Source organism: Cytobacillus oceanisediminis, from assembly GCF_004366035.1.
In the GTDB taxonomy this organism is placed as follows: Bacteria; Bacillota; Bacilli; order Bacillales; family Cytobacillaceae; genus Cytobacillus; species Cytobacillus oceanisediminis_C.
Map to the genome: position 1 here is coordinate 124839 of NZ_SOEE01000004.1, position 57671 is coordinate 182509.

At 40.2% G+C, this 57671-nt stretch carries 62 protein-coding genes (2 of these 62 cut by a window edge); 52 read left to right on the plus strand and 10 right to left on the minus strand.

Annotated features, from left to right (window positions below):
- From ctaD to DFO72_RS29930, 7 genes are all read left to right on the plus strand, one after another.
- Positions 1 to 1403: the 3' portion of a cytochrome c oxidase subunit I gene (gene ctaD, locus DFO72_RS11430; protein ID WP_113881818.1), read on the plus strand. 466 nt of this gene lie to the left of the window's left edge; the window shows 1403 of its 1869 coding nt (coding positions 467–1869); its start codon lies beyond the left edge, outside the window; the stop codon is at positions 1401 to 1403.
- Positions 1403 to 2032, plus strand: coding sequence for a cytochrome (ubi)quinol oxidase subunit III (locus tag DFO72_RS11435; protein ID WP_113881819.1), 630 nt, complete (start codon positions 1403 to 1405; stop codon positions 2030 to 2032). The genes ctaD and DFO72_RS11435 overlap by 1 nt, the downstream gene beginning before the upstream one ends.
- Before the next feature lie 4 nt (positions 2033 to 2036).
- A complete protein-coding gene (gene ctaF, locus DFO72_RS11440; RefSeq protein ID WP_009330942.1) occupies positions 2037 to 2372 on the plus strand; it encodes a cytochrome c oxidase subunit IVB in 336 nt (111 codons plus the stop codon).
- A gap of 191 nt (positions 2373 to 2563) precedes the next feature.
- Positions 2564 to 3466 carry a cytochrome c oxidase assembly factor CtaG gene (gene ctaG / locus DFO72_RS11445; RefSeq protein WP_113881820.1) on the plus strand — a complete coding sequence of 301 codons (903 nt, stop codon included), beginning with the start codon at positions 2564 to 2566 and terminating at the stop codon, positions 3464 to 3466.
- 231 nt (positions 3467 to 3697) lie between these two features.
- A complete protein-coding gene (locus tag DFO72_RS11450; RefSeq protein WP_113881821.1) occupies positions 3698 to 4165 on the plus strand; it encodes a DUF420 domain-containing protein in 468 nt (155 codons plus the stop codon).
- Between the two features lie 133 nt (positions 4166 to 4298).
- Positions 4299 to 5471 carry a GNAT family N-acetyltransferase gene (locus DFO72_RS11455; protein WP_113881822.1) on the plus strand — a complete coding sequence of 391 codons (1173 nt, stop codon included), beginning with the start codon at positions 4299 to 4301 and terminating at the stop codon, positions 5469 to 5471.
- Positions 5472 to 6327: 856 nt separating this feature from the next.
- Positions 6328 to 6636, plus strand: a complete 309-nt coding sequence (locus tag DFO72_RS29930; RefSeq protein ID WP_258549810.1) for a group II intron maturase-specific domain-containing protein — start codon at positions 6328 to 6330, stop codon at positions 6634 to 6636.
- Positions 6637 to 6909: 273 nt separating this feature from the next.
- Here the strand turns inward: DFO72_RS29930 and ytvI are convergent, their stop codons facing one another.
- Complete coding sequence (gene ytvI, locus DFO72_RS11465) at positions 6910 to 7968, minus strand: sporulation integral membrane protein YtvI (RefSeq protein ID WP_113881823.1); 1059 nt, start codon at positions 7966 to 7968, stop codon at positions 6910 to 6912.
- A 157-nt stretch (positions 7969 to 8125) separates the two neighbouring features.
- On the opposite strand from ytvI, the gene DFO72_RS11470 reads away from it, so the two are divergent.
- Positions 8126 to 8476, plus strand: coding sequence for an Asp23/Gls24 family envelope stress response protein (locus DFO72_RS11470; RefSeq protein ID WP_113881824.1), 351 nt, complete (start codon positions 8126 to 8128; stop codon positions 8474 to 8476).
- Positions 8477 to 8575: 99 nt separating this feature from the next.
- Here DFO72_RS11470 and DFO72_RS11475 read toward each other — a convergent pair whose 3' ends face one another.
- Positions 8576 to 8935 (minus strand): YugN family protein, encoded by a 360-nt coding sequence (locus DFO72_RS11475; protein ID WP_113881825.1) that lies wholly within the window; start codon positions 8933 to 8935, stop codon positions 8576 to 8578.
- Between the two features lie 234 nt (positions 8936 to 9169).
- On the opposite strand from DFO72_RS11475, the gene DFO72_RS11480 reads away from it, so the two are divergent.
- The 3 genes from DFO72_RS11480 to DFO72_RS11490 all read left to right on the plus strand — a co-directional run bounded on the left by DFO72_RS11480 (position 9170) and on the right by DFO72_RS11490 (position 11595).
- Positions 9170 to 9811 (plus strand): CAP domain-containing protein, encoded by a 642-nt coding sequence (locus DFO72_RS11480; protein ID WP_113881826.1) that lies wholly within the window; start codon positions 9170 to 9172, stop codon positions 9809 to 9811.
- Positions 9812 to 9814: 3 nt separating this feature from the next.
- Positions 9815 to 10246: a CBS domain-containing protein gene (locus DFO72_RS11485; protein ID WP_113881827.1), complete on the plus strand. Its 432-nt coding sequence runs from the start codon at positions 9815 to 9817 to the stop codon at positions 10244 to 10246.
- Between the two features lie 251 nt (positions 10247 to 10497).
- The gene (locus DFO72_RS11490) at positions 10498 to 11595 is read left to right on the plus strand and encodes a CAP domain-containing protein (protein WP_113881828.1); all 1098 of its coding nucleotides are present in this window, start codon (positions 10498 to 10500) and stop codon (positions 11593 to 11595) included.
- A 59-nt stretch (positions 11596 to 11654) separates the two neighbouring features.
- On the opposite strand, the gene DFO72_RS30680 is transcribed toward DFO72_RS11490, so the two are convergent.
- From DFO72_RS30680 to DFO72_RS11505, 3 genes are all read right to left on the minus strand, one after another.
- On the minus strand, positions 11655 to 11951 hold the full coding sequence (locus tag DFO72_RS30680) for an IS3 family transposase (protein ID WP_113881829.1): 297 nt from the start codon (positions 11949 to 11951) through the stop codon (positions 11655 to 11657).
- Between the two features lie 619 nt (positions 11952 to 12570).
- Positions 12571 to 12969 (minus strand): hypothetical protein, encoded by a 399-nt coding sequence (locus tag DFO72_RS11500; RefSeq protein ID WP_113881830.1) that lies wholly within the window; start codon positions 12967 to 12969, stop codon positions 12571 to 12573.
- 14 nt (positions 12970 to 12983) lie between these two features.
- Entirely contained in the window at positions 12984 to 13481 is a 498-nt protein-coding gene (locus tag DFO72_RS11505; RefSeq protein WP_113881831.1) for a PaaI family thioesterase, read from the minus strand.
- 162 nt (positions 13482 to 13643) lie between these two features.
- Here DFO72_RS11505 and DFO72_RS11510 point away from each other — a divergent pair, with 162 nt between their 5' ends.
- From DFO72_RS11510 to DFO72_RS11530, 5 genes are all read left to right on the plus strand, one after another.
- Positions 13644 to 14051, plus strand: a complete 408-nt coding sequence (locus tag DFO72_RS11510) for a YlbD family protein (protein WP_113881832.1) — start codon at positions 13644 to 13646, stop codon at positions 14049 to 14051.
- Between the two features lie 12 nt (positions 14052 to 14063).
- Entirely contained in the window at positions 14064 to 14306 is a 243-nt protein-coding gene (locus tag DFO72_RS11515; RefSeq protein WP_009330929.1) for a YlbE-like family protein, read from the plus strand.
- A 180-nt stretch (positions 14307 to 14486) separates the two neighbouring features.
- Entirely contained in the window at positions 14487 to 14915 is a 429-nt protein-coding gene (locus DFO72_RS11520; protein WP_113881833.1) for a hypothetical protein, read from the plus strand.
- A gap of 59 nt (positions 14916 to 14974) precedes the next feature.
- Complete coding sequence (locus tag DFO72_RS11525; RefSeq protein ID WP_113881834.1) at positions 14975 to 15415, plus strand: YlbF family regulator; 441 nt, start codon at positions 14975 to 14977, stop codon at positions 15413 to 15415.
- 123 nt (positions 15416 to 15538) lie between these two features.
- Positions 15539 to 15814 (plus strand): YlbG family protein, encoded by a 276-nt coding sequence (locus DFO72_RS11530; protein WP_113881835.1) that lies wholly within the window; start codon positions 15539 to 15541, stop codon positions 15812 to 15814.
- A 40-nt stretch (positions 15815 to 15854) separates the two neighbouring features.
- Here DFO72_RS11530 and DFO72_RS11535 read toward each other — a convergent pair whose 3' ends face one another.
- Positions 15855 to 16244: a DUF7147 family protein gene (locus DFO72_RS11535; protein ID WP_113881836.1), complete on the minus strand. Its 390-nt coding sequence runs from the start codon at positions 16242 to 16244 to the stop codon at positions 15855 to 15857.
- Positions 16245 to 16374: 130 nt separating this feature from the next.
- On the opposite strand from DFO72_RS11535, the gene DFO72_RS11540 reads away from it, so the two are divergent.
- From DFO72_RS11540 to coaD, 4 genes are all read left to right on the plus strand, one after another.
- Entirely contained in the window at positions 16375 to 16689 is a 315-nt protein-coding gene (locus DFO72_RS11540) for a hypothetical protein (protein ID WP_243856135.1), read from the plus strand.
- Between the two features lie 178 nt (positions 16690 to 16867).
- Positions 16868 to 18280: a stalk domain-containing protein gene (locus tag DFO72_RS11545; protein WP_113881837.1), complete on the plus strand. Its 1413-nt coding sequence runs from the start codon at positions 16868 to 16870 to the stop codon at positions 18278 to 18280.
- A 340-nt stretch (positions 18281 to 18620) separates the two neighbouring features.
- On the plus strand, positions 18621 to 19175 hold the full coding sequence (rsmD, locus tag DFO72_RS11550; RefSeq protein WP_113881838.1) for a 16S rRNA (guanine(966)-N(2))-methyltransferase RsmD: 555 nt from the start codon (positions 18621 to 18623) through the stop codon (positions 19173 to 19175).
- A 60-nt stretch (positions 19176 to 19235) separates the two neighbouring features.
- Positions 19236 to 19715 (plus strand): pantetheine-phosphate adenylyltransferase, encoded by a 480-nt coding sequence (gene coaD, locus DFO72_RS11555; RefSeq protein WP_113881839.1) that lies wholly within the window; start codon positions 19236 to 19238, stop codon positions 19713 to 19715.
- Positions 19716 to 19798: 83 nt separating this feature from the next.
- Here coaD and ylbJ read toward each other — a convergent pair whose 3' ends face one another.
- Entirely contained in the window at positions 19799 to 21016 is a 1218-nt protein-coding gene (gene ylbJ, locus DFO72_RS11560) for a sporulation integral membrane protein YlbJ (protein WP_113881840.1), read from the minus strand.
- A 336-nt stretch (positions 21017 to 21352) separates the two neighbouring features.
- Here ylbJ and DFO72_RS11565 point away from each other — a divergent pair, with 336 nt between their 5' ends.
- Together DFO72_RS11565 and DFO72_RS11570 are read left to right on the plus strand one after the other, a co-directional pair.
- Entirely contained in the window at positions 21353 to 22144 is a 792-nt protein-coding gene (locus tag DFO72_RS11565) for a patatin-like phospholipase family protein (RefSeq protein ID WP_113881841.1), read from the plus strand.
- Positions 22141 to 23151, plus strand: coding sequence for a SepM family pheromone-processing serine protease (locus tag DFO72_RS11570; RefSeq protein ID WP_113881842.1), 1011 nt, complete (start codon positions 22141 to 22143; stop codon positions 23149 to 23151). Before DFO72_RS11565 ends, DFO72_RS11570 begins: the two co-directional genes overlap by 4 nt.
- A gap of 123 nt (positions 23152 to 23274) precedes the next feature.
- Here DFO72_RS11570 and DFO72_RS11575 read toward each other — a convergent pair whose 3' ends face one another.
- A complete protein-coding gene (locus DFO72_RS11575) occupies positions 23275 to 24489 on the minus strand; it encodes a nucleotidyltransferase (protein WP_113881843.1) in 1215 nt (404 codons plus the stop codon).
- 202 nt (positions 24490 to 24691) lie between these two features.
- On the opposite strand from DFO72_RS11575, the gene DFO72_RS11580 reads away from it, so the two are divergent.
- From DFO72_RS11580 to DFO72_RS11595, 4 genes are all read left to right on the plus strand, one after another.
- Entirely contained in the window at positions 24692 to 25216 is a 525-nt protein-coding gene (locus DFO72_RS11580) for a YceD family protein (protein WP_113881844.1), read from the plus strand.
- 118 nt (positions 25217 to 25334) lie between these two features.
- Complete coding sequence (gene rpmF, locus DFO72_RS11585) at positions 25335 to 25508, plus strand: 50S ribosomal protein L32 (protein ID WP_009791160.1); 174 nt, start codon at positions 25335 to 25337, stop codon at positions 25506 to 25508.
- 140 nt (positions 25509 to 25648) lie between these two features.
- The gene (locus tag DFO72_RS11590; RefSeq protein WP_113881845.1) at positions 25649 to 26407 is read left to right on the plus strand and encodes an enoyl-CoA hydratase/isomerase family protein; all 759 of its coding nucleotides are present in this window, start codon (positions 25649 to 25651) and stop codon (positions 26405 to 26407) included.
- A 135-nt stretch (positions 26408 to 26542) separates the two neighbouring features.
- Positions 26543 to 27172 (plus strand): RsfA family transcriptional regulator, encoded by a 630-nt coding sequence (locus tag DFO72_RS11595; RefSeq protein ID WP_113881846.1) that lies wholly within the window; start codon positions 26543 to 26545, stop codon positions 27170 to 27172.
- A gap of 83 nt (positions 27173 to 27255) precedes the next feature.
- On the opposite strand, the gene DFO72_RS11600 is transcribed toward DFO72_RS11595, so the two are convergent.
- Positions 27256 to 27729 carry an N-acetyltransferase gene (locus DFO72_RS11600; protein ID WP_113881847.1) on the minus strand — a complete coding sequence of 158 codons (474 nt, stop codon included), beginning with the start codon at positions 27727 to 27729 and terminating at the stop codon, positions 27256 to 27258.
- Between the two features lie 263 nt (positions 27730 to 27992).
- Between DFO72_RS11600 and DFO72_RS11605 the strand changes: the two genes are divergently transcribed.
- The 24 genes from DFO72_RS11605 (at position 27993) to ftsZ (ending at position 54665) form a co-directional block, all read left to right on the plus strand.
- Positions 27993 to 29336 (plus strand): acetyl-CoA carboxylase biotin carboxylase subunit, encoded by a 1344-nt coding sequence (locus tag DFO72_RS11605; RefSeq protein WP_113881848.1) that lies wholly within the window; start codon positions 27993 to 27995, stop codon positions 29334 to 29336.
- A gap of 15 nt (positions 29337 to 29351) precedes the next feature.
- Positions 29352 to 29564 carry a biotin/lipoyl-binding carrier protein gene (locus DFO72_RS11610; RefSeq protein ID WP_113881849.1) on the plus strand — a complete coding sequence of 71 codons (213 nt, stop codon included), beginning with the start codon at positions 29352 to 29354 and terminating at the stop codon, positions 29562 to 29564.
- A gap of 113 nt (positions 29565 to 29677) precedes the next feature.
- Positions 29678 to 31219 (plus strand): acyl-CoA carboxylase subunit beta, encoded by a 1542-nt coding sequence (locus DFO72_RS11615; protein ID WP_113881850.1) that lies wholly within the window; start codon positions 29678 to 29680, stop codon positions 31217 to 31219.
- A gap of 187 nt (positions 31220 to 31406) precedes the next feature.
- On the plus strand, positions 31407 to 32294 hold the full coding sequence (locus DFO72_RS11620; protein WP_243856136.1) for a 2-dehydropantoate 2-reductase: 888 nt from the start codon (positions 31407 to 31409) through the stop codon (positions 32292 to 32294).
- Positions 32295 to 32318: 24 nt separating this feature from the next.
- Positions 32319 to 32705, plus strand: coding sequence for a DUF3397 domain-containing protein (locus DFO72_RS11625; RefSeq protein ID WP_309472961.1), 387 nt, complete (start codon positions 32319 to 32321; stop codon positions 32703 to 32705).
- A gap of 144 nt (positions 32706 to 32849) precedes the next feature.
- Positions 32850 to 34484, plus strand: coding sequence for a bacillithiol biosynthesis cysteine-adding enzyme BshC (gene bshC, locus DFO72_RS11630; RefSeq protein ID WP_113881852.1), 1635 nt, complete (start codon positions 32850 to 32852; stop codon positions 34482 to 34484).
- A gap of 277 nt (positions 34485 to 34761) precedes the next feature.
- Positions 34762 to 35193, plus strand: coding sequence for a division/cell wall cluster transcriptional repressor MraZ (mraZ, locus tag DFO72_RS11635; RefSeq protein WP_113882143.1), 432 nt, complete (start codon positions 34762 to 34764; stop codon positions 35191 to 35193).
- 111 nt (positions 35194 to 35304) lie between these two features.
- The gene (gene rsmH, locus DFO72_RS11640; RefSeq protein WP_113881853.1) at positions 35305 to 36237 is read left to right on the plus strand and encodes a 16S rRNA (cytosine(1402)-N(4))-methyltransferase RsmH; all 933 of its coding nucleotides are present in this window, start codon (positions 35305 to 35307) and stop codon (positions 36235 to 36237) included.
- A gap of 54 nt (positions 36238 to 36291) precedes the next feature.
- The gene (gene ftsL / locus DFO72_RS11645; RefSeq protein ID WP_113881854.1) at positions 36292 to 36654 is read left to right on the plus strand and encodes a cell division protein FtsL; all 363 of its coding nucleotides are present in this window, start codon (positions 36292 to 36294) and stop codon (positions 36652 to 36654) included.
- Positions 36654 to 38885 (plus strand): penicillin-binding protein, encoded by a 2232-nt coding sequence (locus DFO72_RS11650; protein WP_113881855.1) that lies wholly within the window; start codon positions 36654 to 36656, stop codon positions 38883 to 38885. Before ftsL ends, DFO72_RS11650 begins: the two co-directional genes overlap by 1 nt.
- 97 nt (positions 38886 to 38982) lie before the next feature.
- Positions 38983 to 40899 (plus strand): stage V sporulation protein D, encoded by a 1917-nt coding sequence (locus tag DFO72_RS11655; protein WP_113881856.1) that lies wholly within the window; start codon positions 38983 to 38985, stop codon positions 40897 to 40899.
- A 235-nt stretch (positions 40900 to 41134) separates the two neighbouring features.
- The gene (locus tag DFO72_RS11660; RefSeq protein WP_113881857.1) at positions 41135 to 42595 is read left to right on the plus strand and encodes a UDP-N-acetylmuramoyl-L-alanyl-D-glutamate--2,6-diaminopimelate ligase; all 1461 of its coding nucleotides are present in this window, start codon (positions 41135 to 41137) and stop codon (positions 42593 to 42595) included.
- Position 42596: 1 nt separating this feature from the next.
- Positions 42597 to 43046, plus strand: coding sequence for a hypothetical protein (locus tag DFO72_RS11665; protein ID WP_113881858.1), 450 nt, complete (start codon positions 42597 to 42599; stop codon positions 43044 to 43046).
- Positions 43047 to 43048: 2 nt separating this feature from the next.
- On the plus strand, positions 43049 to 44023 hold the full coding sequence (gene mraY, locus DFO72_RS11670; RefSeq protein ID WP_113881859.1) for a phospho-N-acetylmuramoyl-pentapeptide-transferase: 975 nt from the start codon (positions 43049 to 43051) through the stop codon (positions 44021 to 44023).
- Entirely contained in the window at positions 44024 to 45376 is a 1353-nt protein-coding gene (gene murD, locus DFO72_RS11675; protein ID WP_113881860.1) for a UDP-N-acetylmuramoyl-L-alanine--D-glutamate ligase, read from the plus strand.
- 169 nt (positions 45377 to 45545) lie between these two features.
- The gene (gene spoVE, locus DFO72_RS11680; protein WP_113881861.1) at positions 45546 to 46646 is read left to right on the plus strand and encodes a stage V sporulation protein E; all 1101 of its coding nucleotides are present in this window, start codon (positions 45546 to 45548) and stop codon (positions 46644 to 46646) included.
- A 301-nt stretch (positions 46647 to 46947) separates the two neighbouring features.
- On the plus strand, positions 46948 to 48051 hold the full coding sequence (murG, locus tag DFO72_RS11685; RefSeq protein ID WP_113881862.1) for an undecaprenyldiphospho-muramoylpentapeptide beta-N-acetylglucosaminyltransferase: 1104 nt from the start codon (positions 46948 to 46950) through the stop codon (positions 48049 to 48051).
- Between the two features lie 64 nt (positions 48052 to 48115).
- Entirely contained in the window at positions 48116 to 49024 is a 909-nt protein-coding gene (murB, locus tag DFO72_RS11690) for a UDP-N-acetylmuramate dehydrogenase (protein ID WP_113881863.1), read from the plus strand.
- Positions 49025 to 49314: 290 nt separating this feature from the next.
- On the plus strand, positions 49315 to 50106 hold the full coding sequence (locus DFO72_RS11695) for a cell division protein FtsQ/DivIB (RefSeq protein ID WP_113881864.1): 792 nt from the start codon (positions 49315 to 49317) through the stop codon (positions 50104 to 50106).
- Entirely contained in the window at positions 50054 to 50785 is a 732-nt protein-coding gene (locus DFO72_RS11700) for a DUF881 domain-containing protein (protein WP_113881865.1), read from the plus strand. Before DFO72_RS11695 ends, DFO72_RS11700 begins: the two co-directional genes overlap by 53 nt.
- A 75-nt stretch (positions 50786 to 50860) precedes the next feature.
- Positions 50861 to 51592, plus strand: a complete 732-nt coding sequence (locus DFO72_RS11705; protein WP_113881866.1) for a DUF881 domain-containing protein — start codon at positions 50861 to 50863, stop codon at positions 51590 to 51592.
- Positions 51592 to 51960: a small basic family protein gene (locus DFO72_RS11710; protein WP_113881867.1), complete on the plus strand. Its 369-nt coding sequence runs from the start codon at positions 51592 to 51594 to the stop codon at positions 51958 to 51960. The genes DFO72_RS11705 and DFO72_RS11710 overlap by 1 nt, the downstream gene beginning before the upstream one ends.
- A gap of 123 nt (positions 51961 to 52083) precedes the next feature.
- Positions 52084 to 53370, plus strand: coding sequence for a cell division protein FtsA (gene ftsA / locus DFO72_RS11715; protein ID WP_113881868.1), 1287 nt, complete (start codon positions 52084 to 52086; stop codon positions 53368 to 53370).
- A gap of 149 nt (positions 53371 to 53519) precedes the next feature.
- A complete protein-coding gene (ftsZ, locus tag DFO72_RS11720) occupies positions 53520 to 54665 on the plus strand; it encodes a cell division protein FtsZ (RefSeq protein WP_113881869.1) in 1146 nt (381 codons plus the stop codon).
- A 114-nt stretch (positions 54666 to 54779) separates the two neighbouring features.
- Here the strand turns inward: ftsZ and hmpA are convergent, their stop codons facing one another.
- Positions 54780 to 56009 carry an NO-inducible flavohemoprotein gene (gene hmpA / locus DFO72_RS11725; protein WP_113881870.1) on the minus strand — a complete coding sequence of 410 codons (1230 nt, stop codon included), beginning with the start codon at positions 56007 to 56009 and terminating at the stop codon, positions 54780 to 54782.
- Between the two features lie 516 nt (positions 56010 to 56525).
- On the opposite strand from hmpA, the gene spoIIGA reads away from it, so the two are divergent.
- Together spoIIGA and sigE are read left to right on the plus strand one after the other, a co-directional pair.
- Complete coding sequence (spoIIGA, locus tag DFO72_RS11730; protein ID WP_113881871.1) at positions 56526 to 57464, plus strand: sigma-E processing peptidase SpoIIGA; 939 nt, start codon at positions 56526 to 56528, stop codon at positions 57462 to 57464.
- A gap of 44 nt (positions 57465 to 57508) precedes the next feature.
- Positions 57509 to 57671, plus strand: the 5' end (the start) of a protein-coding gene (gene sigE / locus DFO72_RS11735; RefSeq protein WP_009330857.1) for an RNA polymerase sporulation sigma factor SigE. 557 nt of this gene lie beyond the right edge of the window; only the first 163 of its 720 coding nucleotides appear in the window; it begins with the start codon at positions 57509 to 57511; its stop codon lies beyond the right edge, outside the window.

Here is a 57671-nt window from a genome sequence, read left to right on the forward strand (position 1 = left end):
TTGGGCTGCAAATATCAGGTGCTGGAACGTTAATCGGGGGTATTAACTTCCTTGTTACCATCATTAACATGCGTGCTCCTGGTATGACATACATGCGTATGCCAATGTTCACTTGGGCTACTTTTGTTACATCTGCATTGATTTTGTTTGCATTCCCTGCTTTAACAGTAGGATTATTCCTGTTAATTTTCGACCGTATGTTTGGATCTAACTTCTTTGATCCGGCAATGGGCGGTAATACAATTATCTGGGAGCACTTCTTCTGGATTTTTGGTCACCCTGAAGTTTATATCCTGGTATTGCCGGCTTTCGGTATTTTCTCAGAGATATTTGCGATTTTCTCAAGAAAGCGTCTTTTCGGATACTCTTCCATGGTATTCGCAACGGTCCTTATTGGATTCTTAGGATTCATGGTATGGGCTCACCATATGTTTACAACTGGTATGGGGCCGATCGCTAACGCAATTTTCGCTGTTGCCACTATGGCGATTGCAGTACCGACTGGTATTAAGATCTTTAACTGGCTATTTACAATGTGGGGCGGAAGCATAACGTTCACAACTCCGATGCTTTGGGCTGTTGCCTTTATTCCTTCATTCGTAGCCGGCGGTGTAACTGGTGTAATGCTTGCATCTGCTGCACAGGATTATCAGTACCATGACAGCTACTTTGTAGTTGCTCACTTCCATTATGTTATTGTCGGCGGTGTTGTGTTTGCATTATTTGCTGGCGCACATCTATACTGGCCAAAGATGTTCGGAACAATGCTAAACGAGTTCCTTGGAAAAATTACTTTCGTATTATTCTTTATTGGATTCCACTTAACATTCTTTATCCAGCATTTCCTCGGCCTTTGGGGAATGCCTCGCCGTATCTTCACTTTCCTTCCTGGACAGGGACTTGAAACGGCAAATATGGTTAGTACTGTCGGTGCCTTCTTCATGGCAGCTGCAGTAATCATTATGTTAATTAATATTGTTATAACAAGTGTTAAAAATGAAAAAGTTGGCAATGACCCTTGGGGAGATGGCCGTACTTTAGAATGGGCCATTCCATCACCACCTCCATTTTACAATTTCAAGCAGCTTCCGCTTGTTCGCGGTCTTGATGCATACTGGCTTGAAAAAATGGAAGGAAAAAAAGGCATGTCACCTGCTGAGCCGCTTGGTGATATCCATATGCCAAACAACTCTTTCATTCCATTTGTAATTTCTTTAGGTCTATTTGTTGCTGCATTTGGTGCAATGTACCGAGCGGAGCATAGCTGGGGTATTCCAGTACTAATCTTTGGTATGCTTATTACTTTAGGTTCAATGTTTGTTCGCTCTGTTAAGGATGACCACGGATACCACATTCATAAAGAAGATTTGGAAGATAATAATGATAAGGGGGTTAAGGCATAATGGCTGCTGAACAAAAAATGACTTACGAAACATGGCCGGCGTCGCCTGAAAAACAAACCCTCGAAGCCAAGAACAAGTTCTTAGGTTTCTGGTTTTTCCTTGGGGGAGAGACGGTTCTATTCGCATCCCTCTTCGCAACATATCTTGCTTTAAAAGATAAAGTACCTAGCAGTGATATGGCTTTAGCAAAGGACTTGTTTGAAATTCCATTGGCATTTATTATGACGATGCTATTATTAACAAGTTCTTTAACAAGCGTGTACGCTATGTACCACATGAAAAACTTTAACTTTAAAAAGATGCAGCTATGGCTTGGAATTACTGTTTTGCTTGGGCTTGGATTCCTAGGTTTGGAAATTTACGAGTTCAATCACTATGTGCATGAATTCCATCATAGCTTCACAAGCAGCGCCTTTGGTTCAGCTTTCTATACATTAGTCGGCTTCCATGGAGGGCACGTTGCATTTGGTTTATTGTGGATCACTACTTTAATGATCCGAAACAGCAAAAGAGGATTGAACCTTTACAATGCTCCTAAGTTCTATGTTGCCAGCCTGTACTGGCACTTCATCGACGTTGTTTGGGTATTCATCTTCACTGTAGTATATTTAATGGGAATGGTGGGATAAACTGATGGCCAATCAACAACCAAACTCAGGTAACCCAAGAGTAGACATTGAATATAGACGCAAAAAAAGTGCAGAAGAGATGAAACATCAAGTTATCACGTTTGCACTTATGATCTTCCTGACAATTGTTGCGTTCGTTGCAGCAGGTTATGAAGGTTTCTCTGGATGGTTTATTGTTCCATTCATCCTGATTCTTGCTATCGTGCAAGTAATCTTTCAATTATATTATTTCATGCATATGAGTCACAAAGGTCATGAAGCACCTGCATTGTTCTTATATTCCGGAGCGTTAGTCGGATTTATAACAATCATTGCTTTCTTGACTGTTATTTGGTGGTAAGTATAAGAGAAAATCGGCTGATGGCCGATTTTCTTTTTATGTAACGCAGCTTTAGCAAATTAATAAGCATTTACTGATTTATTGAGATTGCAGGATGAAAAGAGTATAATGATACTTGTCAATATGGAAAGCAGAATATTCATGGCAGGATGCGTTTATGGCAGTTGAGCAATATTGAATGAGGTGAAAGCATGTCTTTAGAAATATTCGGTTTTCGTGCACTTTGGAGTCCGTATTTCTTTTTATTTGTACTATTGATTCTTGCAGGCTACTATATGATTACAATAAAGTACCGCGGAAAGTTCAAAAATAGCGAGCCTTTAACTAGAAGGCAGGGTGTATATTTTACTGTCGCGATGATCGTGTTATATGTAATTAAGGGCTCCCCTGTGGATTTGATGGGCCATTTAATGTTCTATGCCCATATGATTCAGATGGCTATCCTGTATTTAGTTGTTCCTCCTCTTGTAGTCATGGGGGTCCCTCAATGGTTATGGAGAGCAGTGATTAATCACAAAACTGTTAAACCGGTATTCCGTCTTTTTACAAAGCCATTAATAGCAATAATCCTGTTTAATGGAGTATTTTCCATTTATCACATTCCGGATGTTTTTGATGTAGTCAAAACGGATATGATGCTCCATACTGTGTATACATCTGCTTTGTTCCTGCTTGCAATCTTTATGTGGTGGCCGACGATTAATGAGCTCCCTGAAATGGAGTCACTTGACGGTCTGAAAAAGGTAGGATATGTTTTTGCCAATGGTGTTTTATTGACACCTGCGTGTGCATTGATTATATTTGCAGATACTCCAATGTACAACACATATTCTGATCCGAATGCCTGGGCGCAGGCCCTTCAGTTATGTGTCCCTTCTTCAACACTGGCAAGCCTGAACCTCAGCGGACCCGAAATGTTTAATTCAATGTCACTTATACACGACCAGCAGCTTGGCGGGGTAATTATGAAGATTATCCAGGAAATTGTCTATGGCATCATCCTCGCGCAAATTTTCTATGCATGGTACAAAAAAGAACAGGAAATTACGCCTTCAGAGGAAGAAACAATGCTAAATCCGCATTTAGTAAAATAAAAGGAAACTCCAGTCAGCGGCTGGAGTTTTTTTAAAACTAATTTTGCCTTTTTCTCAACTTAGCAATGAAATCTATCACTTTCTAATTGCTAAATATTGAACATTTAAGGAACTTTTATTAAAAGCCCTTACAGTTTGTTGAAAAAAACAGTGCACTCTACTAAAATTAACTTTGTAATAAAAATAACATACTGCTGAATTTCAAACCGATATTGGAGAGAGGAAGAATTTATGGAATACTCATTACCTATACTGCCTACCATCAGCACTACCTTTATTGTACTCAGTGCATTAACGGTTGCGATTGGGTGGGTCCAAATTAGCCAAAAGAAGCTTGAAGCTCATAAAAAAACAATGACCTTGGCTGCTGTGTTTGCTGTTATTTTCTTTATCATATATGCCAGCAGAACAGTATTTATAGGAAATACTGCTTTTGGGGGACCTGATGATATAAAAATTTATTATACAATTTTCTTAATTTTCCATATTACGCTTGCAACTGTAGGAGCAGTATTAGGAATTATCTCATTATATACAGGCTATAAAAATAAATTAGCATCACATAGAAAATTAGGCCCGGTTACTAGTGTGGTCTGGTTCTTTACTGGCATAACAGGTGTTGCAGTCTATTTGCTGCTGTATGTTTTCTATCACGGCGGAGAAACAACCTCTGTCATTAAGGCGATTTTGGGTACGTAACAGGTTAAAAATGCCGCTATCTTTTTTAGCGGTATTTTTTTTATGCTTAAAATTATATCCACTTCCTGTTTTAAAAGGACTTAATAAGTTTATGGCGAATATTTATAAGGATATTTAATTGGGAGTGAATTTTGTGTCTGTAAGGAAATTATCAGAGAATGAATATATAGAGGCCATGAAGCTTTCCATGTATGCTTTTCAGTACAATGTGCCTGAAGCTGACATTCCAGCCAGGAAGGACCGATTAAAAAAACATTCCATTTTTGGTATCTGGGAAGAGGAAAGCCTGGCTGCGAAGCTCCACATCATCCCCCTTAAAGTTCATATTAATGGACTTGAATGGAACATGGGAGGTGTTGCAGGTGTGGCAACATATCCTGAATTCAGGAGAAAAGGGTATGTAAGCAGCCTGATAAAGCACGCTTTAACCGAGATGGACAAAAAGGATCAGCTATTTTCATTTTTGCATCCTTTTAATATTTCTTTCTATCGGAAATACGGATGGGAAATATTCACCGAATATAAGAAAACACTTATTAACAAAATAGATTTACAAATGGCCGGAAAATCTTCAGGGACTATTAAACGATATACTAAGAATCAGCACACAAAAACCATAGAAAAGATTTATAAAAAATATATGCTGAGGTATTCAGGCGGGCTTGTCAGAGACGCATATTGGTGGGAGAACTTTGTTTATTCTGACAGCCAGATTGCGGTGTACTTTGACGAAGCAGGTGAAGGACAGGGCTATATTTTATTCAAAGTAAAAGACAATAAAATGGATATCGAAGAATTTGCGGCTTTAAATCAGGAAGCCAGAGTGAATTTATGGAATTTTATCTGTCAGCATGATTCGATGGTTGAGGAAGTAAAGATCATTACTTCAGTACACGATCCATTTCCTTATTACCTGAATCAGCCAAATTTAAAAATGGAGGTTTTCCCTTACTTTATGGGGAGAATCGTCAATGCTGATAAGTGTCTCAGCCAATATTCATTCAATGAAAATAGTGAAAATGTCTTTTTGCATATTGAGGATCACCATGCACCATGGAATAATGGAAGCTACTTGATTAAAGACGATGGTGTCAGGGTGTTTAAAGAGAAAGAAGGAAGCCAATGCATAAACCCTCCAGCACGAGGATTGCATATGTCTATCAATGCCCTTTCAGCGATTATAATTGGCTATAAGAGGCCAATGGAGCTATATGAATTAGGCGAAATTAAAGGACCAAGGAATGATGCTGAGATACTAGAAAGAAAAATTCCTGTTCAACAATCCTTTTTCTATGATTTTTTTTAAGAAAACACAGTTGAGATGTATGTAGGAAAGAAGAAGCGTCCTGGCGGACGCTTTTTTACTTGTATGCCAGGCATGGCAACTATCTAGGTGGTGAAAGTCCACTGTGGGGGTACGCATCAGCCAACCACTAAGGAAGCGCAAGGTACTTATCGTGAGATAAGGGCTGGAGGAAGCGCGGAATGAAACCTTGGCTCGACGTACAGAAATCTGATACTAAAGCTTTTTAAAGGGATAAGGCTCCAAGACAAGTCAAAGTCCAAAAGATGTGCGTAACTTTATAGAGTAAATCAGGAAAGATAGATGTCTTACCCTGGGAGGTCTTCCGGATTTACGCAAGTACAGTCGAAAAAAGTTAGTCGCAAGAAGTCAGCAGATGCCATAGTAGTGAAATTAATTCATGGAGGGCTGAACAAATTATAGTGTTTCAACATCACGATATGAAGAGACTCCCGTAGGGACTCCGCAAGGGGGAAACCTCAGTCCACTACTGAGCAATATTATGTTGAATGAACTAGATAAGGAACTAGAAAGAAAAGTGCTGCGATTCGTGAGATAAGCTGATGACGGTCTCATCTTTGTGAAGAGCGAGAAAGCAGCGACAGAGTGATGAAGACAATCGTGAGATTTATAGAAGGAAAATTAGGGTTGGTAATCAATGCAGAAAAGAGTAAAGTCTCTTGTCCAAAAGAGTTAAAATTTTTAGGATTTGGATACTACTATGATTTCAAAACTGAGAGATACCAAGTGAAACCTCACAAAAAATCAGTACAGAAATTTCAAAGAAAGCTACGACAACTTACAAAACGAAATGGAATCGTCTCTTTAGATTTCAGAATTCTTAAGCTTAAAACAAGTCATTTTCGGTTGGGTAAATTCATTTAGAATCGCAAACATGAGAAAAGTAATGGCCAAGATAGATGGGATGTTGCGTTCAAGAATAAGAGTAATCATCTGGAAGCAATGGAAGGTTCCAAGAAAACAAATCAAATCGTTAATTCAACTAGGGATATCCGAAGAAGAAGCGAAAGGATTAGCCTTCTGTCGAAAGGGTTGCCGGTACATTGGACTATCGAAAGTTGTCCAAAGAGCCATCTCAAACAACAGACTAAAGCAGAGGGTACTCCCCTCTGCTTTAGAACACTATCTAAAAGTACACACACTGTAATGTAAATTGAAGTGCCCTATACCGTGAACCGTACGTACGGTGTTGTGAGAGGGGCAAAAAAAATTTAATTTATTTTTCCTCTACTCGATTGGGTTGTTTTCGCAATTAACATAGTTTATTTTGCTGAGTTGATTGGAGAGGGAGACCCCGCAGACGAGCCGAGGAGCTCTGTTCCTCCCCGCGGAAAGCAAGTGCCTGCAGCGGAAATCAACGGACTAAATGCATAGCGCAAATAACAATCTAAGAGAATAGAGAGCTACTTTTTAACACAGTTTATATTTTGAATTTCATCTTAATAAGCCCTGCTTCTTTTGCAGAATTAAAGGCAATGACCAGTAATGGACCAATAATGAAGCCCAGTATTCCAATGAGTTTCAGGCCTAGATACATGGCTATTAGCGTAGCAAGCGGGGATAGCCCTATATGGGTGCCCATTACCTTTGGCTCTACTGTCCTGCGGATAATTAACAGGACGGCTGCAAGAATCGCCAATTGCGTTCCCATAGCTAAATCTCCTGTCAGCAGGTGGAACAATGCCCATGGGCCAAGAATGACAATCGAGCCAATAATAGGGATAAAATCAATAATCCAAATGATTATAGACATGATCAATGCCATTTCTGGATTGATGAATAATAATCCAATCAGGGAAACGATAAAGATAATTACACTTACAAGGAATTGAGCCTTGAAAAAGCCAAATCCGACATAAGATAGCCGTGAAGTCATAAACTTGACTTTATCTGCTGTTTTTTCTGTAAGGTGATTATATAAGCCTTTCCTTAATCGCGGAAGATCTATTAAAAACAAAAATAATGCAATCAAATATACGATGAAACTGACAAGATAATTCGGGATGTTTGTCAGAAGTGCTTTTAAGCTATCAATATTTACGTAAGCGACAAGGTCATTCTTCGTTTTATTCAAGAAGGATTGAATCTGGTTGCTTATTTCATCAACAAGGTCTCTAGGAAGGTCTTTGGCGGCATTGGAAAAGTCCGCTTCCGCCCTGAGCCATGCTTTTGTGATTTCATTAATGTACATAGGAGCATTTTCAACAAGTTTAATGGCTTCAGTTATCACTTTTGTCGTAATAAAATAGCCAGATAAGCCAATGAAGAGGACAAATCCAAGAAAAGTAATCAGCACAGATACTCTTCGGTTTATTTTAATTTTATTTTGCAGCAGTTTCACAACTGGCTCCAGGATTAATGCTGTAATAAATGCAACAATCAGCGGAACAGAAACAGGCAAAATGAAATAAAAAAGGACAGTTATAAGAATTACAGCAATCAATATTAATAAAAAACGTTTTGTAAATATCGCAGACAAAATAAGTCCCCTTCCCCAATTTAGTTAACCATCAAAAGATCGTAACACTTTGATTATAGTATGCATTAAATATTATAAAAACTGAAAATAATTGGTTTAAAACTGAGAGATTATTGCCCGATTTATAAAAAATCGTACAGAAAGAAGTGAAAGAAAGATGCATAATGATCATCTTGACTTCGAGACGATTCAGGCAGCCAGCGATATAATCTCCGCCATCGTAGAATCCAGCCTGCAGGAAAGAGAAAGCGTCTTTCCTCTTAATCATGAAAGATTCACATTCTTTAAGAAAATAAAAGACCCGATCTCCATCTCTTTTAAAAATACTGAAGTATATTTGAAGATTAAGCTTAACTTTATTAAGGGAAAAAATATTTTGGAGGAAACTCTCCAGATTCAGAAAGAAATCAAAGATGAAATTGTTCATTTAACCGGACTGGAAGTTAAAAGAGTTGACCTCTCAATTCAAAAAATTATTCCTGCAGGAAACAGTCTCCGGAACTTATGATTTTTGAAGGTCATACAGCTAATGTAAAAAGACGCATGATGTTCATGCGTCTTTTCCATGTAAAAAATACATTCATTAATCATAATGAAAAAGCAAAAATTACTCAGCGAATTGGTCAATCTCTGCATTGATCTCACTTAGAATTTTTTCGCATTGACTTACTAATGATTTAGGGAAACTTTCTCCTTCACCGTATTCTACCCCATGCGGATAATAATGTTTGCCAAGCAGGGGAGTCATAAGCTGAATATTTGCTCTATGTGCCCCTACATCTCCTTCAACAGCATATCCAAACACACGAAGGTAAAATACACCCTCTTTTAATTCGAACTTACGGTCATATGTAACTCTTTCATAATCCCATTGCCCTTCACGGACCAGTCCGTGTGAAAGCATTACTTCATCTAAGCGGGTTAAGTCTGCTTTTTTATTTTCCAGACCTGTGTTTTCAAATTTCATAATTGTCCCTCCTGAAAACAATCCATGGTTCAGATGAACGATCCATGCATAATTTTAACAAGTTTATCTCAAATTTAATAATAGTAGAAAAAAGCGTAACTTGCAACGGATTCATGCAAGAAAACATCGACCTCTGAAAGAACGTTAGTTGAAATGTCATAATTGAAGGACTGGCTGCCTTATCATTAGCAAATAGAAACTGGTGCTGCCAAACTGTGAAAGGGGAAGCGTCAATTGCAGAAATTCAAAACCATTATTATCTTCTTTTTTCTTATTTTTTTAACAGCAGATCCTGTAGGCGCTGCAACAGATTACAGGGTTGAGCAAAAGGATACACTTTGGGAAATAGCGCTAAGATTCCAGCAGGATTTACAAGAAATTATTAATAGCAACCCCCAGATAGAAAACCCTGATTTAATTTTCCCTGGTGAAATTATTACCATTCCTGGTCATGGAAGAGAATTTGCTATTCCCAAAATGGATGTGAATGAAAATGACCTTATGGAGCTTGCTAACCAAAAACGAAAAGAACTAAAGCTTCAACCATTATCTGTAGATTTGCATCTGAATGGTGCAGCCAAGAAAAAGTCTTTGGACATGATGAAATTAGAATATGTTTCACATAATTCTCCCACATATGGAAATCCTATTGAAATGTTAAGGAATCAGCGGATTTCTTTTCTGACCGTAAAGGAGAATATTGGAGCGGGCTATAAAACAGCTGATGAAATGTTTGCTGCCTGGATGAATTCCTCAGTCCACCGGGATAATATTCTAAACAAAAAGGCAACACATATTGGTGTTGGCTATATTCAAGGAGGCTTGCACGGTCACTATTGGACCATATTCATTGTTGAGAAAAATCAAGGAGGATGAAAAATGGAAATGATTCGTGATATTATGACCGACCAAGTTGAAAGCTGTTCTCTTCTGGACAATGTGTATGAAGTGGCAGTTAAGATGAAAGAATTAAACGTAGGGGCTGTCCCGATTGTGGATAGTGAAAAGTTAGTAGGAATGATTACAGACCGGGATATCGTTCTTCGCTGTGTGGCAGAAAAACACCCTGCTTCATCCAAAGTAGAAGATATTATGAGCAGCCATTTAGTAACCGTTACCAGGGATACAGAGGCTCGGGAAGCTGCACGCTTGATGGCTGAACATCAAATTCGCAGGCTTCCTGTTGTGGAAGGTGACAAGCTTGTTGGAATAGTATCTCTCGGGGACTTTGCCGTCCGTCATTTAACAGATGACCAGGCTGGAGAAGCGCTTACTGATATTTCAAAACACGAAACTGAAGCACAGCATTAAGAGGACACCGTTAGGGTGTTCTTTTTTATTATCTGAAGTTCACGGACATTATTTCTAGACCAAACCAGCAATTTAAAGGAGACCCGCTATTTGTATATATAGATTATTTATATGGGGAATTCAGTGAAAAAAATAGATAAACAATACGCCTAATGGTATGATTAATAGTATATATTGCGAGAATTTAGTCCAGATTCCATTATGCAGAACACATTGCATGTTATACTTTTTACATACATTAAATACAATGAATGAGAGAAGGGAGGGACGGTTCTCTGAGGGCACTTTTTCGAATTTTAGTTTTAATTTCTATTTTTCTGGCAGTGGGCTTTTACATAGATATTGGGCGAGATGAGAAAGGTGAAATACTTGTCAATCCGGAAAATACACAGCCTGGTGCAATTAAGGAAATAAAAAACAATGACGATAATTTATCTTCCAATACAGGGTTCCCTGAAAAAGGTTTGGTATCTTTTATAGGTAAATCCGCTTCGGAGCTTGAGAAAAGTTTAGGAGCACCGTCCAGAATAGATCCTTCTTTTTATGGCTACGATTGGTGGATATATAATAAAAGCAGTACTGAGTACATTCAGGCTGGGATAAGCAAAAATAAAGTGGTTAGTTTGTTTGCGACAGGTGAAGATGCAGACATGTATCCTTTCAAAATAGGGCAGCCCATTGGTGAATTATATGCATCCGTTTTTTTTGAAACAGATTTTAACCTTAAAGTAAAAGATAGCTCATATCGTTTCGAATTGTCCGAAGATGACCTCAATTCAAGGCCGCTGGTGATGGTTGGAGAGTATTATGCACAGCTGAATATAGATAGATTTACAGGGACACTCTCCAGTGTGAGAGTAATGGATGCAGCCACCTTAATTAAGCTTCGCCCGTATGAAATGGTTTACCGTGGTGAATTATTGGAGCCCCCCCTGGCTTCTCCTGCCTTTGAGGAAGATGTAGAGAGAGCGAAAGAAAAGCAAATTTTTGACCTTACAAATGTAATAAGGGTCAGACATCATTTACAGCCGTTGAAATGGGATGATATGACTGCAGCTGCAGCTTTTGCCCATAGTAAAGATATGTATGTAAACAATGACTTTTCTCATACTTCTAAAACTTATGGCGATTTGTCGGATCGCCTTGAAGCTGGGGGAATCTCATATGAGGCTGCAGGGGAAAATATAGCAGCAAATTATACGGATGCCCCCGCTGTCGTTGAAGGATGGCTTAACAGCAAAGGCCACCGGGATAGTCTGCTGAACGAAGAGTTTACACATCTTGGAGTTGGAGTTTATAAAAAGCATTATACGCAAAATTTCATAAAAAAAGCTGATGGAGAAACCTGAAATTGAAAAAAAGCCTATGTATGGTCTTACCCCTGTCAAGTAGACAGCCTTAAAAAAGACTAAGCAGCCAGTGTGAGCCGGTATTCAACCGGAGCACACTGGTCTAGTTTTTTCTGGAATCTTTTATAGTTATAGAGGTACATGTATTCTTCAAGTATTTGAATTAATTCTTTCTTCTGTTTTAAACTGTGATCGATATACTTCTCTGTCTTTAGATGAGAGAAGAAAGACTCAATACAGGTATTATCGAGGCAGTTTCCTTTGCGAGAATGGCTGCCTTGAATGCCTATTTTTTTTAACTTTTTGTGGTATTGATTAGACGTGTAATTGAAGCCTTGATCTGAATGCAGGATCACACCATACTCGTTTCATTTTTGTGTTAATAGACCGATTGTATTAAGGACCAATTCTAAGTCATTACTCTTTGAATTATTCCAGGCTAAAACCTCATTGCAGTAAAAATCGTGTATAACGGAAAGTTAATATAAAGAATCTCCAACTTGAATATACCTTCTGTCACGTATTTCTCATATGGTTCCAGAGCCTTAAAGTTACGGTTTAATAAGTTTGAATAAATAACGGAAGGCTTCCTTCCGAAAAAGAAGTTTCGCTTCTTCCTAATTTTCAGCTCGAATATTCATATCAGTCATTAATTGATATACCTTTCTTATGATTTATATCAAATCCTTCGTCTTTAAGGGCTATTTTTATGCGAGGGTAACATAAAAAGGTATGTATGATGAATCGCCATAATATGTGATTTTATTAGTCATTCTTTGATCTGCCTGTCCTCTCTAAGAAAGGTCATTTTAAGCCACTTATAGTAACCTGATTTTGAGACTTGCGCAACCTCAACTACCAAGCGATAGGGTAAATACCACTTAGTTCTTTTGATGAGTTCTTCCTGTCTTCCCCATGAAAAATCCCCTCCAAGTTAAGTGTATCACCATTTTTTATGAGGGTCTTTTTACACTGCTACTTAAAGGGGATTTTATCAGTATTAGGCTCTATTTCAGTTTTTGCAATTTGAATACGGCCAACGTGAAAAAAGTCATCCTTCCAATTTCCATATAGATGAACAGAATCGCCGATTTTTACAGAAGGAATTCTGGTATTTTCCATTAAAGGGGTGATTTTTTTTATATTGGAATGCTTGTTGCTCTTTGTTTGGATGGTCAGCTCAAAAACATGAACAAAGCGGCTGTAATTATAGCGCTGCCTGCTCTCGCTGATCTGGACGACTTCGCCGGACATTATGGCCTCTTCAGGGACAGTTTTTAAGCTTGCCCACTTCTCATAACCCTCACGCATTTCCTTTTTTGTCAGCCAAAAAAAATAAAGGCAAATAATTGGTATAACGATAGCGGTGACCATCTTCCCACCTGCTTTTAATTATTTACGTTCTTCTTTTCGATGATAAAAAAACTGCCTGTTGCCTGTGCAATTTTTCTTCCATCTGAACGGAGTACATCTGCAGATAATACCATGCTTTTTGTTCCCTTATGGTCAATCGTCGCTCTGCATGTCACGTATTCCCCTTTACCAACTGCAAGGTAATGAATGTTTAGCTGTGTAGTAACAGCCCCAAAGCCTTCTGGAAGAAGTGATGCTGCAAGTGTTCCCATGGCAGAGTCAATAATGGTTGCGGTTATTCCTCCATGGAGAATGCCGAGCGGATTATTTACTATCTGACTTAAAGGGACAGTCAGAATGCATTCATCTTCAGTTATTTGCCGTTCCATATGAAGAAGTCCGCCGATATAGGAGCTGTTTTGACCTGTCTGTCTTTTATGAAAACCTAAAAGCAGGGACTCTAAGGCGCTTAATTCTTCCTCAGTTGCATTCTTGGTGCACTGATCAAATAATTCCATAAGTTCTCTGTTCATTCTAATTCACCTTTCGATAACTTTCTGCATTCATATATTAACATTAATGGCAGAATTTTTGAATTTATTTTAATGACTGAATAGAGCAGGCATTTCATTCACCTTTTCCATTCCTATTCATATGGTATTATAGGCATTTGCATCAGAACGAGGTGATAGGGCATGACTAAAACGAAACTTCATCCCTCAGTCGAAAAGTTTAAAGAGTTTGTAAAACAGAATCCGCAAATCATCAAGGAAGTCAGGGCTGGAAATACAACTTGGCAGGAATTATATGAGGATTGGTATTTGCTTGGGGAAGAAGATTCAAGGTGGGATTCCTTTAAAGAAAACAAAGAAGAAGCACAAAAGCCAGAAGAGAAAAAAAGTGACTGGGTGGGCAGTATCATGGGTACTCTTAAGCAAATGGATGCGAATCAAATGCAGGGGTACATCAGTAATCTCAGCCAGGCGCTTTCAGCAGTGCAGGGGGTTATTTCCCAATTCCAGGGAGGCGGCCAGAAACCATCAGGAGGCTCAAAATCAAGTGTATCTAAACCAAGCAGCCCTTTTACATTTAAAAAGGATTAAGGGGTTAAACAGATGAGAAAAGATATTGTCGAGTATCTAGAACAAAAAAAGGAACTAAAGCAATTTATCCGTGAGCAGCCTCATTGGTATAGAACACTGAGCAGAAATCCAAATGAAATTCAATCTCTTGAAGTGGCCGCACTGCATTATTACAAAAAAACGATTCCCCACCAAGTTGAAAAGTTTACTAATGGAGTGCAAATGGCTTCCATGATGATGAGTATGTTTCAGGCTATGAATTCTCAATCCAGTTAGGAAGCTTTCTCGTACCCGAGAGAGCTTTTTATTTGTTCTGTCTTGCTCCAAGGGCCTGTCATGTGGTCAGTGATGGGCATGGCGCTGTCACTTTAAGAATTACAGAGTAAAAATAAGCTGCTGGGCAAACACTATCTTTATCAGATGGTTACGGATGACATCATTAAGGAGTGTAAAATAATGAAAAGGCAAAAATGCATTTTTTTATTGCTGATTACTTTTGTACTTGCGGCATGCCAGAAAGATATACCAGAACCAGAAACAAAAATGGAAGCCAGTTCGGTAAAAGAAGTTGAAGCAGCATCGCTTATGGCTCCTTCAGGTGTGGAAAGCGCAGCCAAAGATCCTTTTTTTGTCAGACACCAGGTGAAAGGAAGAGACATTTTCGTTGAATGCATTGTGCAGGATGTTTCCTTTAGGAAACAAAGCAGTAAAGAAAAGGGAAAAATTCTGCTGTATGTAAACGGAAAGAAAAAGGATGAAATCCATTCAGCTGCTTTTATAGTCAAAGGACTTCCATCAGGCAAACATCGAATTGGATTGGAGCTCATAAAAGGCAACAGTGCTGAAGCATCCTCAAAAAGAGAGTTTATTGTGGTGATCCCCTAGTTTACTTGCTTTAGCTTTAAACCGTTTCATGATAAAATAAGAAACGGAGGTGAGCTGTTTTGCTTGCTACATTAGAAAGAATGGCTATTTTGGACAAAGCTGACGAACTTGCAGCTATGATTACAGAATCTGAAGAAGCGGAACATTACCGCAAAAGTTTATATAAATTAAAGAACAGCCGTGAAACACAAAGGAAGATACAGGATTTTGTCAAAATGAAAGAACTGTATGAAGAAGTTCAGCGATTTGGCAAGTATCATCCCGAATACAAAAGGGTTATGATGTCTATTAGGGAGCTAAAGCGCGACATGGATATGGATGCCCATGTGGCAGAATTCAGAAGAGCCGAAACGGGCCTGCAAAATCTGCTGGATGAGATAAGCATGCTGATAGGGCGTTCTGTTTCTGAACATATTAAAGTTCCAGCAGGCAATCCCTTCTTTGAATCAAGCTGCGGAGGTGGCTGCGGTTCTGGAGGCAGCTGTGGCTGCTCGGCTTAAAAAAACCAGCAAATGCTGGTTTTTTGTTTTGGATTAGTACACAGTTTGAACCTTCCCATTGAAAATTGACATTTTTCTATGCTAGACTAAATAAAACAAACGATCGCTGAAGGGGAAAACTATATGCTTGGTCAAAGGCAAGGAATAATTGTCTGGCTTTATTCATTAAAGCAGGCGAAAATGTTAAGAAGATTTGGAAATGTGCATTTTGTTTCGAAGCGGCTGAAATATGTTGTGCTATATTCTGATCTTGCTGATGCGGAAACAATTATGGAGAAGATAAATTCATATTCTTTTGTTAAAAAAGTGGAGCCATCCTATAAGCCGTTCCTAAAAACCGAATTTGAAAATTCCAAACCGGACAAGGCTAAAGAATATGATTATAAGATGGGAATTTAAAAAGGCGTGAGCAAAAGCTCATGCCTTTTTGTGAAATCTTTTATTGCAGCGGTGCAATATAGTGATTAAGCCTTAAAATCCCAATCAAATACTGAAAATATAATTCCTTTTCATTAAAAATAGCAGAAGGCTTTACTGCCAGCTGAATAATTTCCTTATTAAGTGCTTTTGCAGCATCCGCAAATAAATCATACCGTTTATTTGGTGATGTCTTTGGATTAGGTATCCCTTCCCGGCAAATATATAAAGGCTGAAATCCTCCAGGGTCCGTCGGCTTCAGTATCACTGCCAGGGATGTCACTTCTTTATTATCAATGCTCGTATGGAAAGCAGCCATGTGTGACAATCGATGCTTATTTGCCCGGGCAATTTCAATTAATTCATAAATATCAGAGTATCCTTCACCAATTTCTATAAAACGCTGTATCAAATTAGAAGCCCCCTTAAAAACTCATTGCATTCACTTCTTAAAAATAAAATGCCTTTTGTCCATCCATACTTTATCATTTTCAGCATAAAAATAGAAGTAGCACCTAATAAGCAGAGGGGAGAGTGGATGTATGCTTTACCTTTTTCTTTCGATGACATTTCTTCTGTGGGCATCATATTTGGTAAAGTGGGATATTTCTGCAATTGAAAAAAGGCATATTCATCATATGAATGGTTTTGTTGTGGTCTCCATCATTGCAGCACTCAGTGCAAAGGGGATGCTGACAGCAGCTTATAATATGGATGTCTTTTCTCTGACACTTGGTGAACTTGAAGAATTTACGTCGTCACAAGGTGTATCGTTTGATGATTGGGCAATTACCTGCATGAGCATTGGGCATGTGAGCAGTATTTTAGATCATGGTGTGGACTTTGATTTTGCATAAAATGAATTGACGTATCTGGCGGAGAAGTTTTTATGGTCCTTTTTATCACCTCTGTTCATGAAAAACTTTCCGGGCATAAAATATGAACTTTCATACAAATTATACAAAAAAATTGTGACGGATGACCTTCCCTTTGGTATTGTTAGGTTAAAAGAAAATTGACTAAGAGGGCATAGCAATGTGGAAGGCATCTTTATTTATTTTTATAATTTTGTCTGGAATCATTTCAGGCATGCTGTTGTGGCAGTGGCAGGCTTATTCTGAGCATGCGATTGCCTTGGAGAGTTCCGGGGCTATTACACAGGATATCACAGTTGACACACGTCTAAATGAACTTAAAATCACTCAAAAGGTACAGGGACTTATGGCACAGGAAGAATATAGACTTGTTATTCCCGACACTCTGTTCAAATGGAAATGCAGGAATGGAGCAGGAGAAGCCTGTGATTCAGCAGATGAAAATCCTTATACCTTTTTTTCTTCTGATGATCAGATGATATTTGAGTATGCTATACCAATAAATGAAGGAAATAAAGCATTTTTGTTAACTGATTGGTTTGTGAAAATTCCCGGCAAAAATGCTGAAAGCTTGTCTATAACTATTTCGGGTTCTTTCAAAAGAGAGGGTTCGTGGGCAGCGGGAATCCGTCTAAAAGCCCGAAAGAAATTAGAACTTATCGATTATTATTATTTCGAGGGCAAAGGGAATGTTCCACCACTTTACTGGCAGCAAAAACCACTGTTAAAGAAAGCTATTAACAATGCAGAAGTATATTCAGAAGACATACAGAAAGCCAGCTCAAATTTCAAAAAACTAAATGACATTGGGAATTTTCCATTCTTGACGATTATCTTTACTGATCAATATCCTGAATATAAGAATGAAAATATCCTTATTGCATCTCCTCACACGGAGGCCAGAATGCTGGAAAAAGATCTTATTACTATGCTGTTTCAAAGAAAGTTTGCAGACAGCTCTCAAATGTGGATAATCGATGTTTTAACATCCGGCTTATTAGATATGAAACCCAGTTCAAAAAAGGGAAGCATATTACTGCAGGAGCTGCAGGGCGAGTTAACCGAAGATGAGCTGAAAGCCTTCTTTATGATAGTAAACAAGGTGAATTCTCTGACCCCAGAAAAGCTGGACAAGCTCTTAAGTGATGTGAAAGGTCTTAACACACAGTTTTTCACAATGAATACAAAAAGCGATGCTCCGTTTGTTCCAATGTATTTCGAGAAAGAAAAAAAACTATTGGTATCGGGTGCTGAGAAAGCAAACATTGATTTAATCTATAGGGATGGGAAGAGACTTCTTCCATTTGCAGAGACGATGAAGTCATTAGGATATGAAGTTAAGATTCTAGCCGGTGAGGAAACGATAATTTTGTCAAACGGGAATAACAGTTATCGGTTTTACTTAAATAAAAATGTTTTCATTTATAATGAAGAAGACTACGGGCTGCTTGAAAATCCATTAACCAATCAAAACGGAACCGTATTTATGGAAATCCATTGGTTTAAATCACTGTTCGGAGTGACTGCTGAAGAAAGAGAAGGCGAGGTTCATCTGATGTCCCAGACTAAATGAATCCAAAATAAAAAGCCCTGCAGATAACTGCAGGGTCCTTCTATATCCTTTTCAGGATAGAAGGCAAAGGGAGAGGAGAAACCGGAGGAAGAACTTATGGGGAAACGTAAGTCTTCTCCGCGGTTGGCAACAACATCCTCGAAAAGATGCTGTTAATTACATTATTTCCACAATCCTCACGGATATACACTTCATGCTATATATTTTTTCAGCTGATGATTCCGCTTACAAATTGCCGGGTGGCTACCAATTGTAAGATATGGTAGGATAGGATAGAAAAAAGCAGTTTTCCATCCCAGCAGACAGGAAAATTGACATTTTGCAAGTTAGCGGTGATAGTATGCGAGTGGTATCAGGAACAAGAAAAGGGAAGATATTGAAAGCTGTTCCGGGCAGTTCAACCCGTCCGACTACTGATAAAGTAAAAGAAGCTATTTTTAATATAATTGGGCCGTATTTCGACGGGGGCCTTGGGCTTGATCTATTTGCGGGCAGCGGCGGTCTTGGCATTGAAGCCCTCAGCAGAGGAGCAGACAAGGTAATTTTTGTGGATAGAGACGGAAAGGCCATCCAAACCATTCATGAAAATATTCGGACATGCGGTTTTGAGGAAAAGGTGGAAGTATATCGAAATGATGCGGATCGTGCCCTTAAGGCAATAGTAAAAAGAGATCTGGTTTTCGATTATATATTTCTCGATCCGCCATACCGCAAGCAGCAGCTTCTTAAGCTTCTGAAGTTAATTGATGAGAATGATTTGCTTTCGGGTCAGGGAACGATTCTCTGCGAACATGGGTCTGATGTAGAGCTCCCTGATTCAGTCGGAAGACTGGTTCAGCGGAAACATGAAAATTACGGGATAATTTCTATCTCAATCTACAGCTGGGCTGAATAATACATACTTAGAATGCTTATCGAAAACGATACATATTAAGAACATGACAGGGGGATATCAATGGGAGGCATTGCGGTTTGTCCAGGCAGCTTCGATCCAATAACTTATGGCCATCTGGATATTATTAAGAGGGCGGCAAAGGTATTTGAACAGGTTTATGTAGTTGTATTGAATAACTCTTCAAAAAAACCTCTTTTTACTGTTGAAGAAAGAATTCAACTGATAGAAGAAGTCACAAAGGATCTTAAAAATGTTAAAGTAGATTCGTTTCAGGGGCTTCTGATGGATTATGCAAAATCAGTAAATGCGAATGCTGTCATTCGGGGCTTGCGGGCTGTTTCTGATTTTGAATATGAAATGCAGATAACATCCATGAACAGAGTCTTGAATGATGAAGTGGAAACCTTTTTTATCATGACTAATAATCAGTATTCGTTCTTAAGTTCAAGCATTGTGAAAGAAGTGGCAAAATATAACGGGGACATATCAGAACTCGTTCCTGACACTGTAGAAAAGGCTCTTAAGAATAAGTTTAGCTAAACAACAAATCGGGGTTTCTTTTCCCCTGATTGTACTGGAATATAATAAAACGGGTGCCCGATTGATAGGTACCCGTTTTTTTGTTATCTCTTATCCAAGCGCCTTGCGAGCATAAAGGTATAAACACAAAGTGCAAGTATGGTTATAAGAGGTCCTGAAGCGGCTATTCCATCAAATAATTTGCCGAAAAATGAATATTTCTCAAAAAATCCGACCGGAATGGCATTGGACGGCTGTTCTGTATTGTAAAACCGTTCATAAATAGGATGCCAAAGGATGTATGCATAAAAGGCAGCTGCAAAGCCATGAAGGATTCTTGCGAAAAAGAATGGCTTGAAATTAATATCAGTTTGGGCCAGGATGCTTGCTACCTGAGCCTGCACGCTGAATCCGCTGAATGCGAGTATGAAGCTGACAATAATGACCTGCTGGACTAATGTTGCCTGCTGAACCTGGCTTGTCATCTGGCTGCCAAGTGTTATTTCAAATAAGCCTGAAATGAATGGGATGCTCAATTCGGTTGGCAGACTAAATATTGACAGTATTGCCTCTAAGCCTTTAGCAAGGAATGCCGTGATTCCCAGATGAAATAAAAGTTTGTTAATAACGGAGAATAATATGATAAATCCGCCAATCATCAAAAGTGTTTGGATGGATGACATGACTGCATCCCCAAGAAGCTTGCCTATCGGGCGATTATCTTTTATTCTTGTCCGATGTAGGGCTGATAAGGCTGCCCGTAACGATGGTTTTGACGTCTCTGCACCAGGTGGAGGCTGCCTGGTTTTTTTTCCGTAGAACCTCATTATTAAACCGACAGTAATATTGCCGAGATAATGAGCCAGTGCCAATATAACACCAAGCTTGGCGTTATTAAAAAAACCAACAGATACTGCGCCAAAGATAAACAAAGGATTTGAACAATTAGTGAAAGAAACCAGGCGCTCTGCTTCTGTTTTTGATAGCTGTCCTTCCTGCCGCAGTCTTGCGGTCAGTTTGGCGCCGGCTGGATAGCCTGAAGCCATCCCCATTGCCCATACAAATCCTCCGACTCCAGGTACTCTGAATAAAGGCCTCATTAAAGGTTCAAGGAGTACCCCGATGAACTTTACTACACCGAAGCCGATCAGCATTTCCGATACAATGAAGAAAGGCAGCAATGAGGGAAACACAATTTCCCACCACATATTTAATCCCCTGATTGATGCATCAACCGATTCCTGGGGAAAGGAAATTAATGAGATGGCCATTAAGGTTACAGAGAGTGCGAGAGTAACCGTTTTTAATTTGGAACGAAACACGGACAAGCCTCCCTCAAGTTGTACTGACTGTGCAATGAATTTAAACAATGGTAAAATAAAGAAGCATTTGTATATATATTTTCACTGACCTTATTCATTTATTGTCAATTTTATGGACAGAACAAAGGTATACAAGGATCAAACTTTTGCTGTCAAGTCTTGTCCCCATATAACTCAATATACTCATAGAACTTTAAAATAGACCATAGAATTAGGTACAGGCATATTGAATTTTCGCTGAAGATTTTTATTGTATGCTCCTTTTGGAAATAAAAAGAATAGAATAACTTGAAGGCAAAGTTCTAATGGGCCATTGGCGTTTGAGGGGGGAGTCTTTTGCAGCGACCGAAAATAGGATTGGCACTTGGTTCGGGAGGAGCTCGCGGATTCGCTCACCTGGGTGCCATCAAGGTCTTGAAGGAGGCCGGCATACCGATTGATTATATTGCCGGCAGCAGCATGGGTGCCATGGTAGGCTGCTTTTATGGGGCCGGGCTTGATGTTGATCGTTTATATAAACTTTCCAAAGCATTTAAAAGGAAGTATTATTTAGATTTCACTGTGCCTAAAATGGGTTTTGTTTCAGGGAAACGAGTAAAGGAACTGATCCGCATATTTACCCATGGAAAAAACCTTGAGGACCTCGATATTCCTGTAAATGTTGTGGCTACTGATTTAATGACTGGAGAAAAGGTTGTTTTTAAAAGCGGCCCCATTTCTGATGCTGTAAGGGCAAGCATTTCCATCCCAGGTATATTTGTGCCTGAAAAATTAAATGGGCGCCTTTTAGTGGACGGAGGAGTAGTGGACAGGGTTCCTGTGTCTGTTGTTAAAGAAATGGGGGCTGATATTATCATCGCCATCGATGTCTCACATGTCAAAACGAATGCGGAAATCACTTCAATCTATGACGTTATTATGCAAAGTCTGGATATCATGCAAATGGAGCTGGTTACTCACCGGGAAATAGCTTCCGATTTTATGATCAGGCCCCGGGTGGAAATGTATAGCTCCCGTGCATTTACCAATATAGAAGAAATCATCAAAATCGGCGAAGAGGAAGCAAAAAAGCATATTGACAGTATTCATCATTACATAACTAAATGGAAGGAGCATCCTGATAGATGAGAAGCAAGTTTTATACCCGTTCCTTCTTGGTCTTGGCAGTTATTCTTCTGGCTAGTTCGTTTTATTATCTGCCTTATTATGTATCAAAGCCAGGTATGGCTAAAGAACTGGAACCAATTATTGAAGTCGAAAACGGCAATGACGAACAAGGCAGCTTTATGCTGACGACTGTAAGAATGGGCCGGGCTAACATATATGCATATGCTGCTGCTAAATTCAGCAAGTATCAGGAACTATACCCTGTAGAAGAAATACGATCCGAAAATGAAACAGAAGAAGAATATAATGTACGGCAGCTGCATCTGATGGCAACTTCCAAATTGGCTGCTATTGAAACTGCCTATAAAAAAGCTGGCATACCTATTCATTATCATTATAATGGCGTATATGTCCTTAATGTGCTGCCTGATATGCCTGCTCATGGCAAACTGCAGGCTGGTGACCGCATTTTTAAAGTGGATGGCAAGGAGTTCAAATCCTCTGATGAATTTATCAGCTTGGTCTCCAATAAACAGGAGGGCAGTGAAATAACATTAACCTTTGAACGCCAGGATAAGACTAAGGAAACTTCGATTCCTTTAAAGACACTTAAAGAAACAGGAAAGCCGGGCGTGGGAATCACCCTGGTTGATGACAAAGAAATAGAGGTCGAACCAGCTGTGAATATTAACAGTGAAGAAATTGGCGGCCCTTCCGCCGGGCTGATGTTTTCACTTGAAATTTACAATCAGCTTATAAAAGAAGATTTGACTGGAGGCTATAAAATAGCTGGAACCGGAACAATTAATTCGGAAGGGACAGTTGGAAGAATAGGCGGCATCGAGCAAAAAATAGTGGCCGCTGACAAAGCCGGAGCAGAAATCTTTCTCGCCCCTAATGAAAAAGGAGCAGAAGACTCCAATTACAAAGCCGCTGTTGCAACAGCCAGGGATATCAAGACTGATATGAAAATCGTTCCTGTGGATACCTTTGATGATGCGGTTGAATTTTTAAGAAGCCTGGATTAAAAGGAGCTTGAACCAATCAAAGAAAAGCCAGCGGCAATCAATAAATGCCGCTGGCTTTTCTTTATTATCTGCATTATCTGCTGGTGAACTGCAGTTATCAGTTCATAAAATTAAGAAACTGATTTAATCAACCATAATAGGAGGCTGATTAAATTCCTTTTGCATTAGAGTTCGGTCCCGGGCACCATCTATACCCATTGCATATACCCGGGAAGCTTTAATATCCAGCTGCAGCTGATGTGCAGCATGTGAAGAAATTCTTGAAATCAGCGGCAGTTTTAAATCGGATTTATGGCTGTTTAAATACTTCCTGCCGTTCTTGGACATCCCCAGAAGATGAAGATATTCCGCTTTTAATGGTTTGTTGGGCATCTCTGTTTTTTCTGTATTCGTAAGGATATGCACACAAGCCCGCTGAAGTCTTGTCCAGGTGTACCTCTTAGTTTTAATCTTCTCCATAAACTGCTGAAAACTTTCTGCCTGGATTGCTGCTGATAAAAATCTATGCTCCAGCCCTTCTTCCATTTCATAAATGTCCCGTAACTTTTCTGGCTGAAGATGAACCAGACGGAATTTTAAGAAGGGCCAATATTGTTCCCATTGGTGAAATCCGCCAAACTCTTTTTTATATTGGAGTAAACCTTGATATGTAGATTCCGGAACATATTGCCGAATGCATTCAATCTCTCCATTCTTGGAAAAAAGTGCTTTTCTGATGCTTGTGGCACTTGCTATGGAATCAGAAGCAAATTGTTCGTCATGGTATCCTGCGCTTTTTCTTTCAACTGTAAAAAGTTCCATGGATGAAAATTGCCTTCGGGCTGACTTTAAATACTGAAAGCCAAGAATATTATTAGGTTTTGAAAGGTCAACCAATTCACCTTCAGGGTTCAGATCGAGGAATGCCATGGATGTTGCCTTGGGATAGCTGAAGCCAGCATCCAAATGCACTCTGACCCTTTCTTGATAGGCAGCATTATGTTCCTCCAGAAAAGATAAAGTTTGGTGAAAGCTTTGCATACTGCCGGATTCGCTTCCGAAGCAAAGGCTGCTGCAGCCGGCTGCTTCCAGAATGGATACAGCTCCGCTTGCAAAAATATCTGCCTGCTGAACTGCAAACTGGTATGGAAGTTCAAATACAATATCTGCACCAGCTCTTAATGCCATTTCAGCACGTTTCCATTTGGAAACTAATGCAGGTTCCCCCCTCTGCAGAAAGTTGCCGCTCATGACAGCAATAATGGTTTCTGCACCTGAGATTTTTTTTGCCTGCTCCAAATGAAAGGCATGGCCGTTATGAAAAGGATTATATTCTACAATTACACCTGTTGCATTCATATTGACATACTCCTCGAAAAGGTTTAAAAAGATATGTAATGGAAAAAGTATTAAGAAACAAAATCTTTAAGTCATGCAAAAACTTTTTTACTGAAGAAGCCTTCAACAGTATGATATTAGCTACATTATAGTGTAAAGAAAAAATATTGACAAATAATTATAGGAAGGCTATAATTACCTTTGTTGCCTTGGGGTGATTCGTATGAAATGGACTTTAAGTCAGTTACAAAAATATCGAAGCAAGGATTTTCCCATTGATGAAACGGTCAATGTTGATGAGGTCATGAAATTGAATCCGGAAATACGCGGTGCATCACCAATGCATGTGAGGGGCCGTGCGGATATCGATTCTGCCAAAGTGACTTTTCATTTAAATATAAAGGGTCATTTAATATTGCCTTGTTCTCGTACTTTAGTTGACGTAAATTATCCAATTAATGTTGAAACAACTGAAACTTTCCTTTTAAAAGGTCTTGATTATGAGACTGAAGAGGAGGTTCACCAGGTAAAAGGGGATGTGATTGATTTAAATCCGATCCTTCATGAGATCCTTTTACTCGAAGTCCCAATGCAAGTTTTCTGCGAAGACAGCAGTGAAGAAGGAGCTCCTCAATCCGGTAAGGATTGGGAGGTCATTCAGGAGCAGGATAAACAGGATAAAGTAGATCCTCGTCTTGCCGGACTTGCTCAATTTTTTGATCAGAATGATCCTTCTTCCGATTCATAACGGAAGAAAAACAAGAAGCACTTGAAGACACCAGCTTGCTCTGGCCTTCATAACTTTCTTAATGGGTGTGTCCAATTCCTATGGACATCCTCTAATACTCTTTAAGGAGGTGGGAAGAATGGCTGTACCTTTTAGAAGAACATCTAAAACTGCGAAGAGAAAACGTCGTACCCATTTTAAATTACAGGTTCCTGGTATGGTAGAATGCCCAAACTGTGGTGAAATGAAACTTGCTCACCGCGTTTGCAAAGCTTGCGGAACTTACAAAGGAAAAGAAGTAGTAAACGACTAATCCTTTAGATATAAAGCACAAGAACTTAGTTCTTGTGCTTTTGTCGTTTTTAGGCAGTGATTTGCCTCATCAATTAGTACAAGTCTATGTATATTTTTGCTAATATTATAAATAGTTTAACCAATTACAAGGAGGCAGCCATGAACCCTTACATAATTGAGGAATTCGAGAATGGACTTTTAGTATTTAAGATTAACAGGCCCGAAAAAAGGAATGCCATAAGCTATGAAGTTATGGATGGCCTGGAGATCGCACTTCAAAAGGCAGGTGAGAAATCAGTTAAGGCACTTGCGATTACAGGTGAGGGAAACCAGGCTTTTTGCTCAGGAGGTGATCTATCTTCCTTTCACAGCTTAAAGACAGAAGATGAGGCTTTTGGAATGCTAAGCAGAATGGCTGGTCTTTTAAAAGAAATACTATTCTTGCCAAAACCAACTATTGCTATATTGAATGGAGCAGCTGTCGGCGGCGGCTGTGAGTTGGCTGCTGCATGTGATTACCGGATTGCCAATGCAGGAATTAAAGCCGGTTTTATCCAGGGAACTTTAGCCATAACAACCGGCTGGGGCGGCGGTTCCATCATTATGGAAAAGATGCTTCCTGCCAATGCCATGAGAATGCTGATGGAGGCAAAATTATATTCTGATGAAGAATTAAAAGAATTAGGTTTCATACATTCTGTCTTTGAAGGGGATCCAATCGAAGGGTGCAAGAGCTTTCTGGAAAGAATGCTCATGCTTGAGAGTGAGGTTTTGGAAGCTTATAAAAGCCTTCTTGTAAAAAAGTGGGCTGCAGCTGGCTTAGAAGAGAGAATTGATCAAGAAGTGCGTCGCTGTTCGGTTTTATGGGAGGGAGAAGCGCACCATAATAAAGTTGACAGTTTCCTGAATAATCCTTAAGCATATCCTTCCGATATTAGCAAAAAACCATTAATTACCTGGGGATGAATAAAGTTACACTTTATAATATGATATCAGTCTATCTTTTCTAGCATTGGCATATGTATAAAGAAAAACACTAGGAGGGATACACTGATGTCTTCAACCCGTCAGGATGCTTGGTCTCAAGATGAAGATTTACTGCTTGCAGAAGTCGTGCTCCGTCATATACGTGAAGGAGGAACTCAGCTTCAGGCATTTGAAGAAGTTGGCAAACAGTTAAGCAGAACCGCGGCTGCCTGCGGATTTCGCTGGAATTCCTATGTAAGAAAACAATATAAATCAGGAATTGAACTGGCAAAAAAACAAAGAAAAGAAATGAAGAAAAGCCCGCAGGCTGCGGAAATGGAACAAGAGCTTCCTGCTGTTCGAGAGGAAAAGGCAGAAAAAGGAAATGAAAAGTCAGTTCAGTCAATAAAAAGGATCGAGTTTGATGAATTAGCCTCTTTCCTGAAAGAGTTATATGAAAAAGCTCAGAAGCCTGCTGCCTCAGAAGATCCTTATCCTAAAAAACGCATTCAGGAGCTTGAGAAGCAAATGTACTACCTGGCAGCGGAAAATGAAAAATTAATTAAAGAATTGAATACAATGGAGCAGGATTACAAAGCACTGGTAGAAATTATGGAAAGCGCAAGAAAGCTTGTCGGGCTCAAAGACGGCACCCGCCACAAAAACTTGAACTTTACTGTGAATCCTGATATAAAGCCTGAGAAGGTGGAGAAATAGATAAATCGTAAATAAAAATAAATAGAAATAAGCGGACAATATTAGTCCGCTTATTTAATGCTTTAGTTTTAGTAGACAGGAACTTAATGGGATTGTTCTTTAACTCCTGCCGGGAACCAGGCCAGCGGATTCTCTCCCAGATCGCGCTCCATATCATAATGGACAGGTTCGAACCCCATTTTTTCCCAGAAGGCTTTCGATTTTACGCGGGGATTTGTTTTAATAGGAAGTCCAAATCCTTTGGCAAATTCTACAAGTGTCTGGCCATAGCCTTTGTTTTGATAGTCAGGCAGGACTTCAAGCTTCCATAACTCCAAATAATCCTGTGCTGGTTCAAAATATCGGTCGAATCTTGCTTCTATCTGGTAAAGGCTCATGCGTGCTACAAGTTTATCCCCAAAATAAATGCCGTAGAAAGGCGACTCGCTGTCATTTTCAATAATATTAGCTTCAAGGTCTTCAAGCATAGATAGCTCCTGCAGTCCATACTCCTTGAATTTCTTAAACTCTTCCAGCGTTTTATAATTTACTTTTAATTTTTCAACTTTATAGTTCATAAAATCTCCCCCTTAGCCATCGATGTATAGGACTTCTGAAGATGTAACCGCTTTATAATGCCTTCCTAATAGTTGAAAGGTTTTTTCTATGTCTATTATTATATAACAATTAAACAAAAAATTCTGCACATATGAAAAACTTAATATATTTTTAGTTTTTTTATAAAAATTAGAAAGCGTTTACAAAAACAGAAGGAAATAGGCAGAAGATTGTAGAAATATATATTATTGCAGGATTACTACAATGAGAAAGGGGACTGAATGTGCGAAAAGTTCTGATCGCCAACAGGGGAGAAATTGCTTTGAGGATAATAAAAACCTGCCGTAAAATGGAAATTGAGACTGTTGCCATATATTCTGATGCAGACAAAGACCTGCCATTTGTTAAAGAAGCTACATATGCTTTCCGTATTGGTGAACCGCCTGTTAATAAATCTTATTTAAAGTCAGAGGCCATTTTGGAAATTGCAAAGAGGGAGAATGTAGATGGAATTCATCCAGGATATGGATTTTTATCAGAAAACTCCGTCTTTGCAAGAGCTGTAATTGATGCGGGTATGGCTTTTATTGGGCCAGATCCTGAAACCATTGAATTGATGGGAGATAAAATTGTATCTCGCAATACCATGAAGGAAGCGGGAGTGCCGATTGTCCCAGGAAGCGGGGAGGGAACATCCACAATTGAGGAAGCATGCAGGCTTGCAGATTCTATGGGCTATCCAGTCATGCTGAAGGCCAGTGGAGGAGGCGGAGGTATTGGAATGGTGCGCTGTGAAAATGAGCAAGCGCTCGCTAAGTCTTTCGACTCCACAAAAGCCCGTGCCAAAGCCTATTTTGGCTCTGATGAAGTATTTGTCGAAAAATATATAGAAAATGCCAGACATGTCGAAATACAAGTGTTTGGTGACCATCATGGGAATATCGTACATTTATTTGAAAGAGATTGCTCTATTCAGAGGAGACATCAGAAAGTAGTAGAGGAATCACCATCACCTTTCCTTTCAGAGCAAACAAAACAAAAGATGTATGATACGGCTTTGACTGCTGCCAAAGCAGTCAATTATAAAAATGCCGGAACCATTGAATTTATTGTGGATGAGCAGGAGAATTTTTATTTTCTTGAAATGAACACAAGACTTCAGGTTGAACATCCCGTAACCGAACAAGTAACTGGGCTGGATCTTGTAGAATGGCAGCTGCTTGCAGCAAGAGGTGAAAAGCTGCCGCTGCAGCAAAATAGCATTAAGCAGGTTGGCCATTCAATTGAATTTAGGCTGTATGCTGAGGATCCTGTAAGCTTTATGCCTTCTCCAGGCAAATTGTCTAAATTTGAATGGACAGATGCCCCGGGAATACGAGTTGATTATGGATATGCTTCAAATACGGCAGTCAGCCCATTTTATGATCCAATGATTGCAAAATGCATAATATTTGGCCAATCAAGGGATGAAGCGATAGAAAATGCCTTGCAATTCTTTGATGGACTGGGGATTGAAGGCATTAAAACCAATGCACCATTATTTAAAGGAATATTAAAAGACGAAGATTTCCGTAAAGGAAATTATTCTACATCATTTCTAGCGCAGAAGGCTTTTGCCGTTAACTAAAAGGAGGAAAATACAATGAAAGAAATTACATCATCAATGGCAGGTACTGTATTAAATGTTTTGGTCGAAGCGGGTCAGGAGGTTAATGCAGGCCAGGAAGTATTAATGCTTGAATCCATGAAAATGGAAATTCCGGTTGAAAGCGAAGCTGCTGGAAAAGTAGCTGATGTGAAGGTAAGCATAGGAGATTTTGTTAACGAAGGCGATGTGCTAATCGTATTCGAATAAGAAGGCTGAGACACGGATATCCAATGACAGGGGGCTGATGCTGAGCCCCTTATGCTCCGTGCAGCAATAATCAAGTTTAACGAGCGAAAAATTCATATTTTAGGAGGATGGGAATGACCACTGCAAAGACATTAACTGAGACGCTGCAGGAAAGAAGCAGGGTGATAGAAGCTGGCGGACATCCAAAATATCATGAAAAGAATGAAGCCCAAAATAAGCTCTTTGTCAGAAGACGGCTTGAACTCCTGTTTGATGACGGATTCTATGAGGAAGATGGCAAGTTTGCGAACTGCCAGGAAAGTGATCTTCCGGCAGACGGGGTTGTTACAGCAGTTGGAAGGATAAATGGCCAGACCGTTTGCGCAATGGCTAATGATTCCACAGTAAAAGCAGGTTCCTGGGGTGCGAGGACGGTTGAAAAGATTATCCGTATACAGGAAACGGCAGAGAAGTTAAAAGTTCCGATCCTTTATCTGGTTGACTCTGCCGGTGCCCGTATTACGGATCAGCTTGAAATGTTCCCGAATAGACGCGGAGCAGGGAGAATTTTTTATAACCAGGTAAAACTTTCAGGTATGGTACCGCAGATATGTCTGCTTTTTGGACCTTCTGCTGCTGGCGGAGCTTATATACCTGCGTTTTGTGATATTGTTATTATGGTAGATCAAAATGCATCTATGTATCTGGGTTCGCCAAGAATGGCAGAAAAGGTTATTGGGGAAAAGGTTACCCTTGAAGAAATGGGCGGCGCCCGCATGCATTGTTCTGTCAGCGGCTGTGGTGATTTGCTTGCATATAGTGAGGAAGAGGCTATTGAATCAGCAAGAAAATACTTGGCGTACTTTCCTGCAAGCTTTAAAGAAAAACCAGTGAAGCTCGAGGCGGTAATGCCCAAATCCGGCCGCAGCCTTGAAGAAATTATCCCTAAAAATCAAAATGCCCCATTTGATATGTATGAGTGTATTGATTCCTTAATTGATGAAGGCAGCTTTTTTGAAATAAAGAAACTTTTTGCCGGGGAACTCATTACGGGACTTGCACGGATTGGGGGGAGACCTTTAGGGATTATTGCCAACCAGCCAAAGGTTAAAGGCGGGGTTTTATTTGTGGATTCTGCTGATAAAGCAGCGAAATTTATTCAGCTTTGTGATGCTTTCCATATTCCGCTATTGTTCCTTGCAGATGTCCCTGGATTTATGATTGGGACTAAGGTGGAACGAGCGGGGATTATCCGACATGGTGCAAAGCTTATTGCTGCGATGAGTTCTGCAACAGTGCCGAAAATTTCAGTTGTCGTCAGAAAAGCATATGGAGCCGGGTTATATGCAATGGCTGGGCCAGCGTTTGAACCTGATTGCTGCATAGCCCTGCCTACAGCACAAATCGCAGTTATGGGTCCTGAAGCAGCAGTAAATGCGGTTTATTCCAATAAAATCAATGCGATTGAAGATCCGAAAGAAAAGATAAAATATGTACAGGAAAAACAGCAGGAATATAAAGAAACAATTGATATCTATAAACTTGCCTCTGAATTAATTGTTGACGAAATTGTTGCACCTTCAGAATTAAGAAATGTTTTAATTAACCGTTTTAATCTGTATGAGACAAAAGAAGTGACATTCAGCATCCGCAAACATCCGGTTTATCCAGTTTAATACTTTATCCTTTTAAAAATCCCTTTTTCGATTTTCGAAAAAGGGATTTTTTTAAAGGATTTAGCTGATGAAAAATGGAATTAAGAAAATAAATATTGAAATTATTGATTAAAACATTCCTTTTTACCCATGAATTTATCTTATTTTGTTAAAATATGCTTAAAAAGTAAAAATGGTGGAGTCTGTTATGATGAAAATAGCTATTATCGGAGGAGGCGCCATTGGCCTTCTGTTTGCCCATTATTTAAATGAAAATCATGAAGTGCGTGTTTATATTAGAAACAGTACTCAATTGCAAAAGCTGCGCATAAAAGGACTTACAATCGAGAGAAAAGGCATTCGCAGAAATGCCCCTGTCAAGGCATTCCATTTCAAGGAATGGAAAGGGGAAGAGGATTTAACAATCATTGCGGTTAAGCAATACAGCATTCCTGATGTTGTAAAGGACTTATCGGAAATGAATACAAGCCAGAGTGGCTCATTTTTGTTTTTGCAAAATGGCATGGGGCATTTGAAATGGGCTGAAATGCTTGAAGCGGAAAATGTTTATGTGGGCAGTGTCGAGCATGGTGCTTTAAAGTCAGAGCCTGACACAGTGCTGCATACTGGGATCGGGGTCACCAAAGTGGCTGCTTTAAAGGGAGATGTGGAATCTTTATCGAAAATATCCGAATCGGTATCTTGTTATTTTCCTTTTAAATTTGCCGAGAATCACATAGAAATGCTAATAGAAAAATTAATCGTAAACTGTGTTATAAATCCGCTTACAGCAGTTCTCCGTGTGAGAAATGGTGAACTCTTAACAAATAAATATTATTATCAGCTATTTTTGAGGTTGTTTGACGAGGTAAGTGCCATATTAGGTATTTCTGATAAAGCAGGTTCATTAACCCATGTAAAAAGTGTCTGTGAGGAAACGGGTATGAACAGATCTTCAATGCTTAAGGATATCGAAGAAGGCAGAGAAACAGAGATAGATGCTATTTTAGGATATATCCTTGAGGAAGCTGAAAGGAAGAAGATGTCTGCTCCATATTCTGAAAGTCTTTATTGTCAGATCAAAGGCAGGGAATAAAAAGGGGGAAATGAGTTGAATACTGTGTTCTCAAGCCTAATTGCAACATTGGTGACCATACCGCTGCTCGGATATCTGGCTGTTTTTATTATCAGCAAACAAATCACTAAAAAACACAAAAGATCTGTACATATTGCCCTGGATGTCAGCACATTATTATTTATTCTGGCGGTTCACTATTTAATTATCGTCATCTGGGATAAATCCTATTTATGGATGATAGTGCTATCCCTGCTGATTACAGCGGTCACTTTTATTATCATGCATTGGAGAATTAAGCAGGAAATCAATCTCCGTGCTTTATTCAAAGGGTTCTGGAGATTCAATTTCTTACTCTATTTCACCGCTTATATAGTTCTGATGTTAATTGGACTTGTTCAAAGGGTAACTTCTGTTGTCTTCATTCCATAGTAAAGCAGGTCAGAGAACATAATTATTTTACATTTAGAATTAAAGCATTTAGGTAAGCAAAGTTTTTTTCTTTTCATTTAAGACAATGCTATACTCATAAGATGAAAATTAAAATTGATCAGCTATGAGAAAGGAAGTTCATTAATGGAGATTCTTAATCTCTCATTGCCGGCAACAAACCGGTTTGCAACAGATTATATTGCACAAACAGAAGAAATTATGCAGTTTTTTCACTATCGTTATAATTCCGACTCTGATTATAAAGCACGGTTAGCTGAACTGAAGGGCCGGTCGTTTTTGAGAAATGAACTTTCTGAATATATTGGAGAGTTTATGGGTCAATTTCCTTCTTCCCCGGCTGTTCATGACTCGCTAAATAAGCTGAAGCAAGAAAATAGTGCAGTGATTATCGGAGGGCAGCAGGCAGGGATTTTGACAGGCCCCCTTTACACTATACATAAAATTATCTCAATCATAAATCTAGCAAAGCAACAGGAAAGTAAGCTGGGAATCCCTGTTGTTCCGGTATTCTGGATTGCGGGGGAGGACCACGACTATCAGGAAGTAAATCATATTTTCATCGAGAAGAATAATAAAATGGAAAAAATGACTTATCCTGAAAAAGTTTTAGAGAAGAAGATGGTTTCAAATATCCCTTTAAACCGTGAAAAGTGCAGGGCGTGGGTGGAAGACATCATTGAGACTTTCGGAGAGACGGAACATACAAAAGACCTTCTTCTGAGTTTAGAAGGAATTATTATGCATTCTCAAACCTATGTGGAGCTCTTTGCCGGTATTATTATGCATTTATTTAAAGAAACAGGGCTTCTTCTGGTTGATTCCGGTGACCAAAAGCTTCGCAGACTTGAAAGCAGCATTTTTAGCAAACAGATCAAAGGCTTTGAAGATATCACAAAACGTGTGAAAAGCCAGCAGCAAAACCTGGAGAATGCCGGGTTTCCAAATGCCATTGACTTAAGTGAAAATGCTGCAAACCTATTTTATTATGACGAAAAGCATAAAGAAAGAATACTTTTGGAGTTCAATCAGGAGAAAAAGGTATTTACGGGTAAGGAACAAACTCACGAGTTCTCAATGAATGAGCTTCTGGAGATTTCAGAAAATCATCCCGAACGACTAAGCAATAATGTGGTGACGAGGCCCATCACACAGGAATGCCTGTTTCCGGTTCTTTCCTTTATAGCCGGTCCTGGCGAAATTGCCTATTGGGCTGAACTAAAAATGGCATTTGAATGGTTTGGAATGAAAATGCCTCCTATTATGCCCCGTTTAAATATCACTATCTTAGAACGTTCTGTTGAAAGTGATTTGAGGGAATTAGGACTTGATTTGCAGGGCGTGCTTGTATCTGGCACGAAAGCAGAGAAAGATAAGTTTCTGAAGAGTATTAAAAATGAAAGCATAGAAGCCCAATTCCAAAAAACAAAAGCTCAAGTAAAACAAAACTATGAGCTAATCGAAGAACTTACAATGAAAGAGGTTCACGCCCTTCTTCCTATGTTAAAGAAAAATGAAGATCTTTTAATAAGGCAGATAGATTTCATGGAGAATAAAATCCAGAAATCCTTACAGCAAAAACATAAAGTAATCATTATGAAATTTGAAAAAGCTGAAAACTCACTGAGGCCGGGTGGAGTTCCTCAGGAGAGAGTATGGAATGTTCTCTATTACCTTAATAAATATGGGATGACTTTCCTTGAAGAATTTATTGATTACTCCTATCGTTTTGATGGGACACACAAAGTCATAAAAATTTAATATTCGCCATTATTCTTCGGACCTTTTCCATGCGGATGAGGTCCTTTTTTTGATGAAAAAGGATGAGATCCCTTTATATCCTGACTATTTCCCATCATGAAAATCTAAGAAAAGCATAGTAATGAATTTAAAGAAAATGTAATAAAAAGACGAACGGAAAATGGGGGAATACCTTATGGGAAGCAGGATTTTATATGAAGTGGTAGAATAATTAAAAACATGTGGAGGAAAGTGGGGGATTGTGGTACATTTGAGTTAGAAAGTGGGTGCAGTGGGTATGTTCATGGGTGAGTTCCATCACAACGTTGATAATAAAGGCCGTCTCATCGTGCCATCCAAGTTTCGTGATAACTTGGGGGAAACATTTGTTTTGACACGCGGACTTGATCAATGTTTGTTTGGCTACCCCATGAATGAGTGGAGGCAGCTTGAAGAAAAATTAAAGGGCCTTCCGCTTACCAAAAAAGATGCCCGTGCATTTACCCGTTTTTTCTTTTCAGGTGCCACTGAATGTGAAATTGACAAACAAGGAAGAATAAATATTGCTTCCCCTCTTCTGCAATATGCAAAATTGGAAAAAGAATGTGTAGTGCTGGGCGTTTCCAATCGGATCGAGATATGGAGCAAAAATCTTTGGGAAGATTATTTTGCAGAATCAGAGGAATCTTTTGCTGATATTGCGGAAAACATGATTGGGTTTGATATATAATGGGAATGTTTTAGTAATATAATTTCCCATAATGCAAAGATATTTGTTTAGCTCAAGATGCCATTAATGCATCTCGTGCTTCTCGGATTGGAAAGGTGGATTCATACAACAATGTTTGAACATACAACAGTGCTATTAAAAGAAACAGTAGAAGGTTTAAATATCCATCCTGATGGAGTGTATGTGGATTGTACGCTGGGCGGTGCAGGCCACAGTGAATTAATTCTTTCCCAGCTGTCTGAAAAAGGAAAGCTGTACGCATTTGACCAGGATGACACAGCGATTGCTCACGCAAAAGAAAAACTGGCTGAATATGGTGACAGAATTACGATCATCAAAAGTAATTTCAAGTATCTTCAGGAAGAACTTGCAAACCTGGGTGTGTCAAAAGTAGATGGTGTTCTATATGACCTTGGCGTTTCATCACCTCAATTGGATACACCTGAAAGAGGCTTCAGCTATCATAATGATGCCCCGCTTGATATGAGAATGGATACAGGCGCTGACATTTCCGCTTATGACGTAGTAAACAGCTGGGAATATGGAGAACTTGTGAAAATCTTCTTCAGATACGGAGAAGAGAAATTCTCGAAGCAAATTGCGAGGAAGATTGAAGCGGCCAGGGAAGTTTCCCCGATAGAAACAACAGGCCAGCTGGTTGAGCTGATTAAAGAGGCAATACCCGCTCCTGCCAGACGAAAAGGCGGGCATCCCGCCAAACGTGTATTTCAGGCCATTAGAATAGCTGTTAATGATGAACTTGGTGTATTTGAGGACTCTCTGCACCAGGCTATTGACATATTAAATCCCAATGGAAGAATCAGCGTGATCACGTTTCATTCACTGGAGGATCGGATTTGTAAAGCGGCCTTTAAAAAAGCCAGTGAAACACCAAATCTGCCTCACGGCCTCCCGATTATTCCAGATGAATATAAACCAATCTTAAAGCTCATTAACAGAAAGCCGATTCTGCCTTCAGAAGAAGAGCTGGAACACAATAACCGTGCAAGGTCCGCTAAACTGCGAATAGCAGAGAAGCTTTAAGCGATTACGAATACTCAAGCAGAGAATAAATAAAAAATTTACAGGAGGGGAATTATGAGCAATTTAGCCCGGAAAATTCAAGAGGAAAAACAATTTGATGTCCAAACCCAACCCGTCCAGGCTCCCAAGAAATTATCAAAAAAGTCATGGCTTTCCCCCGGGGAAAAAATACTGGGACTTGCTTTCACTGGCATTATTTGTTTTGGTGCAGTACAAATGGTTTCAAACCAGGCAGCCATTTATGAAGTGAATAAAGAAATTCAGCAAACAGAAGAAGCAATCCAAACGCAGAATAAAGTGAATACAGATCTCGAAATGCAAGTGGGCGAATTAAGTACATACGAACGCATTAAAGCAAAAGCTGAGGAAATGGGACTTAAATTCAGCGGAAATAATGTCAAGGTAGTGGAAGATTAATGAAGAAACAGCCAAATATCAATTTTGGAGCAGCGATATTATTTTTAATATTCAGCCTGCTCTTTTTTGTATTAATTTTCCGCTTTGTTTCCATTCAGGTCACAGGTGAAGCAGCGGGACATGCACTTGCGGCAAAAGCTCAGCAAAAATATGAACGTGAAAAGACAATTCAAGCCAAAAGGGGTACTATTTATGACCGCAATGGTGAAGTCATTGCCGAGGATACCATTTCCTACAAGCTTGTAGCAATCCTTGACAAAAGTATGAAGCCGGATTATGTGAAAGACCCTGAAAAAACAGCAGCGGCGCTTTCAAAAGCAATTGATCTGGAAGAGTCGGAGATATATAGGATCCTAACGAAGAAAACAGAAGATGGGGAGACGCCATTCCAGGTGGAATTTGGTAAAGAGGGGCGCGATCTTCCGTTAAAGACAAAAAGAGAAATAGAAGATATGGAATTGCCGGGAATTACATTCATTACTGATTCCAAACGGTTCTACCCAAATGGGGTCTTTGCCTCACATTTAGTCGGATATGTTGAAAAGAAAAAATCGAAGACGAATAAGACCGATACAGTTGGGATGCTGGGCCTTGAACAGAGTTTGAATGATGTGCTCACAGGAAAAGATGGAAAGTTCAGCTATGAAAGCGATATATGGGGATATCTCCTCCCAAATGGAGATCAAAAAATCCAGCCGGCTCAAAATGGCAAAGATGTGTATTTGACAATCGATAAAAAGATCCAGACTTTCCTTGAAGATTCCATGAATAAAGTAGACGAAGAGTATAAGCCGAAAAAGATGGTTGCTGTAGTCGCGGATGCCAAAACGGGTGAGATTTTGGCAATGGGACAGAGGCCATCCTTTCATCCGAAAACAAAGGAAGGCATTGAAGAGACGTGGCATAATGAAGTGATCGAAAACTCATTTGAGCCCGGCTCCACTATGAAGATCTTTACATTGGCTGCAGCCATTGAGGAGGGAGAATTTGATCCTAATGAATGGTATAAATCAGGAAGTTATAAAGTAACAGAAAATTCACCGGCTATACGAGACCATAACCAGGGACGGGGCTGGGGGTCCATTACTTATCTTGAAGGTGTTCAGCGTTCGTCGAACGTGGCTTTCGCGAAAATAGTTAAAGAGAAGCTTGGATATGAAAAATACAGGGAATATATAACAAAGTTTGGGTTTGAAAATCCAACAGGAATTGACCTGCCGAATGAAACAGGCGGAAAAATCGCTTACGAGTGGCCGCTTGATAAGGTAACTACCGGATTCGGGCAAGGTTCTGCCATTACGCCGATTCAGCAGGTACAGGCAGCTACTGCCATTGCAAATGACGGCAAAATGATGAAGCCTCATGTGATCAGCAGTATTGTTGATGGTGATAAAAATGAAGTCTTAAAAAAAACAAAGCCGGAAGTGAAGGGGAATCCAATCTCAGCAGAAACGGCCAAGAAAACTAGGGATATCCTGGAAACGGTTGTGTCTTCTGAAAAAGGAACGGGCTACAAAAGGTATAATATTGAGGGCTACGAGGTTGCCGGAAAAACGGGGACTGCCCAAATCCCTGACCCAAATGGCGGAGGATATTTAACGGGACATGAAAATTTTATCTTCTCCTTTTTAGTCATGGCGCCAAAAGATGATCCTGAACTGATCATCTATGTTGCGGTCCAGCAGCCGGATATTGACCTGAGCACAAACGGTGCCGAGCCGGTTTCCAAGATTTTTACACCGGTTATGAAAAGCAGTCTTCAATATTTAAATATCGAGCCGGCAAAGGAACTGAAGGCAAACTCTGAACAAGCACCTGAAGTGGAAGGGAAAACAGTTGAGGAAGCAAAAGCAGCATTGAAAAAGTCCGGTTTTGAAGCTATTGTACTGGGAAAGGGAAGCAAGGTTGAAAGACAGGTCCCTGGAAATATGTACAACTTGCTGGAAGGAGAACGAGTAATCTTAAAGACGGAAGGCGATCTAACGGTTCCTGATATGAATGGATGGTCGCTGAGGGATGTTATGAAGGTGGCAAAGCTTGCTGACATAAAGCTGAATACTGTTGGAAGCGGATATGTGGTGAAGCAAAATCTGAAGGCTGGTTCTGCACTCAGGGAAGGTGACTATTTAATCGTCGAACTTGAGCCGCCTGCAGAGAAATATAATGAGGAAAACGCAGAAAACGCAGAATCAGAAGAGCAGCAGGAAGAAGAGGAAGCAGTGCTGGATTAAATTAGAACGTACTGCCGGATGAGCGGCAGTGCGTTCTATTCATTTATGTACAAGCATATATTGGAACGAGCCATAATCTAAGGAGGTTCGTCCGTACATGCGTGTTTCAAATGTAACCGTTCGAAAACGGCTGACTGTAGCGTTGTTTGTTGGTATTCTCGTTTTTTTTATTATTGATTTGCGCCTTGGATATGTTCAATTCTTTCTGGGGAATTTGCTTACAGATGGCGCAAAGGAACTCTGGAGCAGAGACATCCCTTTCGAACCGGAAAGAGGAGAAATCGTCGACCGCAACGGTGTTCCGCTGGCTACGAATGTCAGTGCCCCAACTGTCTATGTTGTACCCAGGCAAATAAAGGATCCAGCCGATGCTGCAGAGAAATTGGCTGCAGTGCTGAATATGTCAAAAGAAAAAGCTTACCAGCTGATTACAAAAAGAGAATCAAGTGTGAAAATCCCTGAAGGCCGAAAAATTTCCCATGAAAAAGCGAAAGAAATCCGTGCATTGGAAATTGAAGGCCTATACATTGGAGAAGATTCAAAACGACATTACCCTTTCGGGAATTACCTCTCGCATGTTTTGGGGTTTTCTGGAATTGATAATCAGGGTCTTATGGGTCTTGAATTATATTATGACGAAGAACTAAAAGGAAAAAAAGGATCTGTTAAGTTTTATGCGAATGCAAAGGGAGAACGGATGAACGATATGGCGGATGACTACAAGCCGCCGGTTGATGGTATGGATTTAAAGCTCACTATCGATTCCAAGATTCAGACAATCGTAGAAAGGGAGCTTGATATTGCTCAGGCTGAGTACAATCCTGATGGAATAATAGCAATTGCCATGAATCCAAATAACGGGGAAGTTCTTGCCATGGCAAGCAGGCCAGATTTCGACCCTGCGAATTTTAGGAATGTACCTCCGGAAATATACAACCGGAACCTGCCAATCTGGAGTACATACGAGCCTGGTTCCACATTCAAAATCATCACTCTGGCCGCTGCGTTAGAAGAGGGCAAGGTAGACTTGGAAAAGGATCATTTCCATGACCCGGGATCTGTTGAAGTTGGCGGTGCCAGACTAAGATGCTGGAAAAAGGGCGGCCATGGCAGCCAGACTTATCTGGAAGTAGTCCAGAATTCCTGTAACCCTGGTTTCGTAGAGCTGGGAGAGCGATTAGGCAAAGAAAAACTGTTTAAATATATCCGCGACTTCGGGTTCGGAGAAAAGACTGGTATCGACCTGCAGGGCGAAGGGAAAGGGATTCTATTTAATCTCGATCGGGTTGGCCCAGTTGAGCAGGCAACTACTGCGTTTGGACAGGGCGTTTCTGTGACCCCGATTCAGCAGGTAGCAGCCATTTCGGCTGCCGTTAATGGCGGAACATTATATACCCCATATATAGCCAAAGAGCTTATTAATCCGGCTACCGGAGAAATATTGATGAAAAAATCACCGGATGCAAAAAGAAAAGTAATCTCAAAGGAAACATCAGATGAAATCCGACAAGCGCTTGAATCAGTTGTGGCAAAAGGATCAGGAAAAAAGGCCTTTGTAGACGGGTACCGTGTAGGCGGTAAAACCGGGACTGCACAAAAAGCGCAAAACGGCCGATACCTGGAAAATAACCATATTGTATCATTTATAGGGTTTGCACCTGCAGATGATCCCCAGCTTGTTGTTTATGTAGCAGTGGATAATCCAAAAGGAACTATTCAATTCGGTGGTGTAGTTGCTGCTCCGATTGTAGGGGAGATCATGGGGGACAGCTTGCGGGCCATGGGTGTAAAGCCGCGGAAAAATCAAATTGAAAAAGAGCTGACATGGATGGATTCACCAATGATAGAAGTTCCTGATATGGTCGGCCTGACAAAGAAGGACCTGGGTGAGCTGTACCTTAACCTGAAAATTGATGCGAGCGGCAAAGGAAATACAGTGGTCAAGCAAACGCCTCAGCCTGGCATCAAGTTAAAAGAAGGTTCAACGATTCGGCTGTATTTTGACGAGAAATAAGAATAGGACTGAGGGCGGCATCATCCTGCGCCGCCTGAATTTTTTTGTTTGTAAGGAAACCGCAACATACTTTCAGGTTTTGGGTTCTATATATTAAATAGCTAAATAAGCAATTATCATGTACAATATATATCGCCATCATTTAGAATGTTAGTTTGAGAAATTAAAAATGAATATGATCAGAAGCATAAAAAAAGATTAGATTGTTCTGTTTAACACGAGAGGATTGGTAGACATGGAATTACATAAATTGCTGCGATTTTTGCAGCCTTATATGACTTTTAAAGGGGAAAACCCGGAAATCACAGCGATTGTTAACGATAACCGGAAAGTTACACCTGGAAGTCTATTTGTTTGTATTGAGGGCTATACGGTGGATGGCCACGATTTTGCGGCTTCTGCTGCCGAAAAAGGTGCAGCAGCAGTCATTGCCCAAAAAGAATTGGAATTGGATATCCCAGTTATAGTGGTAAAGAATACAAAACGGGCCATGGCTGTGCTGGCTGATGCCTTTTATGGGCAGCCGAGCAAGCAGCTTCATTTAATTGGCATAACAGGCACCAATGGCAAAACAACAACAAGCCATTTGATAGAGAAAATCCTTGCAGATGCAGGAAGGAAAACTGGATTAATTGGCACGATGTATACGAAGATTGCCGATGAAACCTTTGAAGTGAAAAATACTACTCCTGAAAGTTTGACTCTGCAAAGCACATTTAGAAAAATGGCAGATGCAGGTGTAGATTCAGCCGTAATGGAAGTGTCTTCACATGCACTTGATGAAGGGCGCATTCATGGCTGTGATTTTAATATAGCCGTATTTACAAACCTGACCCAGGATCATCTGGATTATCACAAAACAATGACAGAATACAGGAGAGCAAAAGGGCTGCTTTTTGCCCAGCTCGGAAGCGCCTATAATCATAGAGAGCCGAAGTATGCCATTTTAAATTCAGATGACCCTGCTTCTGCAGAATATGAAAAATCGACGGCAGCTCATGTCATTTCCTATGGAATCGATCAGGGAGCTGACCTCCGGGCAATTAATATTCAGATGACTGCTGGCGGGACGGAATTTGACTTAATCTCTCCATTTGGAAAGCATAAAGTTTCTCTGAAAATGATAGGCAAATTCAGCATCTATAATGTCCTTGCCAGCATAGGTGCAGGGATCGCTTCAGGGATATCAATCTCGCAAATCATCAAATCTGCTGAAGAAGTTAAAGGCGTAGCAGGCAGATTTGAAACCGTAGATGCGGGTCAGGATTTTTCTGTGATTGTTGATTATTCACATACTCCGGACAGCCTGAAAAATGCTTTGGAAACAGTAAAGCAATTTGCCCTGAATCGCATTTTTGCCATCGTGGGATGCGGAGGAGACAGAGACAGATCCAAGCGGCCGCTAATGGCTGAAATTGCATGCCAGTACAGTACAGACCCGATTTTTACTTCTGATAATCCCCGAAGTGAAGACCCGGTTCAAATCCTTAGGGACATGGAAGAGGGAGTAAAAGGTGAAAGTTATAAAACAATCGCCGATCGAAAAGAGGCCATTCACTATGCGGTGAAAAATGCCAGTAAAGGAGACGTTATTTTAATAGCCGGCAAGGGCCATGAGACATATCAGCAGGTAGGAAACGAGGTTTTCGACTTTGATGACCGCCTTGTCGCAAAAGAGGCTATAGAGGAGCGATAAAATGTATTTGATGTATCGGGATTTAGCGGTATTGTTTCCGTCCGTAAAAGGGATAAAGGATAATGAGCTTGAATTTCATACGGTCGCTTCCTCCTCTTCCGCCCTGCAGCCAAAAGGAATTTATATTCCTTTTGGAGAGGCCGGAAATCTGAAAGAAGCTATAGAAAAAGGGGCTGTTGCTGCTCTCTGGCATGAGAATGCCGAGACGCCCGCATATACCCCGAATCATTTCCCTATTTTTTATACTAACGACTTAACGAAAGGCTTAAAGGACATCATGAAATTATATATAGAAAAATTAAGCAAATCAGAAGAAAAGATGAACACAACTAATTTCCTTATTTCAGGTGAAAAAAGTCTTAAAGAAAACGAAGCAACATATGATATTGCTGTGATGGCTGAAAGATTAGCGGAAGCTGCAGGAAATGCCAAGCCGGAAAGGAGGGGATAAGTATGATGGAGCAAGTTATTTTTTTCACAATATTGGCAGGCTTTTTAATTACTGTTTTGCTGTCTCCCATTTTTATTCCCTTCCTGAGAAGATTGAAATTCGGGCAGAGCATCCGTGAAGAAGGCCCTAAATCCCATCAGAAAAAGACAGGTACACCGACAATGGGCGGAATCATGATTCTTCTTTCCGTTACGGTGACCACTTTGCTTATGACCGGGAAATTTTCAGAACCTACTGTAGAAACTTATTTGCTGCTGCTCGTTACCCTGGGCTTTGGACTCCTCGGTTTTCTTGATGACTTTATTAAAGTAGTATTAAAGCGAAACTTAGGTCTGACTTCAAAGCAAAAGCTACTGGGCCAAATTATTATTTCTGTTATTTTTTATTTTGTTTTCAAGCAAAATGATTTTTCAACAGAAGTGCATATTCCGCTGACAGACATTTCGATTGATTTGGGCTGGGGGTATGTTTTATTTATTATTTTCTGGCTGGTCGGATTCTCGAATGCTGTCAATCTGACAGATGGACTTGATGGTCTTGTTTCAGGAACTGCTGCAATCGCTTTTGGAGCATTTGCAGTCCTGGCATGGAATCAATCCCAATTTGAAGTATCCATTTTTTCTGTAGCTGTAGTGGGAGCGGTATTGGGTTTCCTTGTCTTTAATGCCCACCCTGCAAAGGTGTTTATGGGAGACACAGGATCACTGGCTCTGGGAGGGGCTATTGCGACCATAGCCATCTTGACAAAACTTGAAATCATCCTGATTATTATCGGCGGTGTTTTTGTTATTGAAACATTATCTGTTATTTTACAGGTGGCATCTTTTAAGACCACCGGGAAGCGGATCTTCCGTATGAGCCCGCTCCATCATCATTATGAATTGGTGGGCTGGTCAGAATGGCGGGTTGTCGTTACATTCTGGACCGTAGGCCTATTATTTGCAATCTTAGGAATCTATATTGAGGTGTGGGTGTAAGTGAAAGAGGTAAATCGCTATCGACATAAAAAAATATTAGTGCTGGGACTGGCCAAAAGCGGAGTGAGTGCAGCTTCCCTTTTACATAAGCTTGGAGCATTTGTAACTGTTAACGATTATAAGCCTCTTGCGGAAAATCCTGAAGCTCAGGGACTGCTTGAACAAGGGATTACAGTTATTTGCGGGGGCCATCCAATTGAACTTCTGGAAGAGGGGTTCGAGCTGATTGTAAAAAACCCGGGTATTCCTTACCATAATCCAATGATAAAAGGAGCTCTAGAAAAGGGCATACCGGTCATTACAGAAGTGGAGCTTGCCTTTCAGGTCTCTGAAGCTCCTTTTATTGCGATTACAGGTACAAATGGAAAAACCACCACAACTACTCTCGTGTTTGAAATGCTTCAGGCAGGAAGCAAAATGCCGCTGATAGCAGGAAATATTGGAACAGTAGCTTCCGAGGTTGCCCAGAGTGCTGGAGAAGAAAATAATATCGTGATTGAGCTTTCATCATTTCAGCTGATGGGTATTCAGGATTTCAGGCCGAGAATCGCCATTTTAACAAATTTATATGATGCCCATTTGGATTATCATGGCACTAGAGAAGAGTATCATGCAGCCAAAGCAAATATTACGATGAATCAGACTGAAAAGGATTATTTCATTGTCAATGCCGATCAAGATAAAGTAATGGAAGCCGCTGCACGGTCAGAGGCTAAAATAATACCTTTTTCAACTTCCAGAGTCCTGTCTGAAGGGGCATACGTAAAAGATGGCTTGATTTATTTTAATGATGAACAAGTGATGGAAAGAAAAGATGTTTCATTGCCGGGAGAGCACAATCTTGAGAATATCCTATCCTCAGTGGCTGCTGCCAAACTGACCGGTGTCGGGAATGAAGCCATAAGCCAAGTTCTAAGTTCGTTTACCGGAGTCAAGCACCGCCTGCAGTATGTTGGCGAATACCAGAGCAGGAAATTTTATAATGATTCTAAAGCAACGAACATTTTAGCAACGAAGAATGCAGTGTCAGCATTTGATCAGTCAGTCATTCTTCTTGCAGGCGGTCTTGACCGCGGAAATGGCTTTGATGAACTCATCCCATCTCTCAAAAAGGTAAAAGCACTTGTAACCTTTGGACAAACAGCTGAAAAGATTGAAAATGCAGCAATGGAAGCGGGAATAAAAACAATTGAGCGTGTCGATAATGTTGAGAAAGCCGTACCTGCTGCCTTTAAGCTTTCAGAGCCAGGAGATGTGATTCTGCTTTCTCCTGCTTGTGCAAGCTGGGACCAATATAAAACTTTTGAGGTTCGGGGAGACATGTTTATAGATGCGGTGCATAAGCTTAATTAAGGGCTTGTCTGCGGGACTATGGGAACTTCAGCAAAGGCATACATCTGCTTCGCGTGACATTTAGAGCTTTAATAAGGAACGCAATAAGACTGCCGGAAAACAGGCAAGTTTATTTGCGGCAGAAAAAGGTTCCTTGATAGCCCTAAAACTTGCATTCGAGGTGTTTTCGTTGCCGACCAAAAAAACCACTCCCGATTTTATATTAATGATCGTCACTTTTATGCTGCTTGCTGTAGGATTGACTATGGTATATAGTGCAAGTGCAATTTGGGCAGATTATAAATTTGATGATTCTTTCTTTTTTGCGAAAAGGCAAATGCTTTTTGCCGGAGTTGGAATTATTGCGATGTTTTTTATCATGAATGTGGATTATTGGACATGGAGAACATGGGCAAAGGTTTTAATCATTGTCTGTTTTGTACTTTTGCTCCTGGTGTTGATCCCTGGAATAGGCAATGTGCGAAATGGCTCGAGGAGCTGGATTGGGGTAGGAGCATTTTCAGTTCAGCCTTCCGAGTTTATGAAGCTTGCCATGATTGTGTTTATGGCAAAATTCCTCTCCGAAAAACAAAAGCTGATTACCTCTTTCAGAAAAGGTCTTGTTCCATCTTTAGGGCTCGTATTTTTAGCATTTGGATTAATAATGCTGCAGCCTGATTTAGGCACTGGAACTGTAATGGTGGGTACTTGCGTTGTCATGATTTTTATCGCAGGAGCGAGGATCAGCCACTTTGTCTGGTTTGGCGCTGCAGGCTTGGCCGGATTTGTGGCACTTGTTCTGTCGGCCCCATACAGGATAAAGCGGATTACTTCATTTCTAGACCCATGGGAAGATCCATTGGGCAGCGGATTCCAGATTATCCAGTCCTTATATGCAATAGGGCCGGGAGGATTGTTTGGCCTTGGTCTGGGGCAGAGCAGACAGAAGTTTTTTTATCTTCCTGAGCCGCAGACAGATTTTATTTTTGCTATTTTAGCTGAGGAACTGGGATTTATAGGCGGATCTTTTGTCATTTTATTATTTGCACTTCTTTTATGGCGCGGCATCCGCATAGCGCTGGGCGCCCCTGATTTATATGGGAGTTTCTTGGCTGTTGGGATCATAGCAATGGTCGCTATTCAGGTAATGATAAATATCGGAGTAGTAACAGGACTGATGCCTGTTACTGGCATCACACTTCCGTTTCTGAGCTACGGGGGATCGTCTTTGACACTGATGCTCATGGCTATAGGGGTTCTGCTTAATATAAGCAGATATGCAAGGTATTAGCGCATTTTATAACATGCATTTTGGAAACCCTGTGAAGCAGGGTTTCTTTTTTGGAAGAAAAAATTTATCCGGCATCGAAGAATTATCAAACTTCTTTGCAATTTTGCACATTATTACATTTCTTTAACATTATGATGTACGTTCCTATCTATTTGTTTTGAATATAGTAGAATAGGGGAAAGAGGGGAAGTGTTTCCCGCTCGAACGCTGGATGACCTTCAATTAATCTGATAGCTTTATATTTGTTCAAGAAATAAAGCTTTGATTTCTTTGATAATAAGATTTTTTTTGAGGTGAAAGAATGAAAATTGCTGTTAGCGGCGGAGGAACTGGCGGACATATATATCCGGCACTTGCGCTTATAAGACAAATTCAGAAAGAACATAAAGATGCCGAATTTCTATATATTGGAACTGAAAAAGGGCTTGAAAATACGATTGTCAATCGTGAAAATATCCCTTTTAAATCAATACATATAACGGGTTTTAAAAGAAAGCTATCTTTGGAAAATGTTAAAACTGTTTTAAGGTTTCTGAAAGGTGTTCGTGAAAGTAAAAAGATGCTTAAGGAATTTAATGCAGATGTCGTCATCGGCACGGGCGGTTATGTTTGTGGTCCAGTTGTATATGCTGCTTCAAAGCTTGGCATTCCAACCATCATCCATGAGCAAAACAGCGTCCCGGGATTAACCAATAAGTTTTTAAGCAGATATGTTGATAAAATCGCAGTATGCTTTGAAGAAGCAAAGGCTTTTTTTCCGGATACTAAAACAGTCATGACAGGGAATCCGCGTGCTTCAGAGGTGCTGGGACAGGATGGGATCAGGGGGAGACTATCAGCAGGATTAAAAACCGGTGTCCCTGCTGTGTTAATCTTTGGAGGCAGCAGAGGGGCAAGGCCAATCAATGATGCAGTTCTAAAAACTCTGGCTGAGCTAGGTGAAAAGCCATATCAGGTTCTATATATCACAGGGGACGTCCATTATGAGGATGTACAAAAAGAAATAGAGCTGGTCGGAAGCCCTGAAAATGTAATGATTAAACCATTTATTCACAATATGCCAGAAGTGCTGGCCGGAGCAGACCTGGTTGTATCACGTGCGGGAGCCACCACTTTGGCAGAGATAACCTCTTTAGGAATTCCGAGCATTTTAATCCCAAGCCCATATGTAACAAATAACCACCAGGAGAAAAATGCAAGAGCGCTAAGCGACCATGGTGCTGCAGAACTTTTGCTTGAAAAAGAGTTAACAGGGAAAAGGCTTATTGACAGCATCGACCGAATCATCCTCGATAAAGATAAGATGAGTAACATGAAGGAAGCTTCGAAAAAACTTGGGATCCGTGATGCATCAAATAGGCTATACAAATTAATGGCCGAACTGGTTTCAAATAATGGGAAGTAGCCCTGATTAGAAAATTTGCATAGAATAAATAAATTTAGGCATAGATCAAGAAAGGGAGGTAAATATGGACGAATTTATCAGCAAGCTTAGAGAATTAAACATCGGATCAGTTAAAGAAAATGAGCCGATGGCTAATCATACAACAATGAAAATTGGCGGACCCGCCGATTTGTTTATTGAGCCTTCTTCCATAGAAAACCTGGCAAAAGCGATGGAACTAATCCATAGCTATGAACTGAAATGGAGAGCAATTGGAAGAGGATCAAATTTGCTCGTATCTGATGGAGGCATAGAAGGAGTGGTCATTAAGTTGGGCCGCGGCATGGATCACCTGGATCTTAATGGTACGGAATTAAGAGCAGGCGGCGGTTATTCATTGGTTGCCCTCTCTACAATTATCAGTAAAAAAGGCTTGTCAGGTCTCGAATTTGCCAGCGGGATTCCCGGGTCTGTAGGCGGAGCAGTTTATATGAACGCTGGTGCTCACGGTTCTGATATTTCGCAGATCCTGACCAATGCACATGTTCTTTTCGAAGATGGGAAGATGGAATGGCTAACCAACGAAGAAATGGAATTTTCTTATAGAACATCCGTCCTTCAAAAGAAACGTCCGGGTATTGTTCTTGAGGCCGTTTTCCGGCTTACAGAGGGAGACAGGGAAAAAATTTCCTCTGCAATGCAAAAAAATAAGGATTACAGGAAGGAAACCCAGCCTTGGAACTTCCCATGTGCAGGCAGTATTTTCCGTAACCCGCTTCCGGAATATGCTGGCCATCTGATAGAAAAAGCCGGAATGAAGGGCCATAGCATCGGTGGAGCGCAAATTTCCAATATGCATGGGAATTTCATCGTGAATGCGGGAGATGCCAGGGCGGAAGATGTACTTGCATTAATTCAGCATATTAAGGATACAATCTTTGATTTGTATGGAGTGAAAATGGAGACAGAAGTAGAAATAATCGGTCGAAAGTAACGGGGAATAATACCTTACGTATACCATTTATTGTGATATAATAATTTATTAGATAACAGTAAATGTAGTAAGAACGGCATGGTTCACATGCCGTTCTCTTCCCTAATTTAGTATTGCATAAATTGTGCTGGACAAGCTTCTTAATTGTTTTTTTTCATTGTCCTTGCGCTATTCTGAAAAAATAGGAAGGTATGCTCTAAACTTCTATAACTGTCTAGCTCCAGCGCCTGCTCCCTCGAGGTGACGGGGGTGGGCAAGGCGCTTGCGCTTTTCTTAATGGGGTGATAAAAGTGGAGAAAAGTAAGGTTGTCTCGCTTGAGGATCGAATACCGAAGCTTAAACAGCAAAGAAAGAAGAAAGCGAACAGAAGACTGATCTTTTTGCTGCTGCTTTTTTTCTCGCTGATTGTTTTAGTTATTTACTTTCAATCGCCCTTAAGCCATATTAAACAAATTAAGGTATCCGGCAATTCAATTTATGATAAAGAAGAAATTATTCAAATTAGCGGTGTTACTGAAAAAACAAATATTTGGAAGGTTGACGAAGAGGGCATTGAGGGTAAGCTTAAAGAGCTGCCTGAAATAAAATCTTCAACTGTTAAAGTTCAGCTGCCAAGCACAATTAATATACAGGTAGATGAACTGAAGCGGATGGCCTACATAGCGAAAGAGAAGCACTACCTTCCTGTTATGGAGAATGGGAGCATATTAAAGGATGAAAAAGTTGCAGAAATCCCTGTCAACGCTCCTATCCTCAATGACTTTTCTGAGGGCGACATCCTTAATATGATGATTGGGGAGCTTGAATCACTGCCTGAAGAGGTGTTAAATTCGATTTCCGAAATCCATCATTCACCCAAAAAGACAGATTCCAACCATATTACTTTGTATATGAATGATGGTTTTGAAGTCAGTGCTACTTTAAGAAGCTTTTCAGAAAAAATGGCACACTACCCTTCTATCATAAGCCAGCTGGATCCCGAGAATAAAGGAATCATCGACTTGGAAGTAGGCTCTTATTTTAAAGCTTATGAAACAGAGGGAGCTGAAGAAGTTGAAAAAGAAAATGAAGGTGAAGGGTAATCATGTAATATTCTCCCTGGTGTTTCTCGTACTGGGTTACATGATGGCATTTTCCTATCACCTTACACAGGGAGAAGAAGAAAAGCCTGCATTAAGCGGAAAACAGTGGGAAAGAGATTTGGAACTCCGTAATCAGCTTGTTGAACTGGAGGAAAAAAACAGAGCTCTTCAAAAAGAATTAAATACAAAACAGGAAAACGTACTTGATATTGAAAAGGAGCTTTCACAGGAAGCCCAGGTTTATTTTAATCTTGCCGAGGATGCTGAGAAGTACAGGATGCATCTTGGTAAAGTAAAAGTAAAGGGCCGAGGAGTGGAAGTAACTCTGGCAGATGGTGACTACGATCCGGATGAAGATAATATAAACAATTATATCGTTCATGAACACCATGTTTTTAAGGTTATAAATGAACTCTATATTTCCGGAGCTTCCGCAGTAGCTATAAATGGCCAAAGACTATCACACAGTTCCTATATTGTTTGCAATGGACCTGTTATAGAAGTTGACGGCTACCAGCATCCTGCTCCTTTTGTCATCACTGCCATAGGTGATGCCGAAGTGCTTTCATCCGCACTGAACCTGACAGGCGGAGTAAAAGACACATTGGTAGATGAGAACATCCAATTCACATTAGAGAATAAGGGTGAAATCATCATGGAACCATTACTGGGTTCTTAAAGCCAATCCAGCATTCGTAAGCAGTATTAATTTGTCCACAGTGTAATTTATTCGGGAAAGCAAGGTGGAATTAAAGTGGACAGCAAAAAGAAATTCAGCTTTACCTTTATAACAGTAGTAATTGGCTTTATGATTGCCATACAGTTTCAAACAGTGAAGGAACCGGCTGTCCGGGATACAAGGGATACCTGGCAGCTAAGAGCTGACATCCTTAAAGAAAAAGAGCTGCAATTAAAACTATTGCGAGAAATTAGTTCAAATGAAGAAAAAATTGCCCAATATGAAACAAAGCGCAAACAAAGCAAAGAGCAAGTGCTTCGTGAAACGCTGGAAGAATTAAAAAGGGAAGCCGGACTAAGTGAAGTGACGGGACCAGGCATAATCATAAGCATTGAACCGGTGCATGAGGAGCTTCTTCTGGGCAAGCAGGCTGATTCTGTTTCCCCGGATTTGCTCAAGCGGCTTGTCAATGAGTTAAATATGTATGACGCCCAGCACATTTCCATTGGAGGCAGAAGGATCATCAACACGACAGTCATAAGGGATATCAACAGGGAGACCATGATAGATGGATTTGCCTTAAATCACTTGCCTATTGAAGTGAAAGTTATAACTGAGAATGCCCAATCTGCCGAGAAGCTTTTTAATCGCATGCAAGTATCAAATTCTGCAGAAGAATTTTTCATTGACAATCTGAGGGTTAAGGTGGAAAAGTCTGCAGAGCCTATCACGATTCCTGCATATGATGAGGCATTAAGGATCAGATATATGGAGCCTGTGAAACCTGACGAAGGAGGCAAATCATAATGTGGCTTCCTGTTTTAGGATTGATCATAGGTGTGATACTTGGACTTATGACAGATATAAAAGTGCCGGATGAATATTCGAATTATCTTTCCATTGCTGTTCTTGCCGCGTTGGATACTCTATTCGGAGGGGTCAGGGCTCAGCTTCAAAATATTTATGATGAAAAAGTTTTCGTTTCCGGTTTCTTTTTTAACATCCTGCTGGCAGCAAGTTTAGCTTTTCTGGGTGTCCATCTTGGTGTAGACTTGTACTTAGCAGCAGTATTTGCTTTTGGGGTCAGGCTTTTCCAAAATATAGCGGTCATCAGAAGAATTTTAATCGCAAAATGGTCCCAAAACAGAGAAAAAACAGAAAAAAATGATATTTAAAAAAGGGAAAGTATTAGTTTTGACGAATAATTTTATAGATAAACTAACTTACTAAAACAAATAACAGCAAAAAAAGATTGTTGTTCAATAATCGGAATTGCAAAAAAAAGGAGGTGCCAGAGAATGAACAGCAATGAAATATATGTTAGTCTTGACATCGGTACATCCAGTGTAAAAGTAATCATTGGGGAAATGGTCAATGACTCTTTAAATATTATTGGTGTTGGCAATGTACAGTCAGAAGGGTTACGCAAGGGGTCCATTGTTGATATAGACGAAACCGTTCATTCTATTAAAAAGGCAATCGAACAGGCTGAGAGAATGATAGGAATGGAGATAAAAAATGTGATTGTAGGAATTACCGGCAATCATGTTATGCTTCAGCCATCCCATGGTGTTGTTGCAGTCTCGAGTGAGAATAGGGAAATTACAGACGAAGATGTTGCTAGAGTAATAGATGCGGCACAAGTTGTATCAATCCCGCCGGAAAGAGATATCATTGATGTCATTCCAAAACAGTTTATCGTTGACGGATTGGACGAAATCAGTGATCCCCGCGGAATGATTGGTGTGCGGCTGGAAATGGAAGGCACCATTATAACAGGATCGAAAACGATTTTACATAACACCCTGCGCTGTGTTGAACGCGCTGGCCTTGAAATCATGGATATTACACTTCAGCCTCTGGCAGCAGGTGCATTCGCTCTTTCAAAGGATGAGAAAAATCTGGGAGTTGCACTTGTTGATATTGGCGGCGGTTCCACAACCATTGCCATATTTGAAAATGGATCTTTAAAGGCAACCAGTGTTCTTCCTGTAGGGGGAGACCATATCACAAAAGACTTATCTATCGGACTCCGCACATCTACAGAAGATGCAGAAAAAATCAAAACAAAGTATGGCTATGCGTTCTATGACCATGCATCTGAGGATGAGGTATTCAGTGTTCCTATCATTGGAAGCGATCAGCATCAGCAATTTAATCAGCTGGAAATATCAGATATTATTGAAGCCCGGATGGAAGAGATTTTTGATTTTATCCAGCACGAAGTGAAACGTCTTGGAGCAAAAGATCTTCCAGGGGGCTATGTACTATCTGGAGGCGTAGCGAATACTCAGGGAGTTCTTGAACTGGCACAGGATGTTTTCCAAAATAGAGTGCGCATCGCAATCCCTGATTATATTGGCGTGAGGGAACCGCAGTATACGACTGCAGTTGGATTGATTAAGTTCGCATATAAGAATGCGAAAATACAGGGCAGAAAAATGGAACAGCCAGTGACTGTCCCTGAAGCAAAAGAAAAACGAGTGCAAAAACCGCAACCGCAACCGAAAACAAAGCCGGAAAAACAGCCGGAAGAAAAAATCACATCAAGAGTTAAAAAGTTCCTCGGATACTTTTTCGAATAACTTGATTTGATTCGCAAGGGTTAGGGAAACGGAATCAAAAGCCATACGGCGGATAGAAAAATGCACTGAAAAGCCATTTTGGGAGTGCGTATAAAAAGCGAATCAAAAAAGGTGTTCTTAGGAATATCGACGAATTAGGAGGATTAGTCATGTTGGAATTTGATACAAATTTGGATTCATTAGCAACTATAAAAGTCATCGGCGTTGGAGGCGGCGGTAACAATGCAGTAAACAGAATGATTGAGCATGGTGTTCAAGGCGTCGAGTTTATTGCTGTTAACACGGATGCTCAGGCGCTGAACTTATCAAAAGCAGAAGTGAAAATGCAAATCGGAGGCAAACTTACAAGGGGACTTGGAGCTGGTGCCAACCCCGAGGTAGGTAAAAAAGCAGCAGAAGAAAGTAAAGAGCAGGTAGAAGAAGCACTGAAAGGTGCTGATATGGTATTCGTCACAGCTGGCATGGGAGGTGGGACTGGAACAGGAGCGGCTCCAGTCATCGCCCAGATTGCACGTGATTTAGGAGCTCTGACTGTTGGTGTTGTTACCCGCCCATTCACTTTTGAAGGCCGCAAACGTTCCACTCAGGCAGCCGGCGGTATTGCTGCTATGAAGGAAGCGGTTGATACACTGATCGTCATTCCTAATGACAGGCTATTGGAAATTGTTGATAAAAGCACTCCAATGCTTGAAGCATTCCGCGAAGCGGATAATGTTTTGCGCCAGGGTGTTCAGGGTATTTCCGACTTGATTGCTGTTCCGGGATTAATTAACCTCGACTTTGCAGACGTGAAGACAATCATGTCCAATAAAGGTTCTGCACTAATGGGTATTGGTGTTGCAGCAGGGGAAAACCGTGCAGCAGAAGCGGCGAAAAAGGCGATTTCATCACCTTTGCTTGAAACATCAATTGATGGTGCACAAGGTGTCTTAATGAATATTACTGGCGGATCAAATCTAAGCCTGTATGAAGTACAGGAAGCTGCTGACATTGTTGCTTCAGCTTCAGATCAGGACGTGAATATGATCTTCGGTTCCGTAATTAATGAAAACCTTAAAGATGAGATTGTTGTAACGGTCATTGCAACTGGATTTAATGAAGAAGTGATCCAGCCTAAGCCTATGAGGCCAACATTCGGACAGCCTAAATCTTCCCCTGGCATGGGAACGTCTATGAAGCGTGAACCAAAGAGAGAAGAAGCTCCGCAAGAATCTGTAAGAAGCAGCCAATCTCAACAGCCGGAAGAAACGTTGGATATCCCTACGTTCCTCCGCAACCGTAACCGCAGAAGATAAAGTTTGATTGATAAAACCCCTGGAATCAACTTGATTCCAGGGGTTTTATCAATTGTTATGAAGGTTTTTACACAAATAAGCATGGCTCATATTCTGAGCCATGCTTAATTATATTTAAACCGTCTGAGATTCCTTAAGTTGCATAGAAGGGCCAAAGAATTCGTAGCGGATATTTTCCTTCAGAAAGCCTGCTTCAAGCAATGCCTCGTACATAGCCTGCATAAATTGAACGGGTCCGCACATATAGACCATACTTTCTTTATTCGGCACTATTGTGTTTAACCACTCTGAAGTAATATAACCTTCCTTGCTGAAGGTCTTTTCGGCCTTATCTTTTTCTGTTGGACTTTCATAGCAGAAATAGGTTTTTACCAATGGATTATTTTTTTCAATTTCGTGTACTTCCTCTGAAAATGCATGTACTTTTCCGTTGAGTGCAGCATGAACAAATATTGTTTCATGCTTTACTCCTGTTGCATCAAGATGACGCAGCATGCTATGCATTGGTGTAATGCCTACTCCGCCGCTAAGCAGAACGACAGGATTATCTATTCCATCCAGAACAAATTCTCCAGCAGGAGCACTTATTTCTAAATGATCGCCTTCTTTCAGGTCATTGTGAAGATAGCTGGAAACCTTTCCGTCCGGTTTTTCAGAATTACCTTCTTCTTTCTTAACAGAGATTCTGTAATATGACTTTTCCGGTGAGTCAGATAAGCTGTATTGGCGGATATGCGTATATTCTTCTCCTGGAATATTTAATTTCACACTAATATACTGGCCCGGAAGATAGCTGGAAATATTTCCTCCATCGTCAGGTGTAAAATAGAAGGAAGTAATTACATCACTTTCTTTCACCTTTTTTGCAACAGTGAATGTTCTGAAGTCATCCCAGCCTCCTGGCTGATCAGCGGCATCCTCATAAAGGCTCTTTTCTAATCCGATGAATGCATCCGCAATCACACCATAAGCTTTAACCCATGCATCAATAATATCTTCAGTAGCAGCCTCTTTCAGCACTTCCTTGATTGCAAGAATTAAGTGCTCTCCAACAATTGGATAATGTTCAGGCTTAATGCCTAAAGATCTGTGCTTATGAGCGATTTGTGTGACAACCGGGAGAATAGCTTCCAGGTTATCGATATATTTTGCAGCAGCATATACAGAATTTGCCAGTGCTTTTTGCTGTCGGCCCTGTTTCTGATTAGCATGATTAAAGATGTTCAGCAGTTCAGGGTGATTTGTAAACATTAACTTATAAAAGGTTTTCGTAATATCTTCGCCATGTTTTTCAAGTACAGGTACAGTGCTTTTAATAATTTCAATTGTTTTTGTGTCCAACATATCAGCAAAACTCCTTCTTATTATTTTCACTGTTATTATAGTTGATATTGAAAACAAAAAATGTGATATAAATCACACCAAGTGAAAAAGTGAAGGAGCAATAAATAGAAAAATAATGACAAAATCCGTTGGGAATAGGGAAAATTTCTATCTTTTTGCATACAGAAAGCGACACACTTTCTTTACTGAAATGCGCTATACTTTTTTCTAACAGAATCATAGCACATAAATATATGAGAGTATTTGACCGCTAAAGTCACTCTATCAGATGCTGATTCTGAAGAGGAAGCAAGAAGTATAATTTTAATCTTTGATAACTGTCAAGCTCCAGTGCCTACCCTTTCGAGGTCACAAGTCAATCCTCCCAGAAAGGCATAGAACGCCTTTCCGAGAGGCTCGTCTTGTGCTTGAGGGCCACAGGATGTGGGTCATGCAGACGTTGCCACAGGACGTGGCGTTCATAGTCTGCGTTTATTCGTGGGCAAGGCGCTTGCGCTTTTCTAAGGGGGAAGATAATTGACCGTCTATTTGGATATTATCTGGGCGCTAAATTTTATGTTTGACAGCCTTCTCCTTTATCTAACAGCCATCATACTAAAAAGAGAAATCAGGCTTTGGAGGATTTTTGCAGGCGGCTTAATAGGATCGATCATCATTTTATTAGTATTTACACCATTTAATGAATATTCAGGTCACCCGCTCACTAAATTATTATTCTCAGTTGCAATGGTATTGGCTGTTTTTGGCTTTAAGCGTTTGCGTTACTTTCTAAAAGGTCTCATGACTTTTTATTTTGCTACTTTTTTAGTTGGAGGCTCCTTAATAGGCATTCATTATTTTATTAATTTTGATTTTCAGCTTTCTTCATCCGTCATGCTCGCCAGTGTTAAGGGCTTTGGTGATCCAATCAGCTGGCTGTTTGTACTTCTTGGGTTTCCTCTTGCCTGGCATTTCTCTAAGAGAAACGTTGAAGGAATCGAGATGACAAAAATTCAGTATGACTCTTTAGTAATGGTGCGTGTTGTTATCAATGAAACAGAATTCCGTTTCAAAGGCCTAATAGACAGCGGCAACCAGTTATACGATCCCATTTCTAAAATGCCAGTGATGTTTATATCCGTTAAAGACAGGCTTGACGAGTTCCCGCCTGAAATTATTAAAATGGCAGGGAACCCGGAAGATATCATTATGGGCAGTGATTCAATTGGCGGGGATTGGGAGCATAAAATGAGGGTAATTCCATGTAAGGTTGTTGGACAAGAACACCAGTTGATTATAGGATTCAAGCCTGACCGCATTATCCTTGAAAAAGAGAATGAAATAATAGAAGCGGAGCGTGGATTAGTTTCCTTTTCCATGCAGCAGCTTTCTGCGGACGATGCGTTTCAGTGCATTGTTCACCCTAAGATGCTTACAGGTACAAGTACAATGAAGCAGGATGCAAAAGTAAGTTAATATACTATACTCTGCAAAAACATAATTTAGAAGGAGGACAAATCATGAAAAAGTTAAAACTTCGCTTATCCTACTATTGGTATAAATTATTGATTAAGCTGGGGATCAAAACAGATGAAGTATATTATATAGGCGGCAGCGAAGCACTACCTCCTCCACTTAGTAAGGAAGAAGAAGAAATGCTCCTGATCAAGCTTCCGAAGGGAG

What these genes read in the sequence shown, in the direction of transcription:
- DFO72_RS11435 (WP_113881819.1), top strand. Translation starts at nt 1,403, where the DNA reads ATGGCTGCTGAACAAAAAATGACTTACGAAACATGGCCGGCGTCGCCT.
- ctaF (WP_009330942.1), top strand. Translation starts at nt 2,037, where the DNA reads ATGGCCAATCAACAACCAAACTCAGGTAACCCAAGAGTAGACATTGAA.
- ctaG (WP_113881820.1), top strand. Translation starts at nt 2,564, where the DNA reads ATGTCTTTAGAAATATTCGGTTTTCGTGCACTTTGGAGTCCGTATTTC.
- DFO72_RS11450 (WP_113881821.1), top strand. Translation starts at nt 3,698, where the DNA reads ATGGAATACTCATTACCTATACTGCCTACCATCAGCACTACCTTTATT.
- DFO72_RS11470 (WP_113881824.1), top strand. Translation starts at nt 8,126, where the DNA reads ATGCATAATGATCATCTTGACTTCGAGACGATTCAGGCAGCCAGCGAT.
- DFO72_RS11475 (WP_113881825.1), bottom strand. Translation starts at nt 8,935, where the DNA reads ATGAAATTTGAAAACACAGGTCTGGAAAATAAAAAAGCAGACTTAACC.
- DFO72_RS11485 (WP_113881827.1), top strand. Translation starts at nt 9,815, where the DNA reads ATGGAAATGATTCGTGATATTATGACCGACCAAGTTGAAAGCTGTTCT.
- DFO72_RS11490 (WP_113881828.1), top strand. Translation starts at nt 10,498, where the DNA reads ATGAGAGAAGGGAGGGACGGTTCTCTGAGGGCACTTTTTCGAATTTTA.
- DFO72_RS11500 (WP_113881830.1), bottom strand. Translation starts at nt 12,969, where the DNA reads ATGGTCACCGCTATCGTTATACCAATTATTTGCCTTTATTTTTTTTGG.
- DFO72_RS11505 (WP_113881831.1), bottom strand. Translation starts at nt 13,481, where the DNA reads ATGAACAGAGAACTTATGGAATTATTTGATCAGTGCACCAAGAATGCA.
- DFO72_RS11510 (WP_113881832.1), top strand. Translation starts at nt 13,644, where the DNA reads ATGACTAAAACGAAACTTCATCCCTCAGTCGAAAAGTTTAAAGAGTTT.
- DFO72_RS11515 (WP_009330929.1), top strand. Translation starts at nt 14,064, where the DNA reads ATGAGAAAAGATATTGTCGAGTATCTAGAACAAAAAAAGGAACTAAAG.
- DFO72_RS11520 (WP_113881833.1), top strand. Translation starts at nt 14,487, where the DNA reads ATGAAAAGGCAAAAATGCATTTTTTTATTGCTGATTACTTTTGTACTT.
- DFO72_RS11530 (WP_113881835.1), top strand. Translation starts at nt 15,539, where the DNA reads ATGCTTGGTCAAAGGCAAGGAATAATTGTCTGGCTTTATTCATTAAAG.
- DFO72_RS11540 (WP_243856135.1), top strand. Translation starts at nt 16,375, where the DNA reads ATGCTTTACCTTTTTCTTTCGATGACATTTCTTCTGTGGGCATCATAT.
- DFO72_RS11545 (WP_113881837.1), top strand. Translation starts at nt 16,868, where the DNA reads ATGTGGAAGGCATCTTTATTTATTTTTATAATTTTGTCTGGAATCATT.
- rsmD (WP_113881838.1), top strand. Translation starts at nt 18,621, where the DNA reads ATGCGAGTGGTATCAGGAACAAGAAAAGGGAAGATATTGAAAGCTGTT.
- coaD (WP_113881839.1), top strand. Translation starts at nt 19,236, where the DNA reads ATGGGAGGCATTGCGGTTTGTCCAGGCAGCTTCGATCCAATAACTTAT.
- DFO72_RS11570 (WP_113881842.1), top strand. Translation starts at nt 22,141, where the DNA reads ATGAGAAGCAAGTTTTATACCCGTTCCTTCTTGGTCTTGGCAGTTATT.
- DFO72_RS11575 (WP_113881843.1), bottom strand. Translation starts at nt 24,489, where the DNA reads ATGAATGCAACAGGTGTAATTGTAGAATATAATCCTTTTCATAACGGC.
- DFO72_RS11580 (WP_113881844.1), top strand. Translation starts at nt 24,692, where the DNA reads ATGAAATGGACTTTAAGTCAGTTACAAAAATATCGAAGCAAGGATTTT.
- rpmF (WP_009791160.1), top strand. Translation starts at nt 25,335, where the DNA reads ATGGCTGTACCTTTTAGAAGAACATCTAAAACTGCGAAGAGAAAACGT.
- DFO72_RS11590 (WP_113881845.1), top strand. Translation starts at nt 25,649, where the DNA reads ATGAACCCTTACATAATTGAGGAATTCGAGAATGGACTTTTAGTATTT.
- DFO72_RS11595 (WP_113881846.1), top strand. Translation starts at nt 26,543, where the DNA reads ATGTCTTCAACCCGTCAGGATGCTTGGTCTCAAGATGAAGATTTACTG.
- DFO72_RS11600 (WP_113881847.1), bottom strand. Translation starts at nt 27,729, where the DNA reads ATGAACTATAAAGTTGAAAAATTAAAAGTAAATTATAAAACGCTGGAA.
- DFO72_RS11610 (WP_113881849.1), top strand. Translation starts at nt 29,352, where the DNA reads ATGAAAGAAATTACATCATCAATGGCAGGTACTGTATTAAATGTTTTG.
- DFO72_RS11615 (WP_113881850.1), top strand. Translation starts at nt 29,678, where the DNA reads ATGACCACTGCAAAGACATTAACTGAGACGCTGCAGGAAAGAAGCAGG.
- DFO72_RS11620 (WP_243856136.1), top strand. Translation starts at nt 31,407, where the DNA reads ATGATGAAAATAGCTATTATCGGAGGAGGCGCCATTGGCCTTCTGTTT.
- bshC (WP_113881852.1), top strand. Translation starts at nt 32,850, where the DNA reads ATGGAGATTCTTAATCTCTCATTGCCGGCAACAAACCGGTTTGCAACA.
- mraZ (WP_113882143.1), top strand. Translation starts at nt 34,762, where the DNA reads ATGTTCATGGGTGAGTTCCATCACAACGTTGATAATAAAGGCCGTCTC.
- rsmH (WP_113881853.1), top strand. Translation starts at nt 35,305, where the DNA reads ATGTTTGAACATACAACAGTGCTATTAAAAGAAACAGTAGAAGGTTTA.
- ftsL (WP_113881854.1), top strand. Translation starts at nt 36,292, where the DNA reads ATGAGCAATTTAGCCCGGAAAATTCAAGAGGAAAAACAATTTGATGTC.
- DFO72_RS11650 (WP_113881855.1), top strand. Translation starts at nt 36,654, where the DNA reads ATGAAGAAACAGCCAAATATCAATTTTGGAGCAGCGATATTATTTTTA.
- DFO72_RS11655 (WP_113881856.1), top strand. Translation starts at nt 38,983, where the DNA reads ATGCGTGTTTCAAATGTAACCGTTCGAAAACGGCTGACTGTAGCGTTG.
- DFO72_RS11660 (WP_113881857.1), top strand. Translation starts at nt 41,135, where the DNA reads ATGGAATTACATAAATTGCTGCGATTTTTGCAGCCTTATATGACTTTT.
- DFO72_RS11665 (WP_113881858.1), top strand. Translation starts at nt 42,597, where the DNA reads ATGTATTTGATGTATCGGGATTTAGCGGTATTGTTTCCGTCCGTAAAA.
- mraY (WP_113881859.1), top strand. Translation starts at nt 43,049, where the DNA reads ATGATGGAGCAAGTTATTTTTTTCACAATATTGGCAGGCTTTTTAATT.
- murG (WP_113881862.1), top strand. Translation starts at nt 46,948, where the DNA reads ATGAAAATTGCTGTTAGCGGCGGAGGAACTGGCGGACATATATATCCG.
- murB (WP_113881863.1), top strand. Translation starts at nt 48,116, where the DNA reads ATGGACGAATTTATCAGCAAGCTTAGAGAATTAAACATCGGATCAGTT.
- DFO72_RS11700 (WP_113881865.1), top strand. Translation starts at nt 50,054, where the DNA reads ATGAAACAGAGGGAGCTGAAGAAGTTGAAAAAGAAAATGAAGGTGAAG.
- DFO72_RS11710 (WP_113881867.1), top strand. Translation starts at nt 51,592, where the DNA reads ATGTGGCTTCCTGTTTTAGGATTGATCATAGGTGTGATACTTGGACTT.
- ftsA (WP_113881868.1), top strand. Translation starts at nt 52,084, where the DNA reads ATGAACAGCAATGAAATATATGTTAGTCTTGACATCGGTACATCCAGT.
- ftsZ (WP_113881869.1), top strand. Translation starts at nt 53,520, where the DNA reads ATGTTGGAATTTGATACAAATTTGGATTCATTAGCAACTATAAAAGTC.
- hmpA (WP_113881870.1), bottom strand. Translation starts at nt 56,009, where the DNA reads ATGTTGGACACAAAAACAATTGAAATTATTAAAAGCACTGTACCTGTA.